Genomic DNA, 55,800 nt, shown 5'->3' with positions numbered 1-55,800 from the left:
ACAAAAAACAGATACCGCCGCATTCAAGCCCTGCCCGTGAGTGTTTTGTATAGCTCACCCGTCTCCCTGACGGTTTGTGAGGTGTGAAAATCCCGGGCGATCCTTTGCCGCGCGGCCTGACCAAGCGAGGCCGCCAGCTCTCTGTCGCGATATAGCCGCTCGATCGCTGCTGACAGCTCTGTGGCATTTTTCGGTGGAACCACAATACCGCTGACTCCATCTTCCACCAGTTCGGGCATGCCGCCGACCTTGGTTACTACCGGCGCCACACCGTAGACCATAGCCTCGATAACTGCTCGAGGCAGCCCTTCCCTTTCCTTGGAAGGAAGCACAAACACATCGCTAGCTGCGGCAATGGCCGGCGCGTCGGTACGGAATCCCGTAAAATGGATCCGTTCTGGATGAGACGCGGCGGCAGCTAGCGATTGAATCTCAGCATTCTTAATGACATCCCCGACCAGCAACAAATGCGCATTCACATCCTCTGGCAGCTTATCCATAGCCACTATGAGGTCGTCGAAGCCTTTTCGAGGGCTATTACGCCCGGTGCAGCAAACCACGAAGGCGTCCTCCGGAACGCCAAACTGGGTCAGATCCGCCTTGGGCGCTTGATACCAGTCCAGATCATGCCCCTTGTAGATTCTTTGAAGCTTTCTTTCAGGGATATGCATCCACAGGAACCGAAGGCTCGCCAGGTAATCCTTGATGGCATCGGCGACACAGACAATTTTGCTGACGCGTGGGTGCAGGAACGTAATCCAAGACTCCGGATTGAGGTAGCTGATGTTACCGATCACGCCACGATAGGCGACTACCTTGGTATCTGTGCCCCGGGAAGCCCGCAGGCCGCAGGCCAGGGCTCGGGGGTTATAAGCGTGAATGACGTCATATTTCTTCTTCGCCAACTGTTGGCGGATGGCCTCAGTCCCTTCTTTGTCGAAGCGGTTCTTCAAGGCCATGGGACTGGCGACCATACCCTCGTCGACAAGACGCTGATAATTCCTGCCCTTGGGGTTACACATAACGTCGAGGTCAAATCCGGCCTTTCTGAGCCCGATAAAGAGTTCAGTTTCCGGACGATCGCAGGCATCCGTAAGGCATAGTATTGACGGAAACGATCCGCCCTGTCGTGGATTGGTCAAGTGGCCATTCCCCTGTTATATCCGTTCATGAAATAACTCCAAATCTTCGCCCGGGCGTTTTCTCCGGCGACCTTTACCAGCGACCGAGCAAAACGATCCAGATTAGCCTCTTTCCAGCGCGCCGGAGCACTACCAGTCATCAACCTGCTCTTGTCGAAATCAATCAGAAAGTATTCGTTGCCCCGTACCAGTACATTGAAGCTGTTCAGATCCGCATGCATGACGCCGGCGTCGTGAAATCGACGAATGGTTTCTCCAATGGACTTCCAGGCCTCATTATCCAACTCAGAGATAAGGTCAGCCAGGGGCGTGGTGTTCTCCAACCGTTCAATGATGATGGAGGCCCGATACTGAATTGGCGACAGTTTCCGGTACCAGGCTGCAACCGGACGGGGAACGGGCAGCCCCTGGCTGACCAGAGTGTTCAGCAAGCGGAATTCGGCAAAGGATCGCACATCTGCCTCGCGCGTGAAGGCATAGGCGTATTGTGCAAATTTCGCCATTAACCCACCACGGCGATATTCCCGAAGCACTAACCTGTCATCTCCAGCCTGCAAAAACCAGGCACCGCCGCGGCCACCGCTGCTCACCGGCCTGGCCTGATCACCCCATGAGGCGGCATCGAACCAGTCTTCGGTAACCCTGCCTTCGTAGTCCGGATGGATCAGCATTGCCGAAGCCCTTTCCCGAATACAGATTTCAGACTCCACCATGCTGGGTCCCCGGCTACCGAAACTGAAAGAAAGAAAACACGTCTTACCCGCTCACGCCAGGACGAAGAGGCGCGATTACGTTAGAATGGCGGCCAGTTTACCAATGATTGCCGACAAAGCTCCACAGCCCCAGGCCACAACCTGAACCGGATCAAAATCTAATGAACTCCATCTGCATCCTGCGCCTGTCAGCCATCGGTGACGTGACCCACGTGATACCTGTTGTGCTGAGCCTTCAGGAGCAGCTTCCCGGGGTAAAGATCACCTGGGTTATCGGCAAGATCGAAGCCAAGCTGATTGGCGACCTGCCCGGTGTCGAGTTCATCATTTTTGACAAGAAGGCCGGCCGAGCAGGCTACGCAGAGCTTCGCCAGAAAATGAAAGGCCGAAAATTCGACGCTCTGTTACACATGCAGGTCGCTTTCCGAGCAAACCTGGCGGCGGCCTGCATCCCGGCGAAACTCAAAATCGGCTACGATAAGGCCCGGAGCAAAGACCTCCACAGCCTGTTTATCAATCGGCGCATCGCCCCCGCACCGCATCAGCATGTCAGGGACTGCCTGGCGAGCTTTCTGGAACCACTGGGGCTCAAGTCCGCGCCTCCCCGCTGGAAGATTCCGCTGTCGGACGCTGATCACGAATTTGCTCATGGCCATCTGGCCAAGGACAGGAAGAACCTGGTCATCAGCCCCTGCGCCAGCCATACACTGCGCAACTGGCCCGCTGAACGCTATGCTCAACTGGCCGATTACGCCATTGAAACTCATGGCATGAAGGTCATTCTGGTGGGCAGCCCCGCACCGTTCGAGAAAGAATACTGCGAGGCTATCGAAAGCGCCATGAAACACCCGGTTCACAACATCTGTGGCCAGGACACCCTGAAACAGCTGACTGCTCTGATGAGCCATGCCGAGCTGGTTGTGGCCCCCGACACGGGCCCGGCGCACATTGCCAGCGCCGTCGGAACTGATGTACTCGGACTATTCGCTGCCAGCAATCCTAACCGCTCAGGGCCATACAGTTCGCTGAAATGGTGTGTAAACCGCTATCCGGAAGCCCTGAAGCAATTCACGGGAAAAACCGTTGAAGAGGCCCGCTGGGGCGCCAAGGCAGAATTTGAAGGGGCGATGGAACTGGTATCGGTGGACGATGTAACGGCGATGCTCGACCAATGGGTCGCGAAGCATTCAGGGTAGCCGCACCCGCCCCTCAGGGGCGGATGCATACGGAAACAGGATTATTTCCGTGCGGTGTAGTCCTGATAAGACTTCTCTTCCACAAAACGTGACCCCAGAGCCAGGTTCACTGCTTTTTTAATGGCCGCACGCTTGTCATTCGTGACATAAACAGCGCGTGCCAGCTCAATAAAGCGGGGACCAAAGTCCTGCTCCGCTTCCTGGTCACGGATGTCGTCCTCAATCACCCAAAGCTCCTCGTTAACCGCTTTGAGCTGCTTACGCAGATCGGCGATATCATCGGCTTTGTCGGCCACGGCTTCATCCCAGGTCTTGCTGAGCTCTTCCAGTTCAAGGCGGACATTCCTGACCTTTTCTTCGTCCTTAATGCGCTCGGATTTGATTTCGAGGATGGTGATCTTGTCCAGCACCTCACCAAAGGAAACGGGAACCTTGATTACGTCTGCCATTGTCTCGTCCTGCTTGCTCGTGGATTCCAAATAACAAGGCCGCCGGGGCCTGTTCAGCGCCGGCGGCCACTTCATATCGATACTGGCTGGATCAGCTTTTTACGTGGCTCAACCACTCCGCGTGCTTGTCCAGCTTACCCTTCACCGCATCAAAATACATACTCTGCAGCTTCTCGGTAATCGGCCCGCGCTTACCTTCGCCAATCTGGCGGCCATCCAGTTCGCGGATAGGCAGCACTTCAGCTGCCGTGCCAGTGAAGAAGGCTTCCTCAGCGACGTACACCTCATCGCGGGTAATGCGGCGCTCTTTGACCTGCAGACCAAGGTCTCGGGCAAAGTCAATGATAGTGGCCCGGGTGATACCTTCCAGGCAGGAAGTCAGCTCGGGGGTGTGCAACACACCATCACGCACGATGAAGATGTTCTCACCGGAACCTTCCGCCACGTAGCCTTCGTTATCCAGCAGCAGCGCTTCCTCGGCACCACCAGAGATGGCTTCATTCAGGGCCAGCATGGAATTGATGTAGTTACCATTGGCCTTCGCCTTGCACATGGTGATGTTTACATGGTGGCGAGTGTAGGACGAGGTACGCACCTTGATGCCCAGCTCCTTCGCTTCCGGAGACATGTAAGACGGCCAGCTCCAGGCGGCAACCATCACATGCACCTTCAGGTTATCGGCACGCAGACCCATGCCCTCAGAGCCCAGAAATGCCATCGGGCGCAGATAGGCCTCATCGAGATTGTTTTCCCGCACCGCTGCTCGTTGGGCCTCATTGATCTCGTCCTTTGAGAACGGCATCTTCATGTTCAGGATGTGCGCTGAACGGAACAGCCGATCGGTATGTTCTTTCAGGCGGAAAATCGCCGGGCCATTCGCGGTGTTGTAGGCACGCACACCTTCAAAGCAACCCAGGCCATAGTGCAGGGTGTGGGTGAGGACGTGGGTTTTGGCTTCCCGCCAGGGAACCATTTCACCATCCAGCCAGATAAGGCCATCGCGATCAGCCATCGACATTCTGTTCTGCTCCTGAGTAAGCGGTTTTCGGGGAACTGGCATTCTAGCAGCAAACGCCGCCTGAAATAAATTTAGCTTGCTACTCAACCATGACTTTTTTCCACATACTTTGGATGTAGTCACGCTCTTCTGTGAAGGCTCCGCCCTCGACCTGGCTGTTGAGATTCTGCAAAGCTCTGCGGTGGATGGTGGAACGCAGTGTGATGAACACCTCCCGCAGCCGCTCAGTGTCTTCTACTGGCAAAACGCCTGCGCGGCCTAATTCTTCCAGTTGGCGGATGTTATCACTCCACTGGGTCAGCTCCGGGTGTTCCGGGCACCAAGCCAGCATCAGGTACTGCACCATGAACTCGACATCTACGATGCCACCGTTGTCATGCTTGATGTGGAAAACGTCATTCTGCCGGGCTGCGGGTGTCCCGAGGTTGCTGCGCATTTTCTCACGCATATCGACCACCTCCTGCCGAAGCGACGCCTTGTCCCGTTGTCGGCACAGTATCTGGTGGCGAATATCCTCGAACGCTTTGAGCGTATCGTCGCAGCCTGCCACTCCCCTGGCGCGGGCCAGCGCCTGATGCTCCCAGGTCCAAGCATCCTCCTTCTGGTATTTCTCAAACGCCTGCAAGGTACTCACCAGCAAGCCGGAGTTACCCGAGGGGCGCAATCGCATATCCACTTCGTAGAGCTGCCCGGAGGGTGTCTGGGTACTGAGAATGTGCACGATTCGCTGGCCGAGCCGGGTATAGAACACGGCGTTATCAATAGGCTTGTCGCCATCGGTGGCCAGTTGAGGATCAGCCTGGTGCACAAACACCAGATCCAGATCTGAGGTGTAGCCCAGCTCGATACCGCCGAGCTTGCCGTAACCGATGATGGCGAAATCGGTATCACAGGCGGAGCCATCGGCGCGCCGCGGGTAACCGTGCCGGCTGACCAGATTCGAGAACGCCACATCCACCACATGATCCAGCACCACCTCGGCAATCCAGGTCAGGTAATCACTCACTTTCATCAGCGGCAGCGTGCCCTTTAACTCTGAGGCCGCCACCCTCAACACATGGGCCTTCTTGAAGTAACGCAACGCCTCCATCTGCTCTTCCAGATCTTCATACGGAATCCGCAGCATTTGCTGACGCAAATCATCCTGCAACTCTTCCTTGGCCGGCGGACTGTATAGGCTCTCCGCATTCAAAAGTTCGTCCAGGAGCAAGGGCGTATCCGCCAGCAGGCGTGCAATCCAGGGGCTTTCACTGCACAGCCGCACCAACTGCGTCATGGCTCCTGGATTTTCCATCAACAGAACCATATAGGCGGTTCTGCGCAGAATGGCTTCAACCAGTTGCAGCACACGGCCCAGCGTTTGCGATGGATTCTCCACATCCATCAGGGCGCTAATCAGGAGCGGCACAAACTGGTTCAGTCTTTTGCGCCCCTGAGTCTGCAGGGTCTGCACGGTGCGGCTGTCGCGCAGGCTGGTCAGGCGCTTATAGCTGCCATCCGGATCCTCAAACCCGCTTTGCTCCAGCCAGCCCAGGGCAGTGGCTTCATCCATTTCCGCCAGCCACAGCTCGTAGCAGCCATCATCTACACCCCCCTCATCGGCATCATCCTGATCTTCCGTGGCAATGATATCCGCAAAATGACGAGCCACCCGGCTTCGGTGTTCATTCAGCGCAGACAGGCAGTCTTCCCAGCTATCGAACCCCATAATCCTCGCAACCCGAGCGCAGGAAAGCGCATCCTCAGGCAGAATCTGGGTCTGCTTGTCTTCCATACCCTGCAGGGCATGCTCAAGATTGCGCAGGAACACATAGGCGTCTCGCAGCTCGCTGACTACCCGGGACGGAAGCAACTCCAGCTCTTGGAGCTCTTTCAAGATCTGTAGCAACTCACGCTGTTGTAGCTCCCGGTCTCGCCCGCCGCGGATTAACTGGAACGCCTGCACCACAAACTCAATTTCCCGAATGCCGCCACTACCGAGCTTGATATTATTCTCCAGCCCCTTCCGGCGGACTTCCCGGCTGATCATTTCTTTCATGCTGCGAAGCGATTCAAAGGCGCTGAAATCAATATATTTGCGGTAAACGAAGGGTTTGAGGCTAGCCATCAGCACCTCACCGGCGCGCTGATCGCCCGCCACGACGCGGGCCTTGACCATGGCATAACGCTCCCAGTCACGCCCCTGATCCTGGTAATAGGTTTCCAGGGCGGCAAAACTCAGGGCAAGCGCGCCGCTCTGGCCGTATGGCCTCAAGCGCATATCCACCCGGAAAACAAAACCATCGGCAGTAATCTGGTCCAGCGCCTGAATCAGCCGCTGGCCAAGCCGGATAAAGAACTGCTGGTTATCCAGGGCACGCCGGCCGCCCTGGGTTTCGCCTTTTGAGGGAAAGACAAAAATCAGATCAATATCGGAGGAAACGTTCAGCTCCCGGCCGCCGAGCTTGCCCATTCCAAGCACCACCATTTTCTGGGGTGCCTCTTGCCCTGTTACCGGATCATCGCCCATTGGAGTACCGAAGTCTTCACAGGCTCGCTCGTAGAGCCAATTCAAGGCACCATCAATGGCGGTATCCGCAAAGGCACTGGTAGCGGCCATGGTTTCATGCAAATCTGCCCACTTCATCAGATCCCGCCAGATAATCCTGAACTGCACTTCCCGCCGGTACTGACGAAGTGCTGCATGCAAGGCCGGCTCAGAGTCAACGTTCTGGAGGTAATCCCGCCAGCGATCAGCCAGCCAGGCCTCTGTGGTTGGTTCAGTCAAAGGCCGGGCAGCAACGGCGGGCCGAATCTGCTCCGGATGTCGTTCAAGGGTTTGCCGGAGAAACAGGCTCCGGGAAACAGCCTCTGCCACATCGGCCTCGGAGACATGGTCACCGGCCAGCCAGCCCGGCAGCCCCTCCGGGAATACCGATGGCCAGCATCCGGAAATCTCCTCCTTGAGCACTCCCGGCAGTGAAGCCCATGGCTCAGACATAACGCAACCCTCTGTCTCTCTGATATATTTCAGGTACTGTATAACGAACTCGCCAAGGACTGAACAGGCACCCGCTCTCCATGATGCGAAATAGACGCCCTCTGAACCCGGAGCACACCCAATCTCACCTCCCTATGGGCGGGCTCATCCGAAGCCGGATAAACCGACTCTTTACTATCCTCGGCGGACTCGTTGTCACGCATACGCTGATCCTCTGGGCAGCAGAACCGCTCTCATTCTTCGAAGCCGTGTGGCTCACCATGACGACACTGGTTACCGTTGGCTATGGTGACTACTCGCCGGTAACGCCCGTTGGCCGCATCAGCACCATCCTGCTGATGTTTATCTCCGCCATTACGCTACTGACCCTGATCGTCAGTGATTACATCGAATACCGTTTCTACCGCAGAGAACGCATACTGACTGGACGCTGGATTTACAAAATGAAAGACCACATTGTCATCATCAACACACCTCGAAGCGGCGGCGAGCAGTACTTCATGCGATTCGCCTCGCAGATTCGCTCGGTCCCTGAGTACCACACAGTGCCGATTATGCTGCTTACGCGGCAATTTCCGGGAGGGCTGCCAGCAGAACTGTCCGACTGCGGCGTCGTTCATTTTCACGGCGCAGGGAACGACCCGGAAGCGCTGAAGTCCGTGCATGCTGGCAGCGCCAAGCACATCATCGTGCTGGCAGCGGATGAGTCGGACCCGATGTCCGACAGCCTGACCTTCGATATTGCCCACCGGCTGGCCGAATCCAATCTGGGCGGGAGAACCACCGTTGAATGTGTCGGCGACCATAACCGCGCCCGGTTTAAAGCACTGGGCATTCGCACCACCATTCGTCCCGTACGCACCTACCCTGAAATCATGGTTCGGGCGGTAGTGGCTCCGGGCTCCGAAAAAGTTCTGGAAGACATGTTCAACTACGAGCGGGACCATCCCCATCGTTATGATCTCAAGCTCGACGACCTTACCTGGGCGGATATTGTCAGCGCTCTGGTTCGCCACGGAATAGGAACCGCCCTGGCCTACATTGATCACGACAACGAGGTAATCTGCCACCCGGATACCAACGCCGAAGTTGAGGGCAAGGGGCTGATTGTTCTGGTGCGCTCCAGCGAGACGCCGGAGGTGTCAGTGGTAGAGGAAGCGCTTGACCGGTATCGGGAGTTTCTCAAGCAGTGGCGCGCCATGCATGAGCAAAACCAGAAAGCCGCCACTGAGAAGCCTGAAGAAAACCCTTCAGCCGGCGGCAGCGAGCGCTAATTGCAACTGGCCGAACTCAGGAAACTGCTCAACCAGGCTCGCCACGGCAGTACCGTCTTCCAGTGCCCTGGCTACCGGCCTCCACACCGGCAGTAGCCCCGCCGCTTTCGCCTGCTGCTCAATCTCCGCAAGCGCACTTGCGGGCAGACACACCGTATCACCGGTTAACCAGGCCTGACTCAGATAATGCAGAAAAGATACCGAGCTGAACCCGGAAGCAGGCAGCACCAGAGACGGGCAGTAGATTCCGGCAAGGTAATAACCTTGCTCGGCTTTGCTTACCAGGTTAAGAAAAACCGGAACCGTTTGCGCAAGAGCACGGGCGTTTTCAAGCAGCGCTGCAGGCTCTCCCGCTTTCAGCTCAAATTCCACCTCATGAAGAGGCCTTGCCCGCTTTCCACCCACCACTTCGCCTGAGTCCAGAGCGACCTCAATTACAGACTCCGCTTGTTCCAGCATGATAATGCGCCGCTGGAAGTTGGTTTCAAATGCCAACGCCAATTCGTCAAGGTCGACCTGAGACCTCAACGGAGTCTGCTCTAAAAGCCCAAGATCCAGATCCGGCCCCGGCAGATCCCACTCCCACTCCTGGCGGCGATGGGCTCCGTTTACGAACTCACCCTGGGTTTTCAAGGTCTGGATATAGCGATCACCGGCCTGACGGACTCGCAACGCAGCACGGGCCTGGTTTAACCCGGCATTCGGGGTGTCGTAGTAGCGATTGACCAGTATTTTAACCGGACCTTCGCTTGCACCCGGTTGACCTTTGAGCCACTCGAAGGCCCGGGACTGTGCGGATTCCGATAGGGTCAGCTTTACTTCAAGTTCCGTGGCCACTGGAGCGCTCCTGATGATTTCTTTTCCTGCCAAAACAGAAAAGCCGGTGACAGAGTCACCGGCTTTTACAACTACTAGATTAGCTTGTTAGCTGATCAGAAGTAGTAAACAGCACCGATAGCGGCGATGGACTGCTCGTCGCCAGTGCCCGGCTCGTTCTCAACGCTGTAGATCTCTTCGTCAGCGTTGCTCAGATAGCCTTCGAAGTATACATACATGTGGTGAGACAGGTTGTGCAAAGCCTGGAGAATGATGGTGTCGTTCTTGTCACCAGAAGCATCGTCATCAAGCATCTGGTAGGAAAGGGCGAACTGATTCTTGCCCATGGTGTAGACGCCCATCACACCAATGATGTCATTGACGTCTTTACGGGCCTGATACTCGCCAATCAGGCTAAAGTCACCAGCATTGTAAGTAACGTTCAAGCCATAACTGTTTTCGTTGTTGTCGGACGCACTACCACCGTCATTTGAATCAACACCTGCGGAGATTTCAAGCGCATCGACCGAGTAAGTTGCAACCAACTGGTAAGGATAAGACTTGTCGTTGCCGCCCTTGGTATCATTGTCACCATTAACCTGTACAGCAGCAGCCAAAGTCAAACCACCGAAGGACGGGGACATATACTGAACCAGATCACCTTCACCTGTGGAGTAGTTGCCGAAGATGTCAGAACCAACTTCATGGAAGTTGCCAATCTTTACGATGGCGCTCTCGTATACTGAATCGTCGGAACCAACCCAAACCTGGCCAAAGCTGTCGCCTTTAACACCGACGTACGCCTCGTCCAGATTGTCAATACCACTGCTGCTGCCTTTATCGTCAGCGTTGATACCTTCAAGCTCAAGCTTGAAGAAGCCGGTGATGCCAGGTGCAATCTCGTGATCGTGCTTAACACCCAGAGTAGAACCGTTGTCTGCATGCTCAACTGCAGAACCACCACCATCTACGTTGGTGTGTTTAACGACGTACTGAATGTTACCGTAAACAGTCGGCATGGAATCCATCTTCGCCGCCAGCTCGGAAGCAGACAGAGTAGGCTCTGCCAGCGCAGCGCCAGAGAAGGTTGCAGCTGCAATAGCAGAAGCAAGAATCGTTTTTTTTCATGTTGCGTCTTCCTTTTTGAGTTAACTCAGGTTTTCGACGGGTCTAAATCCCGATTTTTATTGGCCGGCACAACGCTTGGCTCTGCCTGCCGGGTATCTGACTGCCCCTGTCATTCCTGTGGGAACAGCTTTTCTTCTTTTTATAAGACAAGCACGCTTGCCTTAGATCTCAACCACTTACACAGCTTTATTAAAGCTCTGCGTGATGAACCTGCCTTAATACAATGTTCCATTTTTTGCAAATTTTTAATGGCCATTTTTTAGCCCCATTTGCATTCGTAACCTTTGTCGTTAGATCAGCCTGGACTAACAACCTCTCCCGTTTCCACAACAAATTCAGGGCCAGATAACCAAAAAAATCCACAAAACAACCGGTTACCTTCCAACCGAGACCTTCACATTCTGAGGCCACAAAACAATACCCCAAATCACGCACTTTCGTGAGGCACTGTTGGCAACTGCGTCACATTTTTGTGCACTACCCTCTCCGGGCAGACTCCAACATAAAGGTAACCGGGCCATCATTGATCAGTGCCACTTTCATATCTGCACCAAACTTCCCCTTACCTACACGCTCGACGCCTAGCTGGCCACTTGCTTCAGCCACAAAGTCACCATAAAGCCGGTTCGCCAGCTCCGGTGCGGCCGCCAGGGAAAAACCCGGGCGCGTGCCAGAGGACGTGTCAGCAGCAAGCGTAAACTGAGGGACTACAAGTAATGAGCCACCGGCATCCTGAACATTCACGTTCATCCGGCCCTGCTCATCGGGGAAAACCCGATAGGAGAGGATTTTTCGGCACAGTTCCTTTGCCTCATTCAGTGTATCGTTCCTTTCTACGCCTAGGAGCAAGAGCAACCCGGGACCAATACGGGCAATCGTTTCACCATCCACGGCTACACTGGCTTCCGAAACGCGCTGGATCAGTCCTTTCATTCATTCCCTTGAGCGTTAACACCGAGGGTTAAATTTCTGAAACGCGAAAAGTGTATAGAGCCCGCAAGACCACCGCAACCCCGTCAGATCAATAAAAGGTCGCATTCTCAGCCAGCAGTGGGAAGACTTCTGGCAACCACATTCTCAACGCCCCGCATCAGGGCATCCACAATCGCCGGCTCGGAGGCGGAGTGGCCAGCATCACGGATAATCTGAAGCTCCGCCTCCGGCCAGGCCTTGCTCAGCGCCAGGGCATTATCCAGCGGGCAAACCATGTCATAACGGCCGTGAACAATCACGCCCGGAATGTCCTTTAGCCGCGAGGCATCACGCACAATCTGATCGGGCTCAAGGAATGCATGATTCATGAAATAGTGGCATTCGATACGAGCCAGCGCGATGGCCACATGGGGATGGCCAAAATGCTCCACCACCTTGGGATTGGGATGCAGAGTGGCGCACCGACCTTCCCAGATGGACCAGGCTTTGGCGGCCTGAATCTGTTCCAGCTCATTGGCACTGGTCAGGCGCCGGTAGTAGGCCGACACCATATCATTCCGTTCCACCTCCGGAATCTGGGCAAGGTAATCCTGCCAGTAATCCGGGAATACCCGGCTGGCGCCGTCCTGATAAAACCAGTGAATATCCCGGGGCCGACACAGAAAGATACCCCGCAACACCAACCCCAGAACCCGGTCAGGGTGGGTCTCGGCATAAACCAGACTTAGCGTCGATCCCCAGCTTCCCCCGAACAGCAACCAGCGATCAATGCCGAGAAAATGCCGAACCGCCTCAAGATCCTCAACCAGTTTGTCTGTGCTGTTACCCTCCAGCTCGGCCAACGGGGTCGATCTTCCGGCACCTCTCTGATCCAGCAAAATAATCCGGAAACGCTCAGCATCGAAAAAGCGCCGGTGGTAATCCTCACAACCGCCACCCGGCCCGCCATGAACGACAATCACCGGAATTCCGTCCGGATTGCCGGATTCCTCGAGGTACAGCTCATGGGGATGATCCACCGCCAGTCGGTGGCGGGCGTAAGGCTCGATTTCAGGATAGAGGGTCAGCATGAAAAACTCCGTTTCGGGGATAACGGCAGTCTAGCTGAGACAGGCGAGGAAAATACAGGGGCCAGGAAAACAGACGGAAGCGTTTACTGCCTCACAACGATTTCCTGGCCCCGGAAGAGTTACTTCTTGTTAGCGCGCTTACGCTCGTTTTCGGTCAGGAGCTTTTTGCGCAGACGAATGGACTTGGGCGTTACCTCAACCAGTTCGTCGTCGTCGATAAACTCCAGCGCCTGCTCAAGAGTGAACTTGATGGGCGGCACCAGGCCGATCACTTCGTCTTTACCAGAGGCACGCATGTTGTCCAGCTTCTTGCCCTTGGTGGGGTTAACCACCAGGTCGTTGTCGCGGCTATGGATACCACACAGCTGGCCTTCGTAGATTTCCTGGCCCGGGTCCAGGAACAGCTTGCCCCGGCTCTGCAGGGTTTCCAGCGAGTAGGTCAGCGCGGTACCGGTCGCCATGGAAACGATAACGCCGTTCTGACGGCTGGTTACGTCACCCATTTTCACCGGGCCGTAGTGGCTGAAGGTGGAGGTCAGGATGCCGGTACCGGAGGTCATGGTCAGGAAGGTGTTCCGGAAACCGATCAGGCCACGGGCCGGAATGGTGTATTCCAGGCGGATACGGCCCTTACCGTCCGGGATCATGTTGGTCATGTCACCCTTGCGCAGGCCCATCTGCTCCATAATCGGGCCCTGATGCTGCTCTTCGATGTCGATGATCACGTTTTCATACGGTTCTTGCTTCTCGCCGTCGACTTCCTTGATCACCACCTCCGGACGGCCTACGGCCAGCTCGAAGTTTTCGCGGCGCATGTTCTCGATCAGAACCGACAGGTGCAGCTCACCACGACCGGACACCTTGAACTTGTCGGCAGAATCGCCTTCTTCAACCCGCAACGCCACGTTGTGCAGCAGCTCTTTTTCCAGACGCTCTTTGATATTACGGCTGGTTACATACTTGCCTTCTTTACCGGCGAACGGGGAATCGTTCACCTGGAAGGTCATGGATACGGTGGGCTCGTCTACGGTCAGCGCCGGCAGCGCTTCAACGTTAGAGGGATCACACAGGGTATCGGAAATATACAGCTGGTCCAGGCCACTCACACACACAATATCGCCAGCCTGGGCTTCTTCAACTTCCACACGCTGCAGGCCGGAATGGCCCATGATCTTCAGGATACGACCGTTACGCTTCTTGCCGTCGGCACCGATAGCCACCACCGGGGTGTTGGTCTTTACCTTACCACGCATGATTCGGCCGATACCGATGACACCCAGGAAGCTGTTGTAGTCCAGCTGGGAGATCTGCATCTGGAACGGGCCATCCAGATCAACCGAAGGCGCTGGCACATGATCAACAATGGCCTGGAACACAGCGTCCATGTTGTCGTCCAGATTCTCATGATCCATGCCGGCGATGCCGTTCAGCGCACTGGCATAGACTATCGGGAAGTCGAGCTGTTCATCGGTGGCACCAAGGTTGTCGAACAGGTCAAACACCTGATCCACCACCCAATCCGGGCGGGCACCCGGACGGTCAATTTTGTTCACGACCACAATCGGGTTCAGGCCCGCTGCGAAAGCTTTCTGAGTCACGAAACGGGTTTGCGGCATGGGGCCGTCGATGGAATCCACCACCAGCAGCACACTGTCCACCATACTCATTACACGCTCTACTTCACCACCAAAGTCAGCGTGGCCCGGGGTGTCTACGATATTGATGTCGTAGTCTTTCCATTTTAGAGCAGTGTTTTTTGCCAGAATGGTAATGCCACGTTCTTTTTCCTGGTCGTTGGAGTCCATTACGCGCTCGTTTTCGAGCTCTTTCCGGTCCAGCGTGCCAGACTGGCGCAGCAGCTGGTCAACCAGGGTGGTCTTGCCATGGTCAACGTGGGCAATGATGGCGACGTTTCTAAGCTTATCAATCACAACGGGTATCCTGCAGAAATTAGCGGCGCGCAGTATATCGAAAAGTCCATGGCGATAATATGAAGATTAGTGCCTAATATGTAACCAATCTGGGCTTGCACCATAATTATGCGTTATTAGAGAACTTGCACCACTATGGTGCACCACGGTGATGCAATAGGCGCCGTCTTCGACCAAGGAGCTGCGCCACATTAGCCCGAAAGCCTTGTCGCTGCGCCGTTCTGGCGCAGCCGTCAAAAACTGGCAAGCCGATTGCTTATCCCAAAGCAGCCGCATAGTGAGGGTAAGGGCCGCAAGCTTCTGGTAAGCTTCCCTGACCTGAAAAAAGATCGGGCCTCAGAACACTGAACGATCCGGCACAACGAACATGTAAAACCTTACGGAGCATGCACAATGTCCAAGACGATTGATTTGATCAAAGAACACGAAGTCAAGTGGATTGACCTGCGTTTCACCGACAGCCGTGGTAAAGAGCAGCACGTGACCCTGCCCGCCACCGAGGCGGACGAAGACTTTTTCGCTGACGGCAAGATGTTCGACGGCTCCTCCATTGCCGGCTGGAAAGGCATCAACGAATCCGACATGATCCTGATGCCCGACGACGAAACCGCCGTTCTGGACCCGTTTACCGAAGAAACCACGGTCAACATCACCTGCAACATTGTAGAGCCTTCTACCATGCAGGGTTATGAGCGCGACCCCCGCTCTGTTGCCCGTCGCGCCGAAGAATACCTGAAGTCCACCGGCATCGCTGATGGCGCTCTGTTCGGCCCGGAGCCTGAGTTCTTCGTGTTTGATTCCGTCAAATGGAACGTGGACATGCAAGGCGCTTCTTACCACATCCATTCTGAAGAAGCCGCGTGGGTTTCCGGCGAAGACTTCGACCGCAACAACATTGGCCATCGCCCGGGCGTAAAAGGCGGCTACTTCCCGGTTCCGCCGGTCGACAGCCTGCACGACCTGCGTGGCGCCATGTGTGCCGCCATGGAATCCATGGGCCTGGAAATTGAAGTTCACCACCACGAAGTGGGCACCGCTGGCCAGTGTGAAATCGGTGTTGGCGCCAACACCCTGACCCGCAAGGCAGACGAAGTTCAGATCCTGAAGTACTGCGTGCACAACGTAGCTCACGCCTACGGCAAGACCGCCACCTTCATGCCCAAGCCGGTTGTGGGTGACAACGGCTCCGGTATGCACGTTCATATGTCCCTGAGCAAAGACGGCAAGAACCTGTTTGCCGGCGACAGCTACGCGGGCCTGAGCGAAGCAGCCCTGTACTACATCGGCGGTGTGATCAAGCATGCCAAGGCCATCAACGCCTTCACCAACCCGGCCACCAACAGCTACAAGCGCCTGGTTCCGGGCTATGAAGCACCGGTTATGCTGGCCTACTCTGCCCGTAACCGTTCTGCCTCCATCCGTATTCCGTACGTGAACAGCCCGAAAGCTCGTCGTATTGAAGTGCGCTTCCCGGATCCGGCCGCTAACCCGTATCTGGCCTTTGCCGCCCTGATGATGGCCGGCCTGGACGGTATCCAGAACAAGATCCACCCTGGCGATGCCATGGACAAGGATCTGTATGACCTGCCGAAGGAAGAAGCCCTGAACATTCCGAAGGTTGCCGAGACTCTGTCCGAGGCCCTGGACTGCCTGCAAGCAGACCACGAGTTCCTGACCCGTGGCGGTGTGTTCACCGAAGACATGATCAAAGGCTACATCGACCTGAAGCGTGGCGAAGTCGAGCGTCTGAACATGACCACTCACCCGGTCGAGTTCGATCTGTACTACTCCTGCTAAAGCTCCGCACCAATTCGGTGCAGACTATGCAGGCCATAAGCCCCGCCCCGCGCGGGGCTTTTTTGTGGCCTCAATCCCAGTTCTGAACCAAGACCCACGCCCTTAACGATATGTAACCAAGGAAGCAGGCCACAACATTGAAATGACCTTGCCCGCAATCGATAATCAAAGCAGTTCATTACCACAGGTTACCGCCATGAAAGCACCGTTCGTACTCGCCGCTGGCCTGCTGATGCTGGCTTCGACCACAGCACATAGCGAGGTCTACCGCCACGTTGACGCCTATGGCAACGTCAGCTTTTCCGACGAACCCATGGAAGGCGGTGAAGAAGTCCAGGTGAAGCCCGTGACCACCATCACCCTGCCCAAGCCGGAAGCGGTTCAGGAACCCGAACAACTCCGCGAGCGGGTGGAACGTGAGGGCGCAGCCTACCAGGCTGTCTCATTCCAGTATCCGGCCAATGAACAGGCCTTTCACAGCGGCAACGGCAACGTCACTTTCGAGGTTCAAAGTACACCACCGCTGAAGCGGGGCCATAAATTTGAAGTGACCCTGGATGGACAACCGGTCGGGCAAAGCAGCTCAGGCTCAGTAGCCGTCAGCAATATCGACCGGGGCACTCACAATGCGGGCGTTCATATTGTCGATGAAAACGGAGTACGCGTGAAATCCGGCAATTCAATTACCTTCACGATTCACCGCCCATCCGTTCTCAACTAAATCTTATCTGCACCACCATGGTGCAATTGCACCATGTTGTGACCATACTTTGGGCAGCCAAGGGGCAAAATCCGGGCTGCCTGTCGCCAGACCGTTCACTACTGCACCAAGCTACAGCACCGCGTACCGGCTACCGCGCCCGTTCTGCCCGATCCTTGCCCATTGGCTACCCGATGCCAAAAAACTGGTTCGCTTTTTGCAGCCGCAGGGGTACATCCTATGAGTCGAGAACGGAAGCAACGCATGCCACTCCATCCAGCCACCATATCCGGAAGCAGTTACAAGAGCATTCTGGACAGTCTGACAACCGCAGTACTGGTACTTGGCGATGATCTGGCTATCCGTTACCTCAACCCCGCCGCCGAGAGCCTGTTTGAAACCAGTATGACCCGAAGCCATGGCCTCCCCTTACAGGAGGTTCTGGTGGATTCCGAAGATGCCCTGACCACTCTGCATGCCGCAGTGGAGAACGGCCAGTCCTACACCCGCCGGGAAGCTGAATTTGCTTTGATCAGCGGTGCCAGACTGACGGTGGATTACTCGGTGACTCCCATCAGCCTGGACCCGACCGAACTGCTGATCGAGATCCAGCCTCGAGACCGACTGATGCGTATCAGCCGGGAAGAAGACATCATCTCGCAACAGGAGACCACGCGAATCCTGGTGCGGGGCATGGCCCACGAGATCAAGAACCCGCTGGGCGGCATCCGTGGCGCGGCGCAACTGCTGGACCGCGAGCTTTCAGACGACGACCAGCGTGAGTATACCCGTGTGATTATCGACGAGGCGGACCGTCTGCGCAGCCTGGTGGATCGCATGCTCGGCCCGAACAAAGCCCTGAAGATTGCGCCCACCAATATCCACGAAATTCTGGAGCGGGTCCGCACCCTGATTGAAGCCGAAAGCAAAGGCCGAGTGCGCCTGAGACGCGACTACGACCCGAGCATCCCGGAATTCCCCGGCGACAAAGAGCAACTGATCCAGGCCTTCCTGAATATTGCCCGCAACGCCATGGAAGCCGCGTTCGAGAACGAAGCTGCAAGCAGCAGTTCGGCAATACCCACGATTACCTTTCGCAGCCGGGCCTTGCGGCAGTTCACCATCGGCCATCGGCGTCACCGACTGGTGTGCCGGGTCGACATTATAGACAACGGCCCGGGCATCCCGCCCGAGCTGTTGCAGAACATCTTCTACCCCATGATCAGTGGTCGGGCCTCGGGCACCGGACTCGGCCTTTCCATTACCCAAAGCATTATCGGCCAGCATCGGGGGCTGGTGGAGTGCGAGAGTGAGCCCGGAAGAACCGATTTCATCATCTTCCTGCCTCTGGAGGACAGCAAATGAGCCAACCGGCAAACGTCTGGATTATCGACGATGACAGAAGTATTCGATGGGTGCTGGAGCGCGCCCTGAGCCAGGCTGGCATGCAACCGCGCGTATTCGACAGCGGCGACAGCATAATGATGCGGCTGGAACACGAGCAACCGGACGCCATCATCAGCGATATCCGGATGCCTGGCGTGGACGGAATCACCCTGCTCTCCCAGATCGTAGAACTGCATCAGGATGTGCCTGTTATCATCATGACCGCGCACTCGGATCTTGAAAGCGCGGTGACCAGCTACCAGACCGGCGCCTTCGAATACCTACCCAAACCGTTTGATGTGGATGACGCCGTCGCTCTGGTAAAACGGGCTGTTGCGCACAGTCATGAAAAACGCGCCGCCAGTGAACCACAGGTCGATGCCACACCACGCAATACCGAAATTATTGGTGAAGCCCCGGCCATGCAGGAGGTTTTCCGAGCTATTGGCCGGCTGTCCCACTCCAACATCACCGTACTGATCAACGGTGAAAGTGGCACCGGTAAAGAGCTGGTAGCCCAGGCCCTGCACAATCACAGCCCCAGGGCACGAAACCCGTTCATCGCCCTGAACATGGCGGCAATTCCGAAAGACCTGATTGAATCCGAATTATTCGGCCACGAAAAAGGCGCCTTCACCGGCGCCGGGGCTGCCCGCCAGGGCCGCTTTGAACAGGCCAACGGCGGCACCCTGTTTCTCGATGAAATCGGCGACATGCCCGCCGACACACAGACCCGGCTGCTGCGGGTACTGGCCGATGGTGAATTCTACCGGGTGGGCGGCACCACCCCCATCAAAGTGGATGTGCGCATCATCGCCGCAACCCATCAAGACCTGGAAAAACTGGTACAGGCCGGCAACTTCCGGGAAGATCTGTTCCACCGCCTGAATGTCATTCGGGTGCACCTGCCCAAGCTGGCCGAACGCCGCGAAGACATTCCACGCCTGATGCAGCACTTCCTCAAGCGAGCAGCCAAAGAGCTGGCAGTAGAACCCAAGATCCTGCGCCCGGATGCCGAGGAATACCTCACCACCCTGCCCTGGCCCGGTAACGTCCGCCAGCTGGAAAACACCTGCCGCTGGCTGACGGTCATGGCCAGCGGCCGGGAAATCCACATTGATGACCTGCCCCCGGAACTTCTGCATCAAGCGGAAAACGAGCATGCTGCCACCGGTCTGACCTGGCAGGAAGGCCTGAGGAACTGGGCAGAACAGGAACTGAAGCGCGGCAAGAAAGGCATACTGGATACCGCGGTGCCCGAGTTTGAGAAGATCATGATTGAAACGGCGCTGAAGCACACCGGCGGCCGCCGCCGGGATGCCTCCATTCTGCTGGGATGGGGGCGGAATACGCTAACCCGGAAAATCAATGAGCTGGGAATGGATCAGCCGGAGGGGGAGGAGGATTAAGACTCTTCCTTCACCTCACTCGGTCACCTCCCGCCAGTAAATGATACGGTCGTGGCCGCGGTAGACGCCGAAGGTGGCCACCCCTGACGGGTCCCCCAGTGAACCGTCACCATCATAGTCTCCCTGTAGCCAGACCGGCACCGGAAAACTGACCCTGACGTCCCCCCGGTTTGGCTCGCCTGGCGCCGCCAGAACAACCTCACTGCCCGTGGCCGAGCCTCCCATATCCATCGTCCCCGAGACCGGCACAACCGAGGTACTGCCCCCGGAGAGGCCTGACTGATCCAGAGTGACACTACCCGTGTTGTAGCCCCAACAACTGTCCGCCAGATTCCGGGTGAAGCCGGCTGCCGTGTAATAGTCAATCTGGAGCGGCATTGCCAGATTAACGGTTTCCGGGCCGTATACATTCTCCAGTTGCAGCCTGCCATATCGCAATTCGAAGTTCATAACGGGTAACAAATTCGTTGGCAACAGCGGCGCTGACACGCTGTCTGCATCCTGCAGCTGTGTCAGTTCAATGGAATAGTCCGGTGTAAACGGCGCCACCCGCGTCTGTACCGTTTTGTTATAGGTAATCTCATCCAATGAAGAGAACCGATATTGCAACTGGCCTCGCCCGATCACGGACAAAGTCGGATTGGCGAGATTCGTGCTGACAGGAAAGGGAGCGCCGTTAGCATCCAGACCGCTGTTATCAGCTACTGCTGGCGTTCGCACAAGGCTTCCCGGCGACAACCGCAGGAAATCACCCAGCGTATAATTCCGTGTGACGGCTCCCCCCACATTCAGGGCCTCCACCAACAGCGCGGGTTCGACGCCGCTGAGCCACTTAAACGGCTTGCCGATATAGGAGAATGCGGCAGAAATGTCGCAATAAGCCTCGATCTCACCCGGCTCCGTAATCGTGACGCCAAAACGGTCGGGAACGAAACGTCCCACATGGCTGACCGCGTTACCAATAACATTAGCGGTGCCCAGATAACCACCACTGGCCAGCTCAGGAGTAATGCTGATGATGCCCACCTCTGGCCAATGGAACTGGCCGCAAGCGGTGCCACCTGCAGCCGGGGCACCAGTACAATCCTGACCAAAGTCACCAAAGGAGCCGGAAAGTGCGGGACTGTCTCCGCCCGATGGCGCCACCAGGGAGGCCTCCAGCACAACGTCTTCAGCGGGCGTTTCCTGGCCAAAATTTGGTGTCACGTTGCCGCTGGCATTGATAGACGAAACACGAACCTCGAAATCATCACCGGCCGCTACAAAGGCATTGTCGTCCTGAACCGAGGTCGCTGCCGGATTACCCGGAATCGTCAGCTGGAAATGATCCGGGCGGGCAACAAATTCACCATCGCCTACCATTTCCAGGCCAGCATCATCGCCGGAGCCTTGGTAACGGGCATTGAGACGGATCCTCCCGACATCCGGATATCGAATACTCACCGTTGCCAGGCCATTGGCATCAAAGAACAGTGGCTTGGTTCCGGAGACAAAGAATGGTAACTCGCTGCCATCCTCATCTAAGACCACACTCTGATCACCAGAGGACGGGTTGATGTAGGAAGACCAGAGTGCAACGTTTTTTGTTTCCTCGTCAAAACCGGGAACACAGCGTTGACTACTGTCATCCTTGCGCACGGCCGCGATACTGGCCGTAACAACGGTGTCCGCAATGTGATCCGGCACCGCAATATCAAATCCCGAGTCAAAGAATGTCATATCGCACTGATCCGCTGCCAACGTGCCGGAACCGTCATCACAGAGAGTCTGCGAAAATGCCACCGTACCGGGATCCGACGAAGGAACCCCCAAAGTGACGGTGCCAGGTGAGGTAATCGCCAATGAACGAGTGGTCTCACCATTCATCGTGAAGGTGTCTCCCCCTACCCAGCCAGACGGAGACAAAGTCACTTCCACAGGATCAGGGAAGAAAGCGTTGCAGGCCGCGTCGTCGCAGGCGCGAATTCTCACGGTCTCAGGCTTACAGGTCAGGCCTCTGCCACTGTGTATGATTTCAAAGTGGTCCACTCGTCGCTGGATTTCGCCCACCTTGTCTGCGCAGATTTCCAGACCATCGAGCTCATGGATATTTGTTGAGCCACCCGTGGAGCCGGTCAGGGAAAAGAACAGGTTCTCCGGAACATCCGCTTGCTGGCCAGTGAGCGTTACCGAGATGATCTCCTGATAGTCGGTGCCCGTGGCAGTGGTGTCTCTCTCAACCAGGAGAACAGGGAGAGCGCCTCGTGAGTCGATGGTTATCCGGTAACGGTGAGGTGCATTCCTGCCGGTCGCATCAATGCCGGGGAACAAGGCATCGGAGCCTGCGATGTACTGATAATTCAAATCTGCGGCGCCGCGCACTGCCACTGAGTCGGGCGTTCGTCCACGTTTGCCGCCCTGACGACCCTCGCTCCAGTTCGAATAGTTGCCGTACTCGTCAATACCTATGCCAAGCCAACCGCCAGCGAAGCCCCCGGTTCTGTCTGGCTCCTGTGCATAGCCGAGCGAACCGCCATAACCACCCGCCTGCGGTGTGATCGACGCATCAGAGAAAACGATCGCGACGCCATCGGCGCCATTGCCATCGTAGGCGTAGTAGTCAAATTCGACCTGGATAAGGTTATCTGCACCGGGGAACAAGCGCTGTAAACTGACTGCTGTCGCCTGGTTCCCTACAGCCTCAGTCAGCCTCAGCCTGCCACCAACAATGCCAGGCCTGAAACTCCCCCTGGAGACGGAGGTTGCCCAGTCATCGGTATTGAGAGCCCCCCCAGAGAACTCTTCGCTGAAACAGATTGCCGGTTTAGGGTCTTCAACGGTGTAGGTGATTCGCACTCGTCCGGATGCTCCTGCACCACCATTTGCCGACAAACAGACTAGAAAACTGCAGGCGGCACCACCTCCACCCCCACCGGGCACACTACCCGGCGCCCCGCTTCCACCGGAACTGCCGTTGCCGCCGGCCCCGCCTCCAGCCACTGCGCTCCCGCCCGTACTGCCCGCGCCATCGTTTCCCGCAGAACCAGAGCCTGCGGAACCACCACCGCCACCACCATCTCCACGGGCGTTGGCACCTCGACCACCACTGAACACCGCATCTCCGACGCTCGAGACCGCACGTCCACCAGCGCCACCCGACGTATTGTTAGTGCTTACGCCAGCACCACCCTGTGCGAGCAGTGTTGACGGACTGCCAAACCAGGAGCTGTCGCCTGCGGCTGAATTGCTTCCGCCGGAACCAACCCGGTAGGCAAAAGTCTGGCCAACTGAAACCCCGAACGACCGGGAAGCATACGCTCCTCCACCACCGCCACCAGCCTCCACGCCGCCTCCAAAGAGAGGCCTGGAAACCGACCCACCACTACCACCACCACCCCAAACCTCAACCGTGATGGATCGAACGTTGGCCGGAACCGTAAAGGAACCATTACCAGGAGAATCGAACTCCACAACCTGTTGTGCCTGGAGCGATAAGGGCACAAGTGAAAACAGCAACGCCAAAAGCAACAAGCTTTGGGTTTTCATAAACGTCCGTGACATGGTGCGATTCATCGGGTGCGAACCTCCACTATCCGTATGGCCTGATCCGGACCATTGCCACACCGCCCCGTGCTTTTAATTGAAAACACCGTATCGCCTCCGGGGCCTTTGATATCGGCAGCTATCGAGGCGCAGGTGACCGACGCACTGCAGCCGTTCAGGGCCGAAACAGTAAAATTCAATGATGCGTTCACCGCACTGCAGCTGCCGCCCTCCAGCACATCCCTGACTGCCACCTGGGCGCCACTCTCCGCCGCGAAGAACGCTCGCTGGGACTGTATCTGCAGGCTTACCGCCTGCCCGCTACTCTCCTGTAGCTGCGCCATGCCCACTACCAGCAGGGCCAGTACCGTAATAATAAACAGCGCTACCGGGAGACCTGCACCGGTCTCCCGGCCGGGATAAGAATCAGGGTACATTGCGGATCTGCACCTCCTGGCTAACCGTGGTGGTCTCATCACCCTGAGGATCCTTCAAAGAAAAGGTGAACTGCACGACTGCCGCACGCCGAAAACTGGGTGGCGTGTATTGGAACTGGGCCGTACCGGCAAGATTGGCCGATAGAATCTGAGGCGTCACCGACGGGGGAGTTGGCTGTGTGGTCGATGGGGCATAGCCGCTGTAGCGGTATAGAAACTGACCGCTCTGGCACAAGCTGACAGGCTGCGCCACCACGAAGAGCCGACGCTGCGGTGACCGTTCCCCGAAACGATGATTGGCGCCAAGGTTAATCTGAGCTGGAGACACTGAATTGTCGATACTGGCGATGGTTGGCGATACTGGTCCCGGACTGGCACTGCCATAGAGTGAATCCGCAGAGGTGCCATAACCATAGACCACCGCCCGGGTAGATCCATTGGGGGGCGTATTGGCAAACGGTGCTACGGCGATCGTGTTGCCGCCATCGGGAAGATCGGTGTAGGCCGTGCCGGCCTCAATTGGCAGCCATTCCAGACAATTGTCCGCAACGCGAATGGATAACGGGAAGGCTTCCCGAAGCTCCCGGCTTATCTGTTCACTGATCACCACGCCCTGCAAAGCGCGCTGCTGTCGGGCGCTAACGTCAATCGCACCACGGGTGGAGAGGGCGACGAACTGCACGGAAATGGTCGCCACGATGGCCAAAAGTACGATGACAATGACCAGCTCAACCAACGTGAATCCTGCTGCCCGGCGCATCAGTAATTCGCTCGGTAGGCGGTGAAGCGGTAGTCGTTAGCGGAGGGATCCGTGATGGTGATATCGATCCGCTTGGCCTCATCAGGGGGCAGTCCCACTTCAGCGCCCGCACAGGTTATGCTGATGGAAACCCGGAAGTCGGAGTATTGGCTGCCAAGGGAGCCGCCCTGCGCATTGGCAGGCAATGCGTTGTTGATCGCGTTGTAGTCATCCACATCGTTGTAATCCTCACGCTGTGACTCTTCCGTGTCGATCGTGCAGCCAACTTCCTTTGGAACGCCCCCCGGCAAAGTCTTGTCATCATACTTCCGAGACAGCACCTCATCCATGTAGAACTGTGCCAAGGCAATTGCCCGGGTCTGGTTGAGCGGATCGGCACTGCGCCCGGCAATCAGGGAGAATGCCCCGACGACACCGGCAATGGCAACACTGATAATCACGATGGCCATGACCAGTTCCACCAGGGTGGCTCCACGTTGGACATGCATCAGCACGGCCCCCGGTAAATCGCCCCAAGTGGGCTCAGGCAAACCCGAAAAGTGGATTCGCCGGAAAAGGTAAACTGAACGGTATTACCCGAGGTTTGCGGACGGCCGTAATGATCAAAAGTAATGGGAAAGGTGGCGCCGGTGACCGACAGGGAGGTCCCTCCGCTGTCAATCCGGAAAGGCTCCCGTGAGCCCACGGCAAACAGAAATTCGCTGGAGGTCGATGTCACGGTCAGCGTGTTCTGGGTGGTGTTACCCGCCAGCGCTGCCTGCTGGGCAAGCAGCGTGGCGGATTCCAGTTGCTGGGCGGCCAGCAAAGGGGAGAAGGCCGAGCTTCTGGCGAACAGGCCAACACCGAGGGCGGAGAGGACCCCGATCAGGATGATGACCATCACGAGCTCTACGAGGGTAAAGCCCGACGAACTTGGGGTTCCAACATTTCCCATACCCCCTCCAGACTCCAAACGACTCGACTCGTGTCGGGCTAAAAACATAATCCACTTGCTATCAAGCTTCTGTCTGCCTTTGCCCAATGCTCCTTCGCAGCCCGCCCGCAATTTTAAAGTCGACGTTAATTACAAGTAGTAGTGCCTGCATACTGCGGAGGAGTTATATTACCACTGCCATCATCCGTTGCTTCTGTGTACGTAATTGTGCAATCGCTATCTAACTCGATCGTGGTTACTCCACTAGCGTGAGTGATAGTTCCGGCATCTATCTGAGCCGCTGCAACTATTCCATCATTCGAAGCATTAGGATAACCGTAGGCCAAATTAATTGTTACGCCCTCAAGAGCAACTGTCTCGCCAGTTGCGGCGGATTGGTCACAACTCGAACTTGCCAGACACCGGGCTCGCGTGATCCCAACGGCCGATTTCATAGCGCCTACAACGCCGGCTCTGGCCGCTTTTTCTGCATCACCTCCAAAATCAGCAAACCGGGGCAAAGCAAACGCCGCCAGTATGCCCAGAATCACAATCACCATAACCAGTTCGATCAGGGTGAAACCTTTTTCTTTACGTGCTGCAATTGCTGTCATTGAATTCATCCTATTACTCCGTTTATTGCCGTAGGTATCTGCGGTTATCAGTTAATGGTTGTCGTAATTTCGCCGTTGGCAGCATTGTACTCGATGGTGCTGCTTTGGTTATCGAGCTGATAGGTGTAGGTGCATAGGCTGCCAGAGCCACTGGCGAGATAATCCACACCGGTTCCTGAAGCGGCAACGTCGGGCGCATTTGCCTGCAGTAACGCTTCCCAAACGTTCACGCATCGTCCATCTGTCATGGTGACATTATCGCCGTTCGCCGGGCCGGTATAAGTCTGGCTGCCAGCGGATACCGGCCAACCGTTGGCGGATATATTAACCGTCTCGTCACCAAAGCCAGCCAGGTCTTCAGTGGCGGTAGTGAAGCCATTTGTCACCCATTGAGCTTTTGCCAGTGCAACGCCCGCGCTCAGCGCTCCTGCCGTCCCCTTAATACTTGACTGGTGCGCCTGCTCCGAAAGCTGCGCAAACCGCGGCAGCGCAAACGCTGCCAATATGGCCAGGATGGCGATTACCACCACCAGTTCGATCAGGGTGAAACCTTTTTGCTTCTGTTTGCTGTTGTACTGCGTCATTCGTCAGCCTCTTGCCAGTTCTTTGTGTTGGCCATTCAGCGCCGGGCGTCCTGCTGGTTCACTGTGGTTTTCCGGAACGGCACCGGCTGCAATTTCAGCCCGGTTGACCGCTCGTCTTGGTCCCGCAGATTATTCCCGTTGCGGTCAGCAAATTCTGTTGTTACTAACCAGGCGATGGGTCTGCCGGCACCCACACGTTTATTTTCTACGTTTATCGGCTGCTTTGGCTTATAAATTAACCAACCATCAGCCCTTTCGCCTGTTTCTTTTTGTAGCCGGCTGGCAAAACACCAGTGCCCGGCCTCTATCTGTTCAGGGCGACAGTCGCCCTGATAGTTCGCCCATTGATGGTCTACCCAGTTGAACGGGTTTTGCCCTTCCAGCTTCGAAAGGCTCTGTTCCCGGCTCAACATGGCTTCCGCGCCCTTGACCACCAGTGCCGAGCGCAACTGGGTAAGTACCATGTCCACGCTCTGCTGCTCTGCCTGTTGCAACGCGCTTTCCAGCCTACCCAATAACACCCACCACAATATAAACAGCACCAGCAGGGCGATGGCCATCCGTAATCGCCGGAAGTGTACTTGGCCGGCAGCGGATAAACCGAACCGGTCCCGCACCTAGCCGCGCCCCATGGCGGCGGCTCCCAGGTCCCAGATGGGCAGGAACACCCCCAGCGCCAGAATCAGTACCAGAATCCCCATGGCCACGATCAGGATCGGCTCTATGGATTCCGCCAGCCGTTTCAGGCCGTAGTCCACATCTTCGTCGTAAAAATCGGCGACGTTATTGAGCATGTCATCCACCGAACCGGTTTCCTCGCCTACCGCAATCATCTGCAGGATCAGGGGCGTGAACATCTCGCTGTGTCGCGCGGTTCGCAGAAGGCTTTCACCGCGTTCAATACCAAGCCGCATGTCTTTAATATGGCTGCCTATCCAGGCGTTGTCGGTGGCGTCGGCAACCACCGTAAGCGCATGGGTGACCGGCATCCCGGCCTTGAGCATGGTGGCAAAGTTACGGGCAAAACGGCTGAGGGTAATCAACTCCAACAATGGGCCGATGATGGGCAGCTTCAGCTTGTAGCGATCCCACATCAGCCGTCCCTGCTCAGTCCGCTTCCACTGGCGAATCAGCACAGCACCAGCAGCCACCGCAAACAGCATTAAGGGCCAGTATCCCAGCAGAAAATTCGAGGTTCCGACCAGTACCTGTGTCAGGAATGGCAGGTCTGCACCCAGCTTGGCAAACACCGAGGCAAAGCGCGGAATGACCAGAAAGTTCACCACCATGAGCGCCGCCAGAAGTGCGATCACCACAAACGTCGGGTAGCGCAGTGCCTGTTTTACCCGTCGTTTGGTGTCGCGTTCCAGCTCCAGTATCTCCGACAGACGCTTGAACGAATCGTCCAGCATTCCGGTGTTCTCCCCCACGTGGATCATGGCGATGAACAGTTCGGAGAATACTTTCGGGTGTGCCTGCATGGCCGTGGCCATGGTGGTGCCACCTTCCAGACGGTTGGTAATGTCCTCCAGCACCTCCGCCAGCACCGGCGAGCGCGTGGTTTCTGCCAGTCCGCGCATGGTGCGAATCAGCGGGATACCGGCTTTGGTCAGCGCGTGCATCTGGCGGCAGAACACAATCAGCTCATCCAGCGTGACGGCTTTGCGGAACAGCGGCAGCTGGTTCAGTTTGTCCAGTGCCGACGAGGTATCTTCCTGTTCGCGAATGGTCAGCGGCGTAATACCACGGCGCATCAGTTCGCTGGCTGCCGCGTCCGGATTGGCGGCGGTCAGAGAACCTTGCTGGACAACACCCCGGTTGTCCTTGCCCCGGTAACTGAACTGCATCAGCTATCCACTCCTATGGCGGTATCGCCGCCCAGATCATCGGCATCCACCGACATGTCGGCTTCCGAGGTGGCCGCTACTCGGGCCACTTCCTGCAACGAGGTCACCCCCTGCAGAGCATAGTCCATGGCGCACTGCCCCAAAGGCCGATAGATGGGGCTTCGGCGGGCGGCCCGGGTAAAGTCAGAGACATCCTTGCGGCGCAGCGCATCCAGCATGTCCTCGTCCATTTCCAGCATTTCGTAGACGCCCAGCCGGCCCTTGTAACCAGTGTTGCTGCACTGATAGCAGCCCTTGCCGTGAATAAAGCCGGCTTCAATATCGAGTGGATCCAGGTCAAAGGACTGCAGCCAGATCAGCTCCTGTTCGGTGGGCTGGTACGGCTCTTTGCAGTTGTCGCATACCCGCCGAACCAGGCGCTGAGCCACCACCCCCAACAGTGAACTGGCCACCAGGAAGGGCTCTGCCCCCATATCAATCAGGCGCATGGCACTGCTGATGGAATCGTTGGTGTGCAGGGTGGACAGCACCAGGTGACCGGTCATGGCAGCACGCAAACCAATCTCGACGGTTTCATGGTCGCGCATTTCACCCACCAGAATGATATCCGGGTCCTGGCGCAGGGAGGCGCGCAACACGCTGGCAAATTCCAGTCCGATTTTTGGATTCACCTGAACCTGGGTAATCCGTGGCAACCGGTATTCCACCGGGTCTTCAGCGGTAATGATCTTGACCTCAGGTTTGTTCAGCTCGGTTAACGCGCCATACAGGGTCGTGGTTTTACCGCTGCCGGTGGGGCCGGTTACCAGAATCATGCCGTGGGGCTTTTTGATCAGCTTACGGAAACGTTCCAGCAAGTGCGGTGGCATGCCGGTACCCTGAAGATCCAGCATACCCTGGCTCTGGTCCAGCAAACGCATCACCACCGATTCACCATATTGCACAGGCATGGTGGATACCCGTACATCGATACTGCGGCCTTTTACCCGCACGTTGAAACGGCCATCCTGAGGCAACCGCTTCTCGGAAATGTTGAGGCCTGCCATCAGTTTCAGGCGCAGGACCAGCGCCGCGTTCACGCGCTTTTCCTTCATCACCTGTTCCTGAAGCACCCCGTCCACTCGCTGGCGGATACGCACCACCGACTCATCCGGCTCGATATGAATATCCGAACTCCGGGCCTGCACGGCGTCCTCAAACAGAGTCTGCAATAGTTTGACCACCGGCGCATCAGCGCTTTCGGATTCGGCAGACAGGTCCGCCAGGTCGAAGGCATCATCGCCCAGCTCGTCTTCCAGCTCCTCGGCCAGCGAGGCAATCTCGTCGGTACGGCGGTAGACCAGGTCCAACGTATTGAGCAGTTCGCTTTCCCGAACAACTGCCTGTTTGATGGGCTGTTTGAGCACCCGCACCAGTTCATCGTAGGCAAAAATATCCAGCGGGTCGGCCATGCCCACCAGCAACTCGCCCCCCTGTTCCGCCAGCACAATCGCCCGGAACCGGCGCGCGAGGGCCTCAGGCAACTTCTTTACCAGTTCGCTGTTGAACTGGTAGTGGCGCAGTTGTACGAACGGCACCTCCAACTGGCGGGAGAGGATATTAAGCAGGTTATCCTCATCCACATAGCCCAGATCAATCAGGGTACGACCCAGTTTCCGGCCGGTGTTCTTCTGCTCACGCAGCGCCGTCATCAGCTGCTGTTCGGTGATGACGTCGTTCTGGACCAGCAGGTCACCTATGCGAATTTTTTTCTTCGGTTCTGTGGTCATGATCCTGCCTGCAATGCATTCAAGCGTTCTCGGGCGTAGTCCGCCAGCGCCGGAGACAAGCCCGGCAGGGCTGCAGCCTGGGCGTAGGCCTGCGCCGCGCTGCGGCCGCGCCCTCCGGTTTCCAGGGCAATAGCCAGGCCGAGCCACCAGGCTGGGCGACTGTCGTCGTAGGCAATGAGTTCCGCCCAGTGACCGGCAGAGGCCTCCGTCTGCCCGGCCTGTTGCAGCAAGGTAGCCAGCGTGATGCGGTACTCTGGCTGATCAGCCACAGCCGGCACCCGGGCCGACAACGTGGCCACTGCCTGCTCAAGCTGCCCCTGCGCCAGTAAAGCTCTGGCCCGGAGCAAGCGCAGGCCGGCGTAATCGTCAGTCACCGCAGCCGGGAGCCAGCCAAGTGCCCGCTCCGCTTCTCCCTGCACCAGCAGGTCACGGGCAACCACTTCCCGGCTGTTCGGTGCAGGTTGGCTTTCAATCAGCGTGGCCAGCAACTGCTCGGCCTCAGCATTGCGCCCTGACGCCAACAGACTGGCCAGCTCACGGCTGGTGCGCAGGTCGATCACTTCCGGTGTTTCGCGGGATTGTTTCACGGATGTCCGGGCCGGCGTTGCCGCAGGTTCAGGCTCAGCAATGGCGACAGCCGGCTCAGGCTCCGCCGCGTTGGCTTTTTCTGCTACGGCCACCTCGGGTGTGGCTGGCTCCTGCTGTTCAGTCGGTTCTGCCAGGTGCCGGACCGGCTCCTCAACCGTTTCGATGGTGGCCGGCTCTGGGGCTACAGCAGGCTCAGCTGTCACCACCGGTTCAAGAACAGGTCTGGCTACTGATTCAGGCGGTGTAACCGCGGAAGAATTCGCCGCCTCCGTATTCGGCCGGAACTGCGCCACAGTCTGAGTTTCGAGAAGATCTTCGGGGACGGGGGCTGGCGCCACATTGGCTTCAGTAAGCGCTGGGGCAACCGTCTCGCCTTTCGAAATAAACCACCACACTACGCCAGCGCCGAACACCAGGAAGCTCACAAGAACGAGCAGCAAAGCGGCTTTTACACCGGATCCCGTACCCGCTGTTGTGCTGTTACCGGTATACACCGCCGACACCTGTGGTTGTTGCTGCCGCTGTTCGGCCGCCCTCAGGGCATCGTTCAACAGGCTCATAACCACCTCCCGAACAGTCCGAGGGAACGGGCGCTTTCGGTATCCCTGACCGCAAGCAGCGCGTGCCTGCGATTGACTAATCGATCCCCCTGCCCCCAAGCCGCCAGCATGGCCTTGTGTGCCAGCACATTCACTAGCCTTGGAATACCTCCTGACGCCCGCCAGATCACTCTGAGAGCAGCTGGCGCGAACAGGTCGGAGCCGTTATACCCCGCCTGGGAGAGTCGGTGCCGAAGATACTGGCTTACCGAATCCCGGTTCAGCGGTTGCAGGCGAGTCTGGAAGGTAATGCGCTGGCGCAACTGGCGCAGACTGTCCTTGCTCAGAGTCGTGTCCAGCTCCGGCTGACCGAACAACACGATCTGCAGCAGCCGGGTGCTTTCGGTTTCCAGATTGGTGAGCAGGCGCAGGGCTTCAATGGTTTCTTCCGGCATGGCCTGGGCTTCGTCAATCACCAGCACCACCGGCTTCTGGTCCATCGCCAGGGCAATCAGTCTCTCGTTCAGGGCCTTGAGGATCTGATGGACGTTGGCGCACACCGCCACATCCACACCCAGTTCCTCCGCCACGGCCTCGTAGAGCGTATCCGGCGGAAGGTTCGGGTTGGGCACGTAGGCCGTGCAGGCTTCTTTATCGAGTTCATTCAGCAACAGGCGGCACAGCAGGGTCTTACCGGTGCCGACTTCTCCGGTCACCTTGATAAAGCCTTCCCGCTGCCTCAGCGCCACCAGCAAAAGCTCCAGGGCATCGGAATGGCTGGGCGCCCTCAGGAAGTAGCGGGTGTTGGGCGTCAATGCAAACGGTGCTTCCTGCAGTCCGAAGTGGCTCTGATACATCAGCGCGGCGCAGTCTCCGGTTGTGGCTTGACGGATTCAGACGAATTCAGCAGCTCCCGCAATACATTCATGCGCTCACGGGAGGCACTGACGTCGGCCTGCATCTGGCCGGCATTGGCGACAACCGGACGCAACAGGATAACCAGTTCGCTCTTGCGGGATTCAAAATTGCGCTGTTTGAACAGCTCGCCCAGTAGTGGAATCTCGCTGAAGAAAGGCACTGCAGAATTGTTGTCTTCGCTGCTGTTCTGGATCAGACCGCCAATCACCACAATCTGGCCACTTTCGGCCCGGATGACGCTATCGGTTTCGCGAACGGTGCTGCGGGCCAATGGCAGGGTGACATCCCGTTCCCCGATGGTAATCACCTTTTCCTGATCCGCCACCTCGCTCACGGATGGATGCACATGCAGGGTGATGGCGCCGTCCTCGGCGATCTGAGGAGTCACATCCAAAGAGATGCCGGAAAAGAACGGCGTCAGCTCGACAGAGGTTGATGTGCTGTCGGTGGCGGTAACGGCAGAATTGTTGTCATCAAAATCAATGTCGGTGACGAAGAACTCATCGGTGCCGACTTTGATCACGGCCTTTTGATTGTTAACCGTGGAAATTCTCGGGCTCGACAGGATCTGCACATTGCCCTGCTGGCCAAGCAGTTCAATCAACCCGGTGAAATCCCCGGCACTGACCGTTGCCGAGAAAAGCCCGCCGATGTCCGGAGTCCGAATTTGCTGACCACCAAGTGACTGGCTGGTGAAGTAGTCGGCCCGCCCCGCAGAGCTCTGGACATCATTCCAGTCGATACCCTGCTGGTACCCCTCGTTCAACCCCACTTCCAGAATTTTGGCTTCCAGCACAACCTGGCGCTGCATAATCAGCTCGGTCTTGCGCAAATAGCTCTCCACCAGCCTCAGATCGTCGGCGCCAGCCCGGACCATAACCAGCCCTGCTCCCGGATTCACCACAACCTGCCCTTTATCACCGCCTACGATCATGTTCAGGGCGTCGCGGATATCACTCCAGAAATCCGATTCGGTCTGAGTCGATATCGTGGTACCGACCAGATTGCGGGTTTCATTGTCTTCATTGTTATCGTTGCTGCCAGCCCCCTCTCTATTGCTTCGGGAACTGCTGACCTGCCCGGAACTAACACGGGTTTCGGAGCCGCCACGGCGCTTGAAGTGCAGATAATCGATGGGGAACAGGCGGGTCTGAACCTGATCGGCCGCCACCCGATATAGCCGACCAGTACGGGTAATATCCAGGCCATACAGGTCTGCCGCTATGTCCATGACTTCAGGAACGGTCACATCGCTCAGTCGAAGACTGACCGTCGTGGCCACATCCGGGCGAACCACCACGTTATAGCGGGTGCCGGCAACCAGTGCCTCAAAAAAACTACTGGCCGGAACATCCGAGGCGTTCACATCGAAGCGCTCATCCTGTTGCGGGCTGCTACTCAGAGGCGGCAACAACTGGCTGCTGATATCGGCAGCCGATGGCGCAGGCACCGCACTCACGTTACTGGCTATCCGCTGACTCTGTTCAGCCTGTTCCAGGGTTCGATCGATTTCGTCAGCCACATCCGAAGAGGTCGCCGCCGAGGTGCGCATTAACGGATTGTTGCTACAGGCCGCCATGAAAAGGGAGAGCGCAACTACGAGCGCCGTCTGGGCCTTCGGTCTGAATGCATTCATTGGTGTCCGCTTGTCTTTCATTGGGTTCTCCGCACCTGCGGAAGGGTTTCCGGGTACAGCACCCGTTGTTGGCCGTTATCCAGGATTTCAACCCGGTCGCGGTATATCCGGCGCACACGAATCCCCTCGTGGCTCTCTCCCTCGGTCAGGGCAACGCCTTCAATCACCGCCACTCTTCGATCCGCGCCATGCACAATGGAGCCAAGCTCCAGGGTTCGCGGCGGCGTTGCCTCCACAGCACGGCTCTGAACACCCGGCGGCCTGGTGGGGTCCTGCAACGCCTGCGCTGGCAACGCCGCGGCGGCGGCCATCACGATCACGGCAGTACCAACAATTTGCCAACTCACATCACACCCCCAACCACGCAGGCTCCAGGCTTAGCGTGCGCACCCGAATAGTGGCCTGGCCGTCCGGCCAGGTGCCCGCATCATACTCAAGTCGCGACCAGCCCAGCCGTTCATCCATGGCTTCCAGGCGCTCAAGATAGTTCAACACGTCCAGATAGCCGCCGCGCACGGTCATTTCCACGTCGTGCGTGTACAACAACGGCTCGGGTTTTGGCTTGTCGTTACCGACGGCAGCATTCGCCGTGTCCGGTTCGTCATACACCGGCTCCGGAGCCAACAATTCCATGGAGTCCAGTTTCAGGCCCTGTTGCGCAGCAAGCATTTCTCTTAACAGAACCACCATGTCCCGGGGTGCAATCAACTGACCAGTGGTTTCAGCAATCTGCTCATTCAGGCTGCTTAGCCGGTTTTCCCGCGCTGCAAGCCTTTCCCGCAGCTCGGTGGAAGGATCACTGGCAAGCTGTCCATCAAGGCTTTCCTGCTGGCTCAGCAAAGCATCCCGTGTGGTTAGCGCTGCCTGAAACTGGCTGCTTAGCTGACTTTTCCGGGCTTCAGCAGGCGCAACCAGCAGTTCCCAGCCAACAACAAACACCACCACGCACACCGTTAGCAGTACCAGAACCCGCTCACGAATCGGCCGGTCGTTATACCATTGGCAGCCGTCAGCCCATCGGGATTTCAACACGCTCATAAGCCTGTGTCCCCGTTGTTTTCGGTGGCAATCTGAAAGTTGACCCACTGGCGTGCTGCCTCTCCATCCGGGCGCGAGATCCGGAAATCAGAGAAGGTTTCACCAATAAACGCCGGCTCTTCGCCCAGGCGTTCGAGATAACGGGGCACCAAGTCGGCAGACCGGGTCTGGCCCTTAAGCGTCAGGGTAGCGGGGAAAGACTCCAGCCGAATCCCGGTCAGCCAGAGATTGTCTGGCACTTGCCGGGCCAACGCAGACAACCTTCCGGAAAATCCGGAATGACCACTTATGGCCAGGGTTTCGATTCGACCCAGCAGTCGTTGTCGGCGGCTGATCGTTTCCGTGACCCTTGCCAGAGCCGCTTCCAGATCCGGGTCCGGCTGACGAGCCCGAACCTCATCCTGCAGCCGGGCGACCACCTGCTCCAACTGGTTGTTTTGCCGCTCTACGGCCAGAGCCTGAGCCTCCAGTTGCTGATTCTGGTAACGAACCAGGCCGGCAAGCCCGGCAACCACCACAATCACCAGTGCCAGCGCCATCAGTGCCGATGTGGCGTTCAGCTTTTGTTTGTTTGGCCGCAGCTCGGCGGTATAAAGATTGACCTGCTGCTGCATTAATGAGCCTCCCCGACGACCAGGCCCGCACTCCAGGCAGGGAGACACCGGCTATCCAGATCCTGCTCCAGTCCAAACTCCGGCCAGGCGACAGTTTCAATCGAGGCGGCCACATAGGACGACAACATGGAGGTAAGCGGCAGCACCGAGTCTCTCGCCACCAGGCGGATCGTCGCGGGCGGCACCTGGCCCAACTGGCTCTCGAAATAATCCATGGAGCGCTGAATCTCCAGGGCGAGGGACTGCACCGCGTTTTCCTGTCGGCCGGCATCCCGCAGATCGTCGTAGGACACGTCCAGCCGCCGGGACAGATACAGCGTATCGCCGCGGCAGACAACCATCTGCCCATATCGTTCGCGCAGGTGGACCAGCGCCACACCACGGTTCGCGGTGTCCATACGGGAGGCCAGGTTTCGCAGTGCAAGTTCAGCAATATCCACCCGCACCAGTTCCAGGCCGCCTCCGTCAACCAGTGCCATCAGCTCCTGCACCAGTGACTTGCGAGCCGTAACTACGTTCACCAGGGGCCCGCGCCCACGGGAGGCATCTTCCGGAAAGGCAAAAACATCAGAAACCGCATCGGAAGGGCTGAAATCCAGAAAATCTTTCAACTTCCACTTCAGGGCATCAGCCAGTTCGTTGTCTTCTATACCCTCAGGGCGTTCCACCTGGAAAACCTGGTATTGATCGATGGGCAACACCACGACCGCCGGGGCTCCCGCCCAGCCCTGTTCGTTAACGAGAGACTCGAGCGCTTCGCGACGCTTGGCCGGCAAACAATCGACAAACCCTCTTTCGGCCCACACCCCATCGGAGCCCTTGGCCCAGGCGATGCCGTCAGGGCGGACCTCAAGACAGACCGGGGTTCTGCTGTCTGCCCGCGCAAACAAGCGGGAGACTCGGTTTACAACGGAGCTCAGGGTCATGACTTCCTTTTGGTGAACGGTATTTGCCGCGATAACCAGGCATCGAGATGCTCAAAATATCGCCGACTTTTACACTGACTTACATAATAGTTGAGAAACCGAACGTAACTCCACGGATTTTTGATTGATTTCACGGAGATTTTGCAAGTCAGTAACAAAAAAGCCCGCAAAAATCGCGGGCTTTTGATTCAGGACAAACTTGATATTTGTCAGAAGGGAATGTCGTCGTCGAAGTCATCAATCGGCTCGGGCATGCCACCGCCCTGCTGCTGGGGCGGTGGGTTGTTGTAGCCACCGGCCTGCCCACCCTGCTGGGGTGGTGCATTGTATTGCGGCTGTTGCTGCGGCCGCCCCTGGGGCGCCCCTTGATTCATGCCACCCTCGGAGCCGCGGCTGTCCAGCATCTGCATCTGGCCACTGATATCCACAACCACTTCGGTGGTGTAGACATCCTGCCCTTCCTTGTTCTGCCATTTCCGGGTCTGCAGCTTGCCCTCAATGTAGACCTTGGAGCCTTTGCGCAGGTATTGCCCAGCCACTTCAGCCACCTTGCCGAACAGCACAACCCGATGCCACTCGGTTTTCGGCACCAGCTGTCCGGTCTGGCGATCCTTGTAACTCTCGTCTGTGGCAAGGTTCAGGTTGACCACGGCATTGCCGTTGGGGGTATAGCGGGTGTCCGGGTCCTGCCCCAGGTTACCAATGAGAATTACCTTGTTTACGCCTCGTGCCATCGTATGCTCCTGATCATGTTTTGCGGAGTGCCAGCCATCCATGCCAGCATCCTGTGTTTAAGAACTCTTACCCTGCCGGACAAATTCAAAGTCCGCAAGCTGATCTTCCCGAAAATGCTGACGGTCCACCTTCAGGTAGGCTGTCGATGCATTTTCAACAATCACAACGTCCTTCACGCCCGGCAGCCTTCGTAGCTGACGGTCCACGTCGTCAAAGGTATTTTCCAGCGCATCCCTCAGCTCCAGAACCAGGCTGGTCGTGTAGCTCGGGGCCGGCATGGTCAAGGCTGCCAGCAGCCACACCAGGAGGCACCCGGCCATCAACCAGAGCACTCCCTCCACGCCAGCGCTCTGCAGCAGATAACCTCCCAGAGCTCCACCCAGAAAAGCACCAAAAAACTGGGAGGTGGAATAAACCCCCATGGCCGTTCCCTTACTGGCAGCCGGAGCCTCTTTACTGATCAACGAAGGCAGACTGGCTTCCAGAAGGTTGAACGCCATAAAGAAGAAAAACAGCACACCCCAAGCTGCCCAGAGGCTGGTATTCACCTGAGTCAGCGTTGCTGTTGCCGCTGTCAGCAAGGCAATGGCCATGCACAGTATCGGCTTCATTTTACGTTTCTTTTCGCCAATGATGATAAAGGGCACCATGGCAAAGAAAGAAAGCACCATCACACTCAAATAGAACCACCAGTGGGAGCTGCTGGCCAGCCCCAACCGATCCTGAAGCATGGTCGGAAAGACCAGGAACAGGGCGGTCAGAACAAGATGCAGCACAAAGATCCCGAAATCGAGCCGCAGCAGGCGGCCATCGGCCAGAACGCGCCCTACCATTTCGCGGGCAGGATGGGTATCGGCGCTGACTTTATGGGTATGTGGCGTAGGCACGACCCGGGCTACCACTATTAGCGCCAACAGAGCCATCACTGCCGTCACGTAGAAGATACCGGACAACCCCCAGGCCGCGCCCAGCAACGGCCCCAGTACCAGCGACACAGAAAACGACAGGCCAATGGAAATGCCCACCGTGGCCATGGCCTTGGTGCGCTCTTCCTCTCGGGTAAGGTCTGACAGCAGTGCCATCAATACACTGGCGATGGCACCGGCACCTTGAAGAATCCGACCAGCGATCACAACGTATATGGAGTCGGTCGACGCGGCCAGCAGGCTCCCGCTGGCAAACAGGATAAGCCCCAGGTAGATCATCTTCTTGCGGCCAACCCGATCCGACAACAGGCCGAAGGGGATCTGAAGCAGCGCCTGACTCAGGCCGTAAGCACCAATCGCCAGGCCCAATAGCGCCGGCGTCGCACCCTGCAGGTCCGTACCCAGCAGCACAAACACGGGCATGACCATAAACAGGCCCAGCATACGCATGGCGTATACCGAAGCCAGAGCCACAACTGAGCGTTTTTCGAGCGCGTTCATGCCTACCCGTGCGGTTTGAATGAATGGTGAGCGGCCGGTAACCGCAGGCGGCGCATTGTACCAGAACCACCCCGGCGACGGGACACCCGCAGAGCGGGTCGTTCCGCACTTAGCCGGAACGACCCGAAACCGATATACTGGCAGTTTTTACCAAGCGAGGTGTTATGGACCATATCCAGATCAAGGGCGCGCGCACCCACAACCTGAAAAACATCGACCTGGATATGCCAAGGGACAAACTGATCGTCATTACCGGTCTGTCCGGCTCCGGCAAGTCCTCATTGGCGTTCGATACGCTCTATGCCGAGGGCCAGCGCCGGTATGTCGAGTCGCTGTCCACCTACGCACGGCAATTCCTCTCGATGATGGAAAAGCCCGATGTGGATCATATTGAAGGCTTGTCGCCAGCCATCTCCATCGAGCAGAAATCCACGTCGCACAACCCCCGCTCTACCGTGGGGACCATCACCGAGATCTATGACTATCTGAGACTGCTTTTCGCTCGTGCTGGTGAACCCCGCTGTCCTGATCACGGCCAGCCGCTGGAAGCCCAGACCGTGAGCCAGATGGTTGACCAGGTTCTCGCCATGCCGGAAGGCAGCAAGCTGATGATATTGGCGCCGGTGATCCGGGATCGCAAAGGTGAGCATCTGCAGGTGATCGACACCATGCGCAGCCAGGGCTTCATCCGCCTGAGAGTGGACGGAGCGGTATACGACATAGACGACGTTCCTGCCCTGGACAAGAAGCGCAAGCACCAGATTGACGTTGTGGTCGATCGATTCAAAGTCAAGGAGGGGCTGGAGCAACGACTGGCCGAGAGCTTCGAAACCGCCCTGGAGCTGGCCGACGGCATTGCTCTGGTGGCGCCCATGAGTGGAGAAGGCGAGGAACACACCTTCTCGGCGCGCTATGCCTGCACCCAGTGCGGCTACTCCCTGAGCGAACTGGAACCTCGCCTGTTTTCGTTCAACAACCCGGCCGGCGCCTGCCCCACCTGCGACGGTCTCGGGGTGCGCCAGTTCTTTGATGCCGAAAAAGTGATCCAGAGCCCGGAAGCGACCCTCGCATCAGGAGCCATCAAAGGCTGGGACCGTCGTGCCGTGTACTACTTCCAGATGCTGACCAGTGTTGCCGAACACTACGGCATTGACCTGGAAACGCCTTGGGAAGAGCTGCCCGAAAACTTCCAGGAGGTGCTCCTGTACGGCTCCGGCAACGAGGACATTCCCTTTCGCTATGTGAACTCTCGCGGTCATATCATGGAAAAGGCCCACCCGTTCGAGGGCATACTGCCGAATCTGGAACGCCGTTACCGCGAGACGGAATCTCAGAGCATGCGCGAGGAACTGGCTCGCAACCTGAGCACACAGCCCTGTAAAGACTGCGGCGGTTCGCGCCTGCGTCGCAGTGCCCGTCACGTCTTTATCGAAGAGCGAAACCTCCCGGAAATAACCCACCTCCCCGTGGGTGATGCCCATCGCTACTTCAGCACTCTGGCATTGCCCGGGCGTAAAGGTGAGATCGCCGAAAAAATCCTGAAAGAGGTGCGGGAGCGCCTGCAATTTCTGGTCAACGTGGGCCTCGAGTACCTCACCCTGGAACGCAGCGCAGACACCCTCTCAGGCGGCGAGGCCCAGCGCATCAGGCTGGCCAGCCAGATAGGCGCAGGCCTGGTGGGAGTGATGTACATCCTGGACGAGCCGTCCATTGGACTGCATCAGCGGGATAACGACCGACTGCTTGCCACCCTCACCCACCTCCGGGACCTCGGCAATACGGTGATTGTGGTGGAACACGACGAAGATGCTATCCGGGCTGCCGACTACGTTATTGACATTGGCCCCGGCGCTGGCGTCCACGGCGGAGAGATTGTCGCGCGGGGAACCCCGAAAGAGATTATTGCCAACCCGGCTTCAATGACAGGTCAGTATCTCAGTGGCGAGAAGGAGATCTCGGTACCTTCTGAGCGAAACAAGGGCAATGGCAAGAAGCTGGTACTGACCGGCGCCTCCGGCAACAATCTCCGGGACGTAACGCTCACGCTGCCGCTAGGCGTGATGACCTGCGTTACCGGGGTATCGGGCTCAGGCAAATCCACTCTGATTAACAGCACCCTCTATCCGGTCGCGGCCGCCAAACTGAACAAAGCGACCAGCCTCAATCATGCGCCCTACAAGAGCCTGAAAGGACTTGATCAGCTCGACAAGGTGATCGACATTGACCAGAGCCCTATCGGACGGACACCCAGGTCTAACCCCGCCACTTACACCGGCCTGTTTACCCCCATCAGGGAACTCTTCGCCGGCACTCAGGAGGCACGCTCACGCGGCTACAAACCTGGCCGTTTCTCCTTCAACGTGAAGGGCGGCCGGTGCGAGGCCTGCCAGGGCGATGGTGTCATCAAAGTCGAAATGCACTTCCTGCCAGACGTCTATGTGCCCTGCGACATCTGTAAGGGCAAACGCTACAACCGGGAGACCCTCGAGGTCCGGTATAAAGGCAAAAACATTCACGAGGTTCTGGAAATGACCGTTGAGGAGGGCCGGGAGTTTTTCGACGCAGTCCCCTTCATCGCCAGAAAACTGCAAACGCTAATCGACGTGGGCCTGTCCTACATTCGTCTGGGCCAGAGCGCAGTGACCCTGTCGGGGGGCGAAGCACAGCGGGTCAAGCTGGCCAAGGAGCTGTCCAAACGGGACACAGGCAAAACCCTGTACATCCTGGACGAGCCCACGACCGGCCTGCACTTCTACGATATCCAGCAACTTTTGAACGTACTGGAGCGTTTGCGCGATCACGGCAACACCATCGTCGTAATCGAGCACAACCTGGACGTCATCAAGACCGCAGACTGGATTGTCGACCTCGGTCCGGAAGGTGGGTCCGGTGGGGGACAGATTATTGCCGAAGGAACGCCCGAGGAAGTCGCCGCCAATCCGGCGTCGCACACCGGACGGTACCTCAAACCGATGCTTACCAAATAGCCCGCCCGAACGACGGGCACAAAAAAACCGGGAACCTTGCGGAACCCGGTTTTTTTATGGACTCAGAAGAACTTACTCTTCGTCGTCGTCCATCTCTTCAGCTTCGATGTCCAGAGGACGGCCGACCAGCTCAACGAATGCCATCGGGGCATTGTCGCCAGCACGGAAACCGCACTTCAGAATACGAAGATAACCACCCGGACGCTCGCTGTAACGGGGGCCCAGCTCATCAAACAGCTTGGCTACCGCAGCATCGCTACGCAGGCGAGAGAACGCCAGACGACGATTTGCTACCGAATCATTCTTTGCGAGCGTGATCAACGGCTCAGCTACCCGACGCAGCTCTTTGGCTTTCGGGAGCGTCGTTTTGATCAGCTCGTGCTCAACCAGTGACGCAGTCATGTTACGGAACATGGCCTTGCGATGCGCACTGGTCCTGTTGAACTTACGACCACTCTTACGATGACGCATTGCTCTGATTCCTTACCTTAAACTAATCGGCGATCAACCGCCCAGAACCCGGTCATCACCACGAAGGCTTGCCGGCGGCCAGTTATCAAGACGCATACCCAAAGACAGACCACGGGACGCAAGAACGTCCTTGATCTCGGTCAGCGACTTTTTGCCTAGATTAGGCGTCTTCAGCAGCTCCACTTCCGTGCGCTGGATCAGATCGCCGATATAGTAAATGTTTTCAGCCTTCAAGCAGTTAGCTGAACGCACAGTCAACTCCAGATCATCAACCGGGCGCAGCAGAATCGGATCGATTTCTTCCTCTTCCTCTACACGCTCAGGCTCTTTCTCATGATCGAAATCGACGAACACAGCCAGCTGCTGCTGGAGAATGGTAGCGGCCCGGCGAATTGCTTCTTCCGGATCGATGGTACCGTTGGTCTCCAGATCAATAACCAGCTTGTCCAGGTCTGTACGCTGCTCAACCCGAGCGCTCTCGACGGCATAGGCCACACGACGAACCGGGCTGAACGTTGCATCCAGCTGCAAGCGTCCGATGGCACGAGTTTCGTCCTCGTCCAGACCACGCTGATCAGCCGGCTCGTAGCCACGGCCCCGTGCCACGCGCAAGCGCATGTTCACTTCGCCGTTTTCGCTCAAGTGACAGATCACGTGCTCCGGGTTAGCGATTTCCACATCGTGGTCCAGCTTGATATCGCCGGCAGTCACCACGCCCGGACCTTTCTTGCTGAGGGTGAGCTCAGCATCGTCACGGCCGTTCATCTTTACGGCAACGCCCTTGAGATTCAGCAGAATCTCGATGACGTCTTCCTGGACACCTTCAATGGCACTGTACTCGTGCAGGACACCGTCGATCTGTGCTTCAGTCACGGCGCAGCCCGGCATCGAAGACAGAAGAATACGGCGCAGCGCGCTGCCCAGGGTGTGCCCGAAACCGCGTTCGAGCGGTTCCAGGGTCACCTTGGCGCGCGTAGCGCTGGACTCTTTCACGTCAATGGTACGAGGTGTCAATAACTCATGTACTGAACGCTGCATAGACGCCCCTATCTGCTATCGTTGCTAACTGGGCTTTACTTGGAGTAAAGCTCGACGATGAGGTTCTCGTTGATGTCGGCCGGCAGTTCAGTACGCTCAGGTACTGACTTGTAAACGCCGGACATCTTGTTGGCGTCAACCTCTACCCAGCTTACCGGTGCACGGCTTGAAGCCAGATCCAGCGCGCCTTTAACACGCAGCTGATTCTTGGCCTTTTCGCGCACGCTCACAACGTCGCCCGGCTTGACCTGATAGGACGGGATGTTAACCGGCTTATCATTGACCAGGATCGCCTTGTGAGAGACGAGCTGACGGGCTTCTGCACGGGTAGAACCAAAGCCCATGCGATATACAACGTTATCGAGACGGCCTTCCAGCAGCTGCAGCAGGTTTTCACCAGTTGCACCTTTGCCTCGGGCGGCCTCTTTGTAATAGTTGCGGAACTGTTTCTCAAGAACGCCGTAGATACGACGGACTTTCTGTTTTTCACGAAGCTGAACGCCGTACTCGGACAGACGACCGCGACGCGCGCCGTGCATACCCGGCGGAGTCTCGATGTTGCACTTGGAATCGAGCGCGCGAACGCCGCTCTTCAGAAAAAGATCTGTCCCTTCACGACGAGACAGCTTGCACTTCGGGCCTATATAACGAGCCATATTTCACTGTCTCCTGTGTTAGACGCGGCGCTTCTTGGGCGGACGACAGCCGTTGTGGGGAATCGGCGTCACATCAGTGATGTTGGTGATCTTGTAGCCACACGCATTCAGCGCGCGAACTGCAGATTCACGTCCGGGCCCAGGACCCTTAACCTCTACGTCCAGGTTTTTAAGGCCGTATTCAGCAGCCGCATTACCGGCTCTTTCAGCTGCTACCTGCGCAGCAAAAGGTGTACTCTTACGTGAGCCGCGGAAACCGGAACCACCAGAAGTGGCCCAGGACAGGACGTTGCCCTGACGGTCCGAAATGGTCACGATGGTGTTGTTGAAGGACGCGTGAATGTGCGCGACGCCATCAACAACCGTCTTTTTCACCTTTTTACGGGTACGTGTACCTGGCTTTGCCATGTTTGCCTACCTGTTACTTACGAATAGGTTTGCGAGGACCTTTACGGGTGCGGGCGTTGGTCTTGGTGCGCTGGCCACGGACCGGAAGGCCATGACGATGACGCAGACCACGGAAGCAACCGAGATCCTTCAAACGCTTGATGTTCATCTGTACTTCACGACGCAGATCGCCTTCGACGGTAAACTTGCCCACTTCAGTACGAAGTGCTTCAAGCTGCTCGTCGCTCAGGTCTTTGACCTTGGCGTCCGGCTTAACGCCGGTTGCATCGCAAAGCTTCTGGGCTGTTGTCTTGCCAACACCGAAGATGTAGGTCAGCGAGATAACAGCATGTTTGTTATCGGGTATATTGACACCGGCTATACGTGCCATCCAAATTACTCCGCGTTCAAAGCTTTGCTGTGTGAATTTTCCGCCACAAAAAGGGCGCGAAATAATAGCGCTTGACCCACAGGTGAGTCAAGCGCCACTATTCCGAACCCCTTTTACAATGTCAGCGCTTATCCGAAACGGATCAGCCCTGGCGCTGCTTGTGACGAGGCTCCGAGCAGATGACTCGAACTGAGCCATTGCGTCGAATTACTTTGCAGTTACGGCAAATTTTCTTTACCGAAGCGCGTACTTTCATTGTCGACTCCAGTTTTCAAGGGGAACGGCTTTTTCAGCCGTTCCGTCCATAGCCCTTGAGATTGGATTTCTTCATCAGCGATTCATACTGGTGAGACATCAGGTGCGACTGAACCTGAGCCATGAAATCCATCACCACGACTACAACAATCAGCAGAGAGGTGCCCCCGAGATAGAAAGGCACATTCCCGGCCACCATCAGGAACTGAGGGAACAGGGATACTGCTGCAATATACATAGCACCGAACAGAGTCAAACGGGTCAGCACACCATCGATGTACTTGGCCGTCTGTTCGCCGGGGCGAATACCGGGGATAAACGCGCCGGAACGCTTGAGGTTATCCGCAACTTCCTTGGGGTTGTACATCAGCGCTGTGTAGAAGTAGCAGAAGAAGATAACTGCTGCTGCGAACAGGATAATATACAACGGCTGGCTCGGTGCCAATGCCTGGGAGATATCACTCAGCCACTCCATGCCCTCGCCCTGACCGAACCACTGCCCCAGAGAGGCCGGGAACAGTAGAATCGAAGAGGCGAAGATCGGCGGAATGACGCCGGCCATATTCACCTTCAGCGGCAGGTGGCTGGACTGCTGGGCAAATACCCGACGCCCCTGCTGCCGCTTGGCATAGTTGATGGTCAAACGCCGCTGCCCACGCTCCATGAAGACCACGAAACCGACAACAGCAATCGCCAGAACACCAATCCCGAGAACAACCAGCAAGCTCATTTCACCGTTACGAGCCTGCTCCAGAGTCTGGCCAATAGCGCCAGGAAGACCGGCAACAATACCCGCGAAAATCAGCAGCGAAATACCGTTACCAATACCTCTTTCGGTGATCTGCTCACCGAGCCACATCATGAAGACCGCACCGCAGACAAACGAAACAACCGCCACAAAGTGGAAGCTGAAGCTGTCATTAAAGGTAACGCCCTGTGATGCCAGACCCACAGAAATACCAAAGCCCTGAACCAGGGCCAGGATAACCGTACCATACCGCGTATACTGGCTGATCTTGCGACGACCAGCCTCGCCTTCTTTCTTAAGCTGCTCAAGCTGCGGACTAACCGCAGTCATGAGCTGCATGATAATAGAAGCCGAAATGTACGGCATGATACCGAGTGCGAAGATACTCATGCGCTCAAGCGCACCACCGGAGAACATGTTGAACAGACTCAGGATGGTTCCCTGGTTCTGATCAAACAGTGCCGCCAGCCGATCCGGGTTGATACCGGGAACCGGAATGTGGGCACCGATCCGGTACACCAGCAGCGCCAGAAACACGAACCAGAGCCGCGAGCGCAGCTCTGCAAATCCTTTTCCGGCGCCCGCAGGCAATGATGCTGTCTTGGCCATTTAGTCCTCGACTCGTCTTAGTCTTCGACTTTACCACCCGCGGCGGTAATCGCTTCGCGTGCGCCCTTGGTGACTCGAAGGCCTTTCACGGTTACCGCACGGTCCAGCTCGCCGGACAGGATAACCTTGGCCTCGCGAATTTCTTCGCGAATGATGTCAGCCTTTTTCAGGGCCGCCAGATCCACCACGTCGCCTTCAACCTTGGCCAGCTCGTTCAGGCGGATTTCCGCCACGTAACGCTGCTGACGCGAGGTGAAACCGAACTTAGGCAGACGACGGGCCAGAGGCTGCTGACCACCCTCGAAACCAGGAGCAACGGAGCCACCGGAACGGGATTTCAGACCTTTATGACCACGACCGCCGGTTTTGCCGAGACCGCTACCGATACCACGGCCGACACGCTTGGCGGACGGACGTGAACCGGGTTCCGGAGCAAGTTCGTTCAGACGCATCTTAGTTCTCCTCAACCCGAACCAGGTAATTTACCCGGTTGATCATGCCGCGAATGGAAGGAGTGTCTTCCACTTCCACGGTGTGACCGATTTTACGAAGACCCAGGCCCTTGACGCACAGCTTGTGCTTGGGCTGACAGCCGATCGGGCTGCGGGTCAGAGTTACTTTGATCGTTTTTGCGTTCGCCATGACTTCAACCCAGAATATCTTCCACGGATTTACCGCGCTTGGCTGCAACGTCTTCAGGCGCCTTCATGGCCTGCAGACCCTTGATGGTGGAACGTACTACGTTCACCGGGTTGGTGGACCCGTAACACTTGGACAGTACGTTCTGCACACCGGCCACCTCGAGTACGGCGCGCATCGCACCGCCGGCAATGATACCGGTACCCTCAGAAGCAGGCTGCATGAAGACCTTGGAACCACCGTGCTGCGCCCGAACCGGGTACTGCAGGGTAGTGCCGTCCAACGCTACGTCTACCATGTTTTTGCGTGCAGCTTCCATGGCCTTCTGGATGGCAACCGGAACTTCCCGGGCCTTGCCACGACCGAAACCAACGCGACCTTTACCATCACCCACTACAGTCAGTGCAGTGAAGGCAAAGATACGGCCGCCTTTAACTACCTTGGCGACACGATTGACCTGAACCAGCTTTTCCTGGAGCTCAGGCGCCTTCTGTTCGTTAACGCTCATCTTCTCCACCTCTTAGAATTGCAAGCCAGCTTCACGGGCAGCGTCGGCAAGAGCCTGAACACGACCGTGATAACGGTAACCTGAGCGGTCAAAAGCGACCTTCTCAATGCCTGCTGCCTTGGCGCGCTCAGCAATCAGCTGACCGACCTTCTTGGCAGCGTCCACGTTACCGGTTGCACCCTGGCGCAGTTCCTTATCCAACGTGGAGGCAGTGGCAAGCACTTTGCTGCCATCTGCAGTCGTAACCTGGGCGTACATATGACGCGGTGTACGGTGCACGCACAGACGGTCAGTACCCAGCTCACGGATCTTCATGCGCACTTTGCGCGCGCGACGCAGTCTTTCGTTATTTGCGCTCATAGTCCCGCCTTATTTCTTCTTGGCTTCTTTGCGTCTGACCTGCTCATCCGCATAACGCACACCCTTACCTTTATACGGCTCGGGCGGACGGAACGCGCGGATTTCCGCAGCGACCTGGCCAACCTGTTGCTTGTCGATACCGCGAATCACAACTTCCGTATTGGACGGAGTTTCAGCGGTAACACCCTCGGGCAGCTCATACTCGACCGGGTGGGAAAAACCCAGCGTCAGGTTGAGCTTCTTACCTTGCGCCTGCGCACGGTAACCTACGCCCGTCAGCTGCAGCTTACGCTCCCAGCCTGTGGATACGCCGGTAACCATATTGTTAACCAGCGCACGAGTAGTACCAGCAAGAGCGCGGGACTGTTTTGCACCATCGCGGGCCGCAAAACGCAGGACATTTTCTTCCTGCTTTACTTCAACCGCCTGGTGAATGGTGAACTGAAGCGCTCCTTTGGAACCCTTCACATTGATTTCCTGTCCGTTCAGCTTAACCTCAACACCGGAAGGCAGCACGACAGGATTATTGGCAACCCTGGACATGTGTATCTCCTAGAATACGGTGCAGATGACTTCGCCACCCACGCCTGCAGCTCGTGCGGCGCGGTCTGTCATAACGCCCCTGGACGTTGAGACAATCGCGACTCCCAGACCACCGGCTACTTTCGGCAGTTCCCCGGCGCCTTTGTACTGGCGCAGACTCGGACGGCTGACCCGCTGAATCTCTTCAATAACCGGCTTGCCACCGAAGTATTTCAGAGTGATGGTCAGCTCGGGCTTCGCGTCAGCTGAAACAGAAAAATCTGCTACGTAGCCTTCGTCCTTGAGGACTTGGGCTACTGAGACCTTCATTTTTGAAGATGGCATCGTTACGTCAGCTTTTGACGCCATCTGGGCATTACGGATACGGGTAAACATATCCGCAAGCGTGTCTTGCATACTCATTGGTATGAGGCTCCTGATCTTTTTAGTTGTGCAGCGGCTTGCCGCACCGCTTACCAACAGGCACCTGACCGAAGTCAGGCGGCCTATCTTACCAGCTTGCCTTGGTCAGGCCCGGAACGTCACCGCGCATGCCGTATTCACGGAGTTTGATCCGTGACAGCTCGAACTTGCGCAGAACGCCGTGGGGACGACCAGTCACCTGGCAACGATTCCGAAGACGCGAAGGAGATGAATCACGCGGAAGCTGCTGGAGCTTCATCTGTGCATCCCAACGGTCATCATCGCTGGTATTCGGGTTTTTGATAATCGCCTTGAGCTCAGCGCGCTTGGCAGCATACTTTGCTACCAGTTTCTCGCGCTTTTGCTCACGGTTTTTCATTGAAACCTTCGCCATGTCACTCGTTCCTTATTTCTTGAACGGAAAGCCAAAGGCTTTCAACAGTTCGCGACCTTCGTCGTCGGTACCGGCAGTGGTGGTGATGGTGATATCCAGCCCGCGGATCTTGTCGACTTTGTCGTACTCGATCTCCGGGAAGATGATCTGCTCACGCACACCCATGCTGTAGTTACCGCGACCGTCGAAGGATTTCGGGTTCAGACCGCGGAAGTCACGAATGCGGGGAACCGCAATGTGCACCAGACGATCAAAGAAATCCCACATGCGCTCACCGCGCAGGGTCACTTTACAGCCAATCGGCCAACCTTCACGGATTTTGAAGCCCGCGACGGATTTACGCGCTTTGGTAACAACCACTTTTTGACCTGCCAGGCGCTCGAGATCCGCCACGGCATTTTCAATCAGCTTCTTGTCACCAACCGCTTCGCCAACACCCATGTTCAGGGTGATTTTCTCGATACGCGGCACCTGCATCACGTTCTTGTAACCGAACTCTTTCTGCAGGGCGGGTACCACTTCCTTAGTGTACTGCTCTTTCATGTTAAGCATCGTAACCACCACCGCTTACTGGTTATCGACAGCTTCGTTCGTGGACTTGAAGATCCGCACTTTGGTGCCGTCTTCCTTGATCTGGAAGCCAACACGATCGGCTTTGCCGGTCTGCGGATTAAAAATAGCCACGTTGGAAGCCTGGATAGGCGCTTCTTTTTCGACGATACCGCCCGGGGTGCCAAGCATCGGGTTCGGCTTTGTGTGCTTCTTCATCATATTGATGCCAGAAACAAGCACGCGACCGTCGTCCAGAACTTTCAGGACTTTACCACGTTTGTCTTTGTCTTTCCCCGTGGTGACGATTACTTCGTCATCTCGTTTGATCTTTTTCATAACCGGCCTCTGGTCCTTTAAAGTACTTCGGGTGCCAGTGAGATAATCTTCATGAACTTCTCGTTACGCAGTTCACGGGTAACCGGTCCGAAGATACGGGTACCAATGGGAGCGTCCTGATTGTTCAGAAGTACCGCCGCGTTACCGTCAAAACGGATCAGAGAACCGTCCGGACGACGCACACCCTTACGGGTACGTACTACAACAGCCTTCAGGACCTGGCCTTTTTTCACCTTGCCGCGGGGGATGGCTTCCTTGACGGTTACCTTGATGATATCCCCAACGGTTGCATAACGCCGGTGAGATCCGCCCAGGACCTTGATGCACATAACCTGACGTGCACCACTGTTATCCGCGACTTCAAGCATTGTTTGAGTCTGAATCATGGTTGTTCTCCGGGCGAATTACACCTTGGCAGCGCGTTCGGTAACTTCCACCAGGGCCCAGCTCTTGGTCTTGGAGACCGGACGGGTTTCCTGGATGGTTACGGTGTCACCAATGTTGCACTGATTGCTTTCATCGTGCGCATGAATCTTGGTTGAACGCTTCATGTACTTACCGTACAGCGGGTGTTTAACCTGACGCTCAACCAGGACCACGATGGACTTGTCCATCTTGTTGCTCACGACCTTGCCGCTCAGAGTTCTGGCAGTTTGGGTAGCTTCGGTCATGTCACTGTCCTGCCTTTTCGTTCAATACTGTTTTCACGCGAGCGATATCGCGCTTCACCTTGCCGAGAAGGTGAGACTGATTCAGCTGACCTGTCGCCTTGCGCATGCGCAGGTTGAACTGCTCCTTCAGGAGGTCGATCAGCTCTTTGTTCAGCTCCTCGACTGACTTTTCACGCAGCTCTGTTGCTTTCATCACATCACCGTCCTCTTAACAAAGGTGGTCTGTACCGGCAGTTTGGCGGCAGCCAGAGTGAAAGCTTCGCGTGCGATTTCTTCCGCGACACCTTCCATCTCGTACAACATGCGGCCTGGCTGAATCTCAGCCACCCAATACTCGACAGAACCTTTACCTTTACCCATACGTACTTCCAGCGGCTTACCGGTGATCGGCTTGTCCGGGAAGACCCGGATCCAGATCTTACCGCCCCGCTTGATGCGGCGAGTCATGGTACGACGCGCTGCCTCAATCTGGCGCGCAGTTATACGCCCACGGCTGGTCGCCTTCAATCCGTATTCACCGAAGCTCACCTTGTTTGCGCGCTGAGCAAGACCGGTGTTACGGCCTTTCATTACCTTGCGGAATTTGGTGCGTTTTGGTTGCAGCATAAGAGTGCCCCTTTACTTAGAACCTTTCTTCCCAGAGGCTTTCTTGTCAGCACGGACCTGCTCCATACCACCAAGAATCTCACCTTTGAAGATCCATACCTTTACGCCGATAACGCCGTAAGTGGTGTGCGCTTCATAGGTTGCATAATCAATATCTGCACGCAGTGTGTGCAGAGGTACACGACCTTCGCGATACCACTCGGAACGTGCGATTTCAGCACCCCCAAGACGACCGCCAACCTGAATCTTGATACCCTTGGCTCCCTGACGCATGGCGTTTTGAACCGCACGCTTCATAGCGCGACGGAACATCACACGACGCTCCAGTTGGCCGGCAACGTTTTGCGCTACCAGGCGGGCATCCAGGTCCGGCTTGCGGACTTCTTCGATGTTGATGTGCACAGGCACACCCATCATGTCGCTGACTTCGCGACGCAGACGGTCAACATCTTCACCCTTCTTACCGATAACAATACCGGGGCGGGCGGTATGGATCGTGATCCGGGCGTTCTGAGCAGGGCGCTCGATCACGATCTTGCTGACAGACGCCTTAACCAGACGCTTGTCCAGGAATTCGCGAACCTGAATATCATTCAGAAGATTCTTCGCGTAGTCCTTTTTGTCGGCGTACCACACTGAGTTGTGCTCTTTGATCACACCCAGGCGAATGCCGGTTGGATTTACTTTATGACCCATCTGAGCATCTCCTACTTGTCGGCGACCTTGACGGTGATATGACAGGTGCGCTTGAAAATACGGTCAGCGCGCCCCTTGGCTCGAGCTTTGATTCGCTTGAGCGTTGGGCCCTCATCCACCATCACGGTGGAAACCCGCAGATCATCTACGTCCAGACCTTCGTTGTGCTCAGCGTTGGCAATGGCGGATTCAAGAGCTTTCTTGATCACAACCGCTGCCTTCTTAGGGCTGAAAGTCAGAATGTTCAGGGCGTCCTCAACAGCCTTGCCGCGTACTTGGTCAGCGACAAGACGTGCTTTCTGAGCTGAGAGGCGAGCGCCCTTGTACTTGGCTGCTACTTCCATTTCTATTACCTCAGAATCAGCGTTTAGCTTTCTTGTCGGCCGCATGACCACGATAAGTACGCGTTGCCGCGAACTCACCCAGCTTATGTCCAACCATATCTTCGGTGACATAAACCGGCACGTGCTGCTTGCCGTTGTGGACTGCAATGGTCAGGCCTACCATCTCCGGGAAGACTGTTGACCGGCGGGACCAGGTTTTAATGGGCCGCTTGTCATTTGCTTCCAGAGCTGCCTCGACCTTCTTCAACAGATGCAGGTCTATAAAAGGACCTTTCTTCAAAGAACGTGGCACAGCAATTACCTCTATGTAGTCGTTTACTTGGCCGAACGACGACGTACTATCATCTTGTCAGTACGCTTGTTCTTACGAGTCTTATGCCCTTTGGTCGGAACACCCCACGGAGTAACCGGGTGACGTCCGCCAGAGGTACGCCCTTCACCACCACCATGCGGGTGGTCAACTGGGTTCATAGCAACACCACGTACTGTTGGCCGTTTGCCGCGCCAACGTGATGCACCCGCTTTACCAAGCTGCTTGAGGCTATGCTCACTGTTGGACACTTCGCCCAGAGTGGCACGGCAATCTACAAGCACCTTACGCATTTCACCTGAACGCAGGCGGATGGTGGCATACGCCCCTTCCCGAGCAACCAGCTGTACGGATGCGCCCGCAGAGCGAGCCAGCTGTGCACCTTTGCCAGGCTTGAGTTCGACGCAGTGGATTACGGAACCGACCGGAATGTTCCGGAGCGGCAGCGTGGAGCCCACCTTGATCGGCGCGTCGACGCCGGAGCGCACAGGATCACCAGCCTTCATACCTTTGGGAGCGATAATGTAACGACGCTCGCCATCGGCATATTTGACCAGTGCAATGTGCGCAGAGCGGTTAGGATCGTATTCCAGGCGCTCAATGACCGCCGGGATACCATCTTTGGTCCGCTTGAAGTCGATAACACGGTAGTGCTGCTTATGACCACCACCAATGTGACGAGTAGTAATGCGGCCAACATTGTTACGGCCACCAGACTTACTCTTTGTTTCTACCAACGGCTCGTAAGGACGTCCTTTGTGCAGATCCGGGTTGTAAAGTTTTACAACGTGACGGCGTCCGGCAGATGTTGGCTTGGTTTTGACGATCGGCATATTACGACCCCTTTACCTTATTCCACATCCAGAAAATCGATGTCCTGACCTTCTGCCAGCTTGACGTAAGCCTTACGAATGTCATTACGCTTGCCGAACCCGCGGATAGTGCGCTTGAGCTTACCCTTACGGTTCAGAACCTGAACACCTTCGACGGTGACGTTGAACAGTTGCTCAACGGCTTTCTTGATCTCGGGCTTGGTCGCATCAGGCGCTACACGAAACACCACCTGACCACGCTCTGCCGCCAGAGACGCTTTTTCTGATACGTGCGGCCCTAACAGGACCTTGTAAATACGTTCCTGATTCATCCCAGCATCTCCTCGATCTTCTTCAGAGCGGGAACAGTCACCACGACTTTCTCGAAGGCAACCAGGCTGACCGGATCCAGACCTGCCACATCGCGAACGTCCACATGAGGAACGTTGCGGGAAGCCAGGTGCAGATTCTGCTCAACATTCTCAGACAGGATCAGGGCGTTGGACACACCCAGATCGCTCAGCTTGGCAGTGAAGGCCTTGGTCTTGGGTGTATCGACATTCATGTCGTCAACCACAACCAGACGCTCCTGGCGTACCAGCTCGGAGAAAATGGAACGCATCGCCGCACGGTACATCTTGCGGTTAACCTTTTGCTCGAAGTCACGGGGCTTGGCAGCAAAGGTTACGCCGCCTGAACGCCAGATCGGGCTACGAATGGTACCAGCACGGGCACGACCAGTACCCTTCTGACGCCATGGCTTCTTGCCACCACCACTGACTTCGGAACGTGTCTTCTGGGCCTTGGTACCCTGACGGCCAGCTGCCATGTAAGCAGTAACCACCTGATGCACCAGAGCTTCGTTAAAATCTTTGGCAAACGCAGCGTCGGAAACAGAAATCCCCTTGCCGCTACCAGTAATTGTCAATTCCATCGCACCGCTCCTCAGGCTTTAACTGCAGGCTTGATGACAACGTCGCCGCCAGTTGCGCCAGGTACGGCACCACTTACCAGCAGCAGGTTGCGCTCGGCATCGACACGGACGATTTTCAGGTTCTGCACAGTAACCTGCGCATTACCCATCTGACCGGCCATCTTCTTGCCCTTGAACACCTTACCCGGAGTCTGGTTCTGACCAATGGAACCCGGAGCACGATGAGACAGGGAGTTACCGTGAGTAGCGTCCTGCATGGAGAAGTTCCAGCGCTTAACACCGCCCTGGAAACCCTTACCCTTGGACTGACCTACTGCGTCAACCACCTGACCGTCTTCAAACACGGAAACGGTCAGCTCGCCACCGGCGGCCAGGTCTTCACCTTCGCCATCAGCCAGACGGAATTCCCAAACGCCACGACCAGCTTCAACACCTGCTTTTGCAAAGTGCCCGGCAGCCGCCTTGTTTACACGGGAGGAACGACGAGAACCTACGGTTACCTGCACTGCACGGTAGCCGTCGCTTTCGAGGGTCTTGAGTTGGGTAATGCGGTTGGGCTCAACCTCAATTACCGTGACAGGCAGCGCCTGCCCTTCATCCGTAAAAATACGGGTCATACCGGCCTTACGACCGACAACACCAATTGCCATGTTTCACCTCTTAAGTGTACGGGGCTTGCACCCTCTATGGCCTATGACAGTTACACAGACTAATACCGGGCGGTATTAGCCGAGGCTGATCTGAACGTCTACACCTGCTGCCAGGTCCAGTTTCATCAGAGCATCTACTGTCTTTTCCGTCGGCTCAACAATGTCGAGCAAACGCTTATGCGTACGAATTTCATACTGATCACGCGCGTCTTTGTTGACGTGCGGAGAGATCAATACCGTGTACTTTTCCTTCCGCGTCGGCAGAGGAATGGGACCACGCACCTGAGCGCCGGTCCGCTTGGCGGTATCGACAATCTCCTGCGTGGACTGGTCGATCAGGCGATAATCAAACGCCTTCAACCGGATTCGAATTTTTTGGCTTTGCATGATGCACCAAACTCCACTCGTAGCAGCTACTAGTTAGCCGACCTTCAAAAAAAGGAGCCGCATTGTATGCATAATACCCAACCCTGTCAACAGCATTGCCATTGACAGGGTTGAGCGACATTTGCGACCTAAACAGAAAAAGGGGCTGAACGCTCAGCCCCTTTTTCCTGATCAATCGAGCAGATTACTCGATGATCTTGGCGACCACGCCGGCACCAACGGTACGACCACCTTCGCGAATCGCGAAGCGCAGGCCATCTTCCATGGCGATCGGAGCGATCAGGGTGACGGTCATTTTCACGTTG

At 56.7% G+C, this 55,800-nt stretch carries 66 protein-coding genes (1 of these 66 only partly in view); 7 read left to right on the top strand and 59 right to left on the bottom strand.

Annotated elements, in window-relative coordinates; translation table 11 throughout:
* The 3 genes in view from ARC85_RS11715 to ARC85_RS11705 are tightly spaced (each overlapping or abutting the next) and all read right to left on the bottom strand, a layout consistent with a single transcriptional unit that may run on beyond the window.
* Positions 1-23, bottom strand: partial view of a CDP-glycerol glycerophosphotransferase family protein gene (locus ARC85_RS11715; RefSeq protein ID WP_286714886.1) — the 5' portion only. Its footprint begins 1,057 nt before the window's first position; the window shows 23 of its 1,080 coding nt (coding positions 1-23); its start codon is at positions 21-23; its stop codon lies beyond the left edge, outside the window.
* Positions 24-1,142: a glycosyltransferase gene (locus ARC85_RS11710; RefSeq protein ID WP_286714885.1), complete on the bottom strand. Its 1,119-nt coding sequence runs from the start codon at positions 1,140-1,142 to the stop codon at positions 24-26.
* Positions 1,139-1,855, bottom strand: coding sequence for a 3-deoxy-D-manno-octulosonic acid kinase (locus tag ARC85_RS11705; RefSeq protein ID WP_286714883.1), 717 nt, complete (start codon positions 1,853-1,855; stop codon positions 1,139-1,141). Before ARC85_RS11705 ends, ARC85_RS11710 begins: the two co-directional genes overlap by 4 nt.
* A gap of 161 nt (positions 1,856-2,016) precedes the next feature.
* Here ARC85_RS11705 and ARC85_RS11700 point away from each other — a divergent pair, with 161 nt between their 5' ends.
* The gene (locus ARC85_RS11700) at positions 2,017-3,051 is read left to right on the top strand and encodes a glycosyltransferase family 9 protein (protein ID WP_286714882.1); all 1,035 of its coding nucleotides are present in this window, start codon (positions 2,017-2,019) and stop codon (positions 3,049-3,051) included.
* A 41-nt stretch (positions 3,052-3,092) separates the two neighbouring features.
* Here ARC85_RS11700 and ARC85_RS11695 read toward each other — a convergent pair whose 3' ends face one another.
* The 3 genes from ARC85_RS11695 to glnE all read right to left on the bottom strand — a co-directional run bounded on the left by ARC85_RS11695 (position 3,093) and on the right by glnE (position 7,498).
* Complete coding sequence (locus tag ARC85_RS11695; RefSeq protein ID WP_286714881.1) at positions 3,093-3,500, bottom strand: DUF6165 family protein; 408 nt, start codon at positions 3,498-3,500, stop codon at positions 3,093-3,095.
* 91 nt (positions 3,501-3,591) lie between these two features.
* Entirely contained in the window at positions 3,592-4,518 is a 927-nt protein-coding gene (locus ARC85_RS11690; protein ID WP_286714880.1) for a branched-chain amino acid transaminase, read from the bottom strand.
* A 79-nt stretch (positions 4,519-4,597) separates the two neighbouring features.
* Positions 4,598-7,498 (bottom strand): bifunctional [glutamate--ammonia ligase]-adenylyl-L-tyrosine phosphorylase/[glutamate--ammonia-ligase] adenylyltransferase, encoded by a 2,901-nt coding sequence (glnE, locus tag ARC85_RS11685; RefSeq protein ID WP_286714879.1) that lies wholly within the window; start codon positions 7,496-7,498, stop codon positions 4,598-4,600.
* 80 nt (positions 7,499-7,578) lie between these two features.
* Here glnE and ARC85_RS11680 point away from each other — a divergent pair, with 80 nt between their 5' ends.
* On the top strand, positions 7,579-8,772 hold the full coding sequence (locus ARC85_RS11680) for a potassium channel family protein (protein WP_286714878.1): 1,194 nt from the start codon (positions 7,579-7,581) through the stop codon (positions 8,770-8,772).
* Here the strand turns inward: ARC85_RS11680 and ARC85_RS11675 are convergent.
* From ARC85_RS11675 to typA, 5 genes are all read right to left on the bottom strand, one after another.
* Positions 8,749-9,609, bottom strand: coding sequence for a CYTH domain-containing protein (locus tag ARC85_RS11675; RefSeq protein WP_286714877.1), 861 nt, complete (start codon positions 9,607-9,609; stop codon positions 8,749-8,751). The two genes, ARC85_RS11680 and ARC85_RS11675, sit on opposite strands and share 24 nt — an antisense overlap.
* A 95-nt stretch (positions 9,610-9,704) precedes the next feature.
* A complete protein-coding gene (locus tag ARC85_RS11670) occupies positions 9,705-10,703 on the bottom strand; it encodes a porin (protein ID WP_286714939.1) in 999 nt (332 codons plus the stop codon).
* Between the two features lie 490 nt (positions 10,704-11,193).
* Positions 11,194-11,649 (bottom strand): D-aminoacyl-tRNA deacylase, encoded by a 456-nt coding sequence (gene dtd, locus ARC85_RS11665; RefSeq protein ID WP_278350766.1) that lies wholly within the window; start codon positions 11,647-11,649, stop codon positions 11,194-11,196.
* 107 nt (positions 11,650-11,756) lie between these two features.
* Positions 11,757-12,719: a prolyl aminopeptidase gene (gene pip / locus ARC85_RS11660; protein WP_278350765.1), complete on the bottom strand. Its 963-nt coding sequence runs from the start codon at positions 12,717-12,719 to the stop codon at positions 11,757-11,759.
* Positions 12,720-12,838: 119 nt separating this feature from the next.
* A complete protein-coding gene (gene typA / locus ARC85_RS11655; protein WP_278350764.1) occupies positions 12,839-14,650 on the bottom strand; it encodes a translational GTPase TypA in 1,812 nt (603 codons plus the stop codon).
* Positions 14,651-15,043: 393 nt separating this feature from the next.
* Here typA and glnA point away from each other — a divergent pair, with 393 nt between their 5' ends.
* The 4 genes from glnA (at position 15,044) to ntrC (ending at position 19,942) form a co-directional block, all read left to right on the top strand.
* Positions 15,044-16,447 carry a glutamate--ammonia ligase gene (gene glnA / locus ARC85_RS11650; RefSeq protein ID WP_011784288.1) on the top strand — a complete coding sequence of 468 codons (1,404 nt, stop codon included), beginning with the start codon at positions 15,044-15,046 and terminating at the stop codon, positions 16,445-16,447.
* Positions 16,448-16,643: 196 nt separating this feature from the next.
* Positions 16,644-17,168 carry a DUF4124 domain-containing protein gene (locus tag ARC85_RS11645; RefSeq protein WP_222180728.1) on the top strand — a complete coding sequence of 175 codons (525 nt, stop codon included), beginning with the start codon at positions 16,644-16,646 and terminating at the stop codon, positions 17,166-17,168.
* A 243-nt stretch (positions 17,169-17,411) separates the two neighbouring features.
* A complete protein-coding gene (gene glnL, locus ARC85_RS11640) occupies positions 17,412-18,512 on the top strand; it encodes a nitrogen regulation protein NR(II) (RefSeq protein ID WP_286714876.1) in 1,101 nt (366 codons plus the stop codon).
* Positions 18,509-19,942, top strand: coding sequence for a nitrogen regulation protein NR(I) (gene ntrC / locus ARC85_RS11635; RefSeq protein WP_286714875.1), 1,434 nt, complete (start codon positions 18,509-18,511; stop codon positions 19,940-19,942). The genes glnL and ntrC overlap by 4 nt, the downstream gene beginning before the upstream one ends.
* A 15-nt stretch (positions 19,943-19,957) precedes the next feature.
* Here the strand turns inward: ntrC and ARC85_RS11630 are convergent, their stop codons facing one another.
* The 19 genes from ARC85_RS11630 to ARC85_RS11540 all read right to left on the bottom strand — a co-directional run bounded on the left by ARC85_RS11630 (position 19,958) and on the right by ARC85_RS11540 (position 38,809).
* Positions 19,958-23,467 carry a DUF6701 domain-containing protein gene (locus ARC85_RS11630; protein WP_286714874.1) on the bottom strand — a complete coding sequence of 1,170 codons (3,510 nt, stop codon included), beginning with the start codon at positions 23,465-23,467 and terminating at the stop codon, positions 19,958-19,960.
* 23 nt (positions 23,468-23,490) lie between these two features.
* Positions 23,491-23,901, bottom strand: a complete 411-nt coding sequence (locus ARC85_RS11625; RefSeq protein ID WP_113880433.1) for a hypothetical protein — start codon at positions 23,899-23,901, stop codon at positions 23,491-23,493.
* Complete coding sequence (locus ARC85_RS11620) at positions 23,891-24,661, bottom strand: type II secretion system protein (protein WP_286714873.1); 771 nt, start codon at positions 24,659-24,661, stop codon at positions 23,891-23,893. The genes ARC85_RS11625 and ARC85_RS11620 overlap by 11 nt, the downstream gene beginning before the upstream one ends.
* A complete protein-coding gene (locus ARC85_RS11615) occupies positions 24,661-25,149 on the bottom strand; it encodes a type II secretion system protein (RefSeq protein ID WP_286714872.1) in 489 nt (162 codons plus the stop codon). Before ARC85_RS11615 ends, ARC85_RS11620 begins: the two co-directional genes overlap by 1 nt.
* Positions 25,149-25,595, bottom strand: coding sequence for a type II secretion system protein (locus ARC85_RS11610; RefSeq protein WP_286714871.1), 447 nt, complete (start codon positions 25,593-25,595; stop codon positions 25,149-25,151). The genes ARC85_RS11615 and ARC85_RS11610 overlap by 1 nt, the downstream gene beginning before the upstream one ends.
* 125 nt (positions 25,596-25,720) lie before the next feature.
* A complete protein-coding gene (locus tag ARC85_RS11605) occupies positions 25,721-26,188 on the bottom strand; it encodes a type II secretion system protein (protein WP_286714870.1) in 468 nt (155 codons plus the stop codon).
* Between the two features lie 47 nt (positions 26,189-26,235).
* Positions 26,236-26,772: a prepilin-type N-terminal cleavage/methylation domain-containing protein gene (locus ARC85_RS11600; protein ID WP_286714869.1), complete on the bottom strand. Its 537-nt coding sequence runs from the start codon at positions 26,770-26,772 to the stop codon at positions 26,236-26,238.
* Between the two features lie 35 nt (positions 26,773-26,807).
* Positions 26,808-27,332 carry a hypothetical protein gene (locus ARC85_RS11595; protein ID WP_286714868.1) on the bottom strand — a complete coding sequence of 175 codons (525 nt, stop codon included), beginning with the start codon at positions 27,330-27,332 and terminating at the stop codon, positions 26,808-26,810.
* A gap of 57 nt (positions 27,333-27,389) precedes the next feature.
* Positions 27,390-28,619 (bottom strand): type II secretion system F family protein, encoded by a 1,230-nt coding sequence (locus tag ARC85_RS11590; protein ID WP_014420507.1) that lies wholly within the window; start codon positions 28,617-28,619, stop codon positions 27,390-27,392.
* Positions 28,619-30,388: a GspE/PulE family protein gene (locus ARC85_RS11585; RefSeq protein ID WP_286714867.1), complete on the bottom strand. Its 1,770-nt coding sequence runs from the start codon at positions 30,386-30,388 to the stop codon at positions 28,619-28,621. The genes ARC85_RS11590 and ARC85_RS11585 overlap by 1 nt, the downstream gene beginning before the upstream one ends.
* Positions 30,385-31,536 carry a tetratricopeptide repeat protein gene (locus ARC85_RS11580; protein ID WP_286714866.1) on the bottom strand — a complete coding sequence of 384 codons (1,152 nt, stop codon included), beginning with the start codon at positions 31,534-31,536 and terminating at the stop codon, positions 30,385-30,387. The genes ARC85_RS11585 and ARC85_RS11580 overlap by 4 nt, the downstream gene beginning before the upstream one ends.
* On the bottom strand, positions 31,533-32,372 hold the full coding sequence (locus ARC85_RS11575) for an ExeA family protein (protein WP_011784273.1): 840 nt from the start codon (positions 32,370-32,372) through the stop codon (positions 31,533-31,535). Before ARC85_RS11575 ends, ARC85_RS11580 begins: the two co-directional genes overlap by 4 nt.
* Positions 32,372-34,090 carry a pilus (MSHA type) biogenesis protein MshL gene (mshL, locus tag ARC85_RS11570; protein WP_226611596.1) on the bottom strand — a complete coding sequence of 573 codons (1,719 nt, stop codon included), beginning with the start codon at positions 34,088-34,090 and terminating at the stop codon, positions 32,372-32,374. The genes ARC85_RS11575 and mshL overlap by 1 nt, the downstream gene beginning before the upstream one ends.
* Positions 34,087-34,416 carry a hypothetical protein gene (locus ARC85_RS11565; RefSeq protein ID WP_286714865.1) on the bottom strand — a complete coding sequence of 110 codons (330 nt, stop codon included), beginning with the start codon at positions 34,414-34,416 and terminating at the stop codon, positions 34,087-34,089. Before ARC85_RS11565 ends, mshL begins: the two co-directional genes overlap by 4 nt.
* 1 nt (position 34,417) lies before the next feature.
* Entirely contained in the window at positions 34,418-35,107 is a 690-nt protein-coding gene (locus tag ARC85_RS11560; RefSeq protein WP_023007576.1) for a type II secretion system protein M, read from the bottom strand.
* Positions 35,104-35,721, bottom strand: a complete 618-nt coding sequence (locus ARC85_RS11555; protein WP_219194232.1) for a PilN domain-containing protein — start codon at positions 35,719-35,721, stop codon at positions 35,104-35,106. The genes ARC85_RS11560 and ARC85_RS11555 overlap by 4 nt, the downstream gene beginning before the upstream one ends.
* Complete coding sequence (locus tag ARC85_RS11550; RefSeq protein ID WP_286714864.1) at positions 35,721-36,647, bottom strand: type IV pilus biogenesis protein PilM; 927 nt, start codon at positions 36,645-36,647, stop codon at positions 35,721-35,723. Before ARC85_RS11550 ends, ARC85_RS11555 begins: the two co-directional genes overlap by 1 nt.
* 209 nt (positions 36,648-36,856) lie before the next feature.
* Positions 36,857-37,381 (bottom strand): single-stranded DNA-binding protein, encoded by a 525-nt coding sequence (ssb, locus tag ARC85_RS11545; RefSeq protein WP_286714863.1) that lies wholly within the window; start codon positions 37,379-37,381, stop codon positions 36,857-36,859.
* A gap of 57 nt (positions 37,382-37,438) precedes the next feature.
* The gene (locus tag ARC85_RS11540) at positions 37,439-38,809 is read right to left on the bottom strand and encodes an MFS transporter (protein ID WP_286714862.1); all 1,371 of its coding nucleotides are present in this window, start codon (positions 38,807-38,809) and stop codon (positions 37,439-37,441) included.
* Between the two features lie 164 nt (positions 38,810-38,973).
* Between ARC85_RS11540 and uvrA the strand changes: the two genes are divergently transcribed.
* Positions 38,974-41,796, top strand: coding sequence for an excinuclease ABC subunit UvrA (gene uvrA, locus ARC85_RS11535; protein ID WP_121208603.1), 2,823 nt, complete (start codon positions 38,974-38,976; stop codon positions 41,794-41,796).
* A gap of 72 nt (positions 41,797-41,868) precedes the next feature.
* Here uvrA and rplQ read toward each other — a convergent pair whose 3' ends face one another.
* From rplQ to ARC85_RS11390, 29 genes are all read right to left on the bottom strand, one after another.
* The gene (rplQ, locus tag ARC85_RS11530) at positions 41,869-42,267 is read right to left on the bottom strand and encodes a 50S ribosomal protein L17 (RefSeq protein WP_011784264.1); all 399 of its coding nucleotides are present in this window, start codon (positions 42,265-42,267) and stop codon (positions 41,869-41,871) included.
* 33 nt (positions 42,268-42,300) lie between these two features.
* On the bottom strand, positions 42,301-43,305 hold the full coding sequence (locus ARC85_RS11525) for a DNA-directed RNA polymerase subunit alpha (RefSeq protein ID WP_008174911.1): 1,005 nt from the start codon (positions 43,303-43,305) through the stop codon (positions 42,301-42,303).
* Positions 43,306-43,340: 35 nt separating this feature from the next.
* Positions 43,341-43,961, bottom strand: a complete 621-nt coding sequence (gene rpsD, locus ARC85_RS11520) for a 30S ribosomal protein S4 (protein ID WP_014420494.1) — start codon at positions 43,959-43,961, stop codon at positions 43,341-43,343.
* Positions 43,962-43,979: 18 nt separating this feature from the next.
* On the bottom strand, positions 43,980-44,369 hold the full coding sequence (gene rpsK / locus ARC85_RS11515; RefSeq protein WP_007153992.1) for a 30S ribosomal protein S11: 390 nt from the start codon (positions 44,367-44,369) through the stop codon (positions 43,980-43,982).
* A 13-nt stretch (positions 44,370-44,382) separates the two neighbouring features.
* Positions 44,383-44,739: a 30S ribosomal protein S13 gene (gene rpsM, locus ARC85_RS11510; RefSeq protein ID WP_011784262.1), complete on the bottom strand. Its 357-nt coding sequence runs from the start codon at positions 44,737-44,739 to the stop codon at positions 44,383-44,385.
* Between the two features lie 142 nt (positions 44,740-44,881).
* Entirely contained in the window at positions 44,882-44,995 is a 114-nt protein-coding gene (gene rpmJ / locus ARC85_RS11505) for a 50S ribosomal protein L36 (protein ID WP_008174902.1), read from the bottom strand.
* 33 nt (positions 44,996-45,028) lie between these two features.
* Complete coding sequence (gene secY, locus ARC85_RS11500; RefSeq protein ID WP_011784261.1) at positions 45,029-46,351, bottom strand: preprotein translocase subunit SecY; 1,323 nt, start codon at positions 46,349-46,351, stop codon at positions 45,029-45,031.
* A 17-nt stretch (positions 46,352-46,368) separates the two neighbouring features.
* Positions 46,369-46,803, bottom strand: coding sequence for a 50S ribosomal protein L15 (rplO, locus tag ARC85_RS11495; protein WP_011784260.1), 435 nt, complete (start codon positions 46,801-46,803; stop codon positions 46,369-46,371).
* A gap of 1 nt (position 46,804) precedes the next feature.
* Entirely contained in the window at positions 46,805-46,993 is a 189-nt protein-coding gene (gene rpmD / locus ARC85_RS11490; protein WP_008174894.1) for a 50S ribosomal protein L30, read from the bottom strand.
* Positions 46,994-46,997: 4 nt separating this feature from the next.
* Entirely contained in the window at positions 46,998-47,498 is a 501-nt protein-coding gene (rpsE, locus tag ARC85_RS11485) for a 30S ribosomal protein S5 (RefSeq protein ID WP_011784259.1), read from the bottom strand.
* Positions 47,499-47,510: 12 nt separating this feature from the next.
* Positions 47,511-47,858, bottom strand: a complete 348-nt coding sequence (gene rplR, locus ARC85_RS11480) for a 50S ribosomal protein L18 (RefSeq protein WP_011784258.1) — start codon at positions 47,856-47,858, stop codon at positions 47,511-47,513.
* A 9-nt stretch (positions 47,859-47,867) separates the two neighbouring features.
* Positions 47,868-48,401, bottom strand: coding sequence for a 50S ribosomal protein L6 (rplF, locus tag ARC85_RS11475; RefSeq protein WP_011784257.1), 534 nt, complete (start codon positions 48,399-48,401; stop codon positions 47,868-47,870).
* Between the two features lie 9 nt (positions 48,402-48,410).
* The gene (gene rpsH, locus ARC85_RS11470) at positions 48,411-48,803 is read right to left on the bottom strand and encodes a 30S ribosomal protein S8 (protein WP_011784256.1); all 393 of its coding nucleotides are present in this window, start codon (positions 48,801-48,803) and stop codon (positions 48,411-48,413) included.
* 88 nt (positions 48,804-48,891) lie between these two features.
* Positions 48,892-49,197, bottom strand: a complete 306-nt coding sequence (gene rpsN / locus ARC85_RS11465; RefSeq protein WP_011784255.1) for a 30S ribosomal protein S14 — start codon at positions 49,195-49,197, stop codon at positions 48,892-48,894.
* A 12-nt stretch (positions 49,198-49,209) separates the two neighbouring features.
* Complete coding sequence (gene rplE, locus ARC85_RS11460) at positions 49,210-49,749, bottom strand: 50S ribosomal protein L5 (protein WP_011784254.1); 540 nt, start codon at positions 49,747-49,749, stop codon at positions 49,210-49,212.
* A gap of 15 nt (positions 49,750-49,764) precedes the next feature.
* On the bottom strand, positions 49,765-50,085 hold the full coding sequence (rplX, locus tag ARC85_RS11455; RefSeq protein WP_011784253.1) for a 50S ribosomal protein L24: 321 nt from the start codon (positions 50,083-50,085) through the stop codon (positions 49,765-49,767).
* 17 nt (positions 50,086-50,102) lie between these two features.
* Positions 50,103-50,471, bottom strand: coding sequence for a 50S ribosomal protein L14 (gene rplN, locus ARC85_RS11450; RefSeq protein WP_011784252.1), 369 nt, complete (start codon positions 50,469-50,471; stop codon positions 50,103-50,105).
* A gap of 18 nt (positions 50,472-50,489) precedes the next feature.
* Entirely contained in the window at positions 50,490-50,756 is a 267-nt protein-coding gene (gene rpsQ / locus ARC85_RS11445) for a 30S ribosomal protein S17 (RefSeq protein WP_011784251.1), read from the bottom strand.
* Between the two features lies 1 nt (position 50,757).
* The gene (gene rpmC, locus ARC85_RS11440; protein ID WP_008174877.1) at positions 50,758-50,949 is read right to left on the bottom strand and encodes a 50S ribosomal protein L29; all 192 of its coding nucleotides are present in this window, start codon (positions 50,947-50,949) and stop codon (positions 50,758-50,760) included.
* A complete protein-coding gene (gene rplP / locus ARC85_RS11435) occupies positions 50,949-51,362 on the bottom strand; it encodes a 50S ribosomal protein L16 (protein ID WP_011784250.1) in 414 nt (137 codons plus the stop codon). The genes rpmC and rplP overlap by 1 nt, the downstream gene beginning before the upstream one ends.
* A gap of 12 nt (positions 51,363-51,374) precedes the next feature.
* On the bottom strand, positions 51,375-52,058 hold the full coding sequence (gene rpsC / locus ARC85_RS11430; protein ID WP_011784249.1) for a 30S ribosomal protein S3: 684 nt from the start codon (positions 52,056-52,058) through the stop codon (positions 51,375-51,377).
* Positions 52,059-52,069: 11 nt separating this feature from the next.
* Entirely contained in the window at positions 52,070-52,402 is a 333-nt protein-coding gene (gene rplV, locus ARC85_RS11425; RefSeq protein ID WP_008940674.1) for a 50S ribosomal protein L22, read from the bottom strand.
* Between the two features lie 16 nt (positions 52,403-52,418).
* Positions 52,419-52,694, bottom strand: coding sequence for a 30S ribosomal protein S19 (gene rpsS / locus ARC85_RS11420; RefSeq protein ID WP_007154011.1), 276 nt, complete (start codon positions 52,692-52,694; stop codon positions 52,419-52,421).
* Between the two features lie 23 nt (positions 52,695-52,717).
* Positions 52,718-53,545 carry a 50S ribosomal protein L2 gene (rplB, locus tag ARC85_RS11415; protein WP_011784248.1) on the bottom strand — a complete coding sequence of 276 codons (828 nt, stop codon included), beginning with the start codon at positions 53,543-53,545 and terminating at the stop codon, positions 52,718-52,720.
* 17 nt (positions 53,546-53,562) lie between these two features.
* Positions 53,563-53,856 (bottom strand): 50S ribosomal protein L23, encoded by a 294-nt coding sequence (gene rplW / locus ARC85_RS11410; RefSeq protein WP_008174862.1) that lies wholly within the window; start codon positions 53,854-53,856, stop codon positions 53,563-53,565.
* Positions 53,853-54,458, bottom strand: a complete 606-nt coding sequence (rplD, locus tag ARC85_RS11405) for a 50S ribosomal protein L4 (RefSeq protein ID WP_011784247.1) — start codon at positions 54,456-54,458, stop codon at positions 53,853-53,855. The genes rplW and rplD overlap by 4 nt, the downstream gene beginning before the upstream one ends.
* 11 nt (positions 54,459-54,469) lie before the next feature.
* Positions 54,470-55,108, bottom strand: a complete 639-nt coding sequence (gene rplC, locus ARC85_RS11400; protein ID WP_011784246.1) for a 50S ribosomal protein L3 — start codon at positions 55,106-55,108, stop codon at positions 54,470-54,472.
* A gap of 75 nt (positions 55,109-55,183) precedes the next feature.
* The gene (rpsJ, locus tag ARC85_RS11395; RefSeq protein ID WP_004580743.1) at positions 55,184-55,495 is read right to left on the bottom strand and encodes a 30S ribosomal protein S10; all 312 of its coding nucleotides are present in this window, start codon (positions 55,493-55,495) and stop codon (positions 55,184-55,186) included.
* Between the two features lie 184 nt (positions 55,496-55,679).
* The coding region (locus tag ARC85_RS11390; RefSeq protein WP_502688017.1) for an EF-Tu C-terminal domain-related protein at positions 55,680-55,800 on the bottom strand (121 nt) is incomplete at its 5' end.

The organism is Marinobacter sp. tcs-11 (genome assembly GCF_002049515.1).
GTDB classification, from domain to species: domain Bacteria; phylum Pseudomonadota; class Gammaproteobacteria; order Pseudomonadales; family Oleiphilaceae; genus Marinobacter; species Marinobacter nauticus.
The sequence above is the reverse complement of the archived record's forward strand: the minus strand, read 5'-3'. Positions and strand labels throughout refer to the sequence as shown.

Coding starts and splice junctions, on each gene's coding strand:
- ARC85_RS11705 (WP_286714883.1), bottom strand. CDS start 1,855: ATGGTGGAGTCTGAAATCTGTATTCGGGAAAGGGCTTCGGCAATGCTG.
- ARC85_RS11700 (WP_286714882.1), top strand. CDS start 2,017: ATGAACTCCATCTGCATCCTGCGCCTGTCAGCCATCGGTGACGTGACC.
- ARC85_RS11695 (WP_286714881.1), bottom strand. CDS start 3,500: ATGGCAGACGTAATCAAGGTTCCCGTTTCCTTTGGTGAGGTGCTGGAC.
- ARC85_RS11690 (WP_286714880.1), bottom strand. CDS start 4,518: ATGTCGATGGCTGATCGCGATGGCCTTATCTGGCTGGATGGTGAAATG.
- glnE (WP_286714879.1), bottom strand. CDS start 7,498: ATGTCTGAGCCATGGGCTTCACTGCCGGGAGTGCTCAAGGAGGAGATT.
- ARC85_RS11680 (WP_286714878.1), top strand. CDS start 7,579: ATGATGCGAAATAGACGCCCTCTGAACCCGGAGCACACCCAATCTCAC.
- dtd (WP_278350766.1), bottom strand. CDS start 11,649: ATGAAAGGACTGATCCAGCGCGTTTCGGAAGCCAGTGTAGCCGTGGAT.
- pip (WP_278350765.1), bottom strand. CDS start 12,719: ATGCTGACCCTCTATCCTGAAATCGAGCCTTACGCCCGCCACCGACTG.
- glnA (WP_011784288.1), top strand. CDS start 15,044: ATGTCCAAGACGATTGATTTGATCAAAGAACACGAAGTCAAGTGGATT.
- ARC85_RS11645 (WP_222180728.1), top strand. CDS start 16,644: ATGAAAGCACCGTTCGTACTCGCCGCTGGCCTGCTGATGCTGGCTTCG.
- glnL (WP_286714876.1), top strand. CDS start 17,412: ATGCCACTCCATCCAGCCACCATATCCGGAAGCAGTTACAAGAGCATT.
- ntrC (WP_286714875.1), top strand. CDS start 18,509: ATGAGCCAACCGGCAAACGTCTGGATTATCGACGATGACAGAAGTATT.
- ARC85_RS11630 (WP_286714874.1), bottom strand. CDS start 23,467: ATGAAAACCCAAAGCTTGTTGCTTTTGGCGTTGCTGTTTTCACTTGTG.
- ARC85_RS11625 (WP_113880433.1), bottom strand. CDS start 23,901: ATGTACCCTGATTCTTATCCCGGCCGGGAGACCGGTGCAGGTCTCCCG.
- ARC85_RS11620 (WP_286714873.1), bottom strand. CDS start 24,661: ATGCGCCGGGCAGCAGGATTCACGTTGGTTGAGCTGGTCATTGTCATC.
- ARC85_RS11615 (WP_286714872.1), bottom strand. CDS start 25,149: ATGCATGTCCAACGTGGAGCCACCCTGGTGGAACTGGTCATGGCCATC.
- ARC85_RS11610 (WP_286714871.1), bottom strand. CDS start 25,595: ATGGGAAATGTTGGAACCCCAAGTTCGTCGGGCTTTACCCTCGTAGAG.
- ARC85_RS11605 (WP_286714870.1), bottom strand. CDS start 26,188: ATGACAGCAATTGCAGCACGTAAAGAAAAAGGTTTCACCCTGATCGAA.
- ARC85_RS11600 (WP_286714869.1), bottom strand. CDS start 26,772: ATGACGCAGTACAACAGCAAACAGAAGCAAAAAGGTTTCACCCTGATC.
- ARC85_RS11595 (WP_286714868.1), bottom strand. CDS start 27,332: ATGGCCATCGCCCTGCTGGTGCTGTTTATATTGTGGTGGGTGTTATTG.
- ARC85_RS11590 (WP_014420507.1), bottom strand. CDS start 28,619: ATGCAGTTCAGTTACCGGGGCAAGGACAACCGGGGTGTTGTCCAGCAA.
- ARC85_RS11585 (WP_286714867.1), bottom strand. CDS start 30,388: ATGACCACAGAACCGAAGAAAAAAATTCGCATAGGTGACCTGCTGGTC.
- ARC85_RS11580 (WP_286714866.1), bottom strand. CDS start 31,536: ATGAGCCTGTTGAACGATGCCCTGAGGGCGGCCGAACAGCGGCAGCAA.
- ARC85_RS11575 (WP_011784273.1), bottom strand. CDS start 32,372: ATGTATCAGAGCCACTTCGGACTGCAGGAAGCACCGTTTGCATTGACG.
- mshL (WP_226611596.1), bottom strand. CDS start 34,090: ATGAAAGACAAGCGGACACCAATGAATGCATTCAGACCGAAGGCCCAG.
- ARC85_RS11560 (WP_023007576.1), bottom strand. CDS start 35,107: ATGAGCGTGTTGAAATCCCGATGGGCTGACGGCTGCCAATGGTATAAC.
- ARC85_RS11555 (WP_219194232.1), bottom strand. CDS start 35,721: ATGCAGCAGCAGGTCAATCTTTATACCGCCGAGCTGCGGCCAAACAAA.
- ARC85_RS11550 (WP_286714864.1), bottom strand. CDS start 36,647: ATGACCCTGAGCTCCGTTGTAAACCGAGTCTCCCGCTTGTTTGCGCGG.
- ssb (WP_286714863.1), bottom strand. CDS start 37,381: ATGGCACGAGGCGTAAACAAGGTAATTCTCATTGGTAACCTGGGGCAG.
- ARC85_RS11540 (WP_286714862.1), bottom strand. CDS start 38,809: ATGAACGCGCTCGAAAAACGCTCAGTTGTGGCTCTGGCTTCGGTATAC.
- uvrA (WP_121208603.1), top strand. CDS start 38,974: ATGGACCATATCCAGATCAAGGGCGCGCGCACCCACAACCTGAAAAAC.
- rplQ (WP_011784264.1), bottom strand. CDS start 42,267: ATGCGTCATCGTAAGAGTGGTCGTAAGTTCAACAGGACCAGTGCGCAT.
- ARC85_RS11525 (WP_008174911.1), bottom strand. CDS start 43,305: ATGCAGCGTTCAGTACATGAGTTATTGACACCTCGTACCATTGACGTG.
- rpsD (WP_014420494.1), bottom strand. CDS start 43,961: ATGGCTCGTTATATAGGCCCGAAGTGCAAGCTGTCTCGTCGTGAAGGG.
- rpsK (WP_007153992.1), bottom strand. CDS start 44,369: ATGGCAAAGCCAGGTACACGTACCCGTAAAAAGGTGAAAAAGACGGTT.
- rpsM (WP_011784262.1), bottom strand. CDS start 44,739: ATGGCACGTATAGCCGGTGTCAATATACCCGATAACAAACATGCTGTT.
- rpmJ (WP_008174902.1), bottom strand. CDS start 44,995: ATGAAAGTACGCGCTTCGGTAAAGAAAATTTGCCGTAACTGCAAAGTA.
- secY (WP_011784261.1), bottom strand. CDS start 46,351: ATGGCCAAGACAGCATCATTGCCTGCGGGCGCCGGAAAAGGATTTGCA.
- rplO (WP_011784260.1), bottom strand. CDS start 46,803: ATGCGTCTGAACGAACTTGCTCCGGAACCCGGTTCACGTCCGTCCGCC.
- rpmD (WP_008174894.1), bottom strand. CDS start 46,993: ATGGCGAACGCAAAAACGATCAAAGTAACTCTGACCCGCAGCCCGATC.
- rpsE (WP_011784259.1), bottom strand. CDS start 47,498: ATGAGCGTTAACGAACAGAAGGCGCCTGAGCTCCAGGAAAAGCTGGTT.
- rplR (WP_011784258.1), bottom strand. CDS start 47,858: ATGAGCGCAAATAACGAAAGACTGCGTCGCGCGCGCAAAGTGCGCATG.
- rplF (WP_011784257.1), bottom strand. CDS start 48,401: ATGTCCAGGGTTGCCAATAATCCTGTCGTGCTGCCTTCCGGTGTTGAG.
- rpsH (WP_011784256.1), bottom strand. CDS start 48,803: ATGAGTATGCAAGACACGCTTGCGGATATGTTTACCCGTATCCGTAAT.
- rpsN (WP_011784255.1), bottom strand. CDS start 49,197: ATGGCGAAGGTTTCAATGAAAAACCGTGAGCAAAAGCGCGAGAAACTG.
- rplE (WP_011784254.1), bottom strand. CDS start 49,749: ATGCTTAACATGAAAGAGCAGTACACTAAGGAAGTGGTACCCGCCCTG.
- rplX (WP_011784253.1), bottom strand. CDS start 50,085: ATGAAAAAGATCAAACGAGATGACGAAGTAATCGTCACCACGGGGAAA.
- rplN (WP_011784252.1), bottom strand. CDS start 50,471: ATGATTCAGACTCAAACAATGCTTGAAGTCGCGGATAACAGTGGTGCA.
- rpsQ (WP_011784251.1), bottom strand. CDS start 50,756: ATGACCGAAGCTACCCAAACTGCCAGAACTCTGAGCGGCAAGGTCGTG.
- rpmC (WP_008174877.1), bottom strand. CDS start 50,949: ATGAAAGCAACAGAGCTGCGTGAAAAGTCAGTCGAGGAGCTGAACAAA.
- rplP (WP_011784250.1), bottom strand. CDS start 51,362: ATGCTGCAACCAAAACGCACCAAATTCCGCAAGGTAATGAAAGGCCGT.
- rpsC (WP_011784249.1), bottom strand. CDS start 52,058: ATGGGTCATAAAGTAAATCCAACCGGCATTCGCCTGGGTGTGATCAAA.
- rplV (WP_008940674.1), bottom strand. CDS start 52,402: ATGGAAGTAGCAGCCAAGTACAAGGGCGCTCGCCTCTCAGCTCAGAAA.
- rplB (WP_011784248.1), bottom strand. CDS start 53,545: ATGCCGATCGTCAAAACCAAGCCAACATCTGCCGGACGCCGTCACGTT.
- rplW (WP_008174862.1), bottom strand. CDS start 53,856: ATGAATCAGGAACGTATTTACAAGGTCCTGTTAGGGCCGCACGTATCA.
- rplD (WP_011784247.1), bottom strand. CDS start 54,458: ATGGAATTGACAATTACTGGTAGCGGCAAGGGGATTTCTGTTTCCGAC.
- rplC (WP_011784246.1), bottom strand. CDS start 55,108: ATGGCAATTGGTGTTGTCGGTCGTAAGGCCGGTATGACCCGTATTTTT.
- rpsJ (WP_004580743.1), bottom strand. CDS start 55,495: ATGCAAAGCCAAAAAATTCGAATCCGGTTGAAGGCGTTTGATTATCGC.